Genomic DNA, 57671 nt, shown 5'->3' with positions numbered 1-57671 from the left:
GAAAATATTCGTCTTGATGGTAAACAGATTGTATTTCAGGCTGATGTCCCGGAATTTTCTCTGCCACCAGCGCATCTTTTTGCTGTAATGATCCGCCACGCCAAAAGACTTGATGGTATCAAAATTGTAAAAAGCTTCCACCTCAAAAGTCGTCAAATCACTGCTCATCTCCCGTACCTTCTTGCTGTAATCTCTCTGCTTCTTAATAGTAAACCGGGACATCAAAAGCATGAACGGCGCACTTCCAAGCGCGATCACAGCCATGATCCAGTCGTAATGGAGAATCACGAAAAACGTAGCGATGAAATTGTATATGGCGATGAGGATCGTCGGAAGCCAGCTTATGGCATTGCTGCTGACTGTCCCGATATCTCCGTTAAATCGGTTGAGAATATCCCCATTCGAATACTGATTCAAGGAAAGCCAGTCTGCATCGACGATCTTGTCAAAAATGTCCGCCTGAATGTCGTTGTTGATATCGATACTGAGCTTTGCGGAAATTCGGTTGATAATACTGCTAAACAGCAGACTGAAAGCGGAACTTCCCACCATGATCAGGACCATGACCCAAAGCTTGCTCATCTCGTGGCCGGTAATGATATCGATCATATATTTGCTGGCCACGCTGCTGACAAGTCCCATGGACGTGCTGAAAATCCCGAGAAACGTATAAAACGCAATAGCCCCCTTGTACCTTGCGCTGTAACTGAAAATCCACTTCCAGTCGTCTATAATCTCTGAAAAAGTCCCGTCTTTCCACCTGGAAATCAAAATGTCCAGCGATTCGAAAGACGGGGACTTCTGCTCTTTTTCTTCTTCCTGCATAAGTCCCTCACTTTGCTGTTCAAAATAAAATTACGAGACTAGTATACGTTCTATCATCACGAATGTCAACATGACAGATGCATTGCATCATCCAGACAGTCTACCGCATGCCGGGATATCGTACACCCAAGCTGATATACCGGAATGTGGGACAGCACGTCTTCGATCAAATCCATGGCGTACATATGGGCCTGCGTATTCCACCGATTGATAGTAATCTGTCTGTAGAGCAGGGAGAATGCCTCCCCTTTTGCGAGCAGTCTTGCGTGATCTTCCTTCGCCTGCTCCAGCATGACGATGGACCGGACCGGCATCGTCTTATTCTCACAGATTTCGGATGTACCGCACACCGGCCACCCCTGCACGATCCATTCATTTCCTTTTCTCGTGAGCAGTCCCCGATCCCCGTTGACCGTCCGGCTTCCCCGGTACTTTTCCCACAGGTTGGCCTGGGTAGTTTTTCCTGTCTCCGACGGGGCGGAAAAAAGGATGGCCTTTCCCTTATATTCCACATAGGCACAGTGGAGGATCAGGCTGTCTCTCAAAATCAGCCGCCTCTCCAGCGCCAGCAGGGAAGAGAACACCGGATCGATATTCAGCCCTCCCAGGCGAGCCGGATCCAGATAAATCCGGGCCGATCTGTCCGTCGTCTCCTCATAGCAGGCATAATATCCCTCCGTACCTTTCACTCCGATGAACCGCATCTCCCGGTTCCCATCTGTAAATACGGCCAGATCCGGCCTCATCGCCGTCTGCCGTCCTGCGGCCTTTGGAAAATCAGAACGGATTTGGATCTCGTATTCGTACTCCGGAGCTGCCCCCTCTTTCCGAAACAGCATGAAATTCGGCGGAGGAGTAATCTCCTTCGGATACCGAATCTGAAAGCAAAAATCGCCAATCTGAAATGTCTCAGTCCTCTCCATCTTCCATTTCCTCCTGTTCCATTTTCAAAAGCCGCAGCGACTCTTCCGCATAGCGGCATAAATACTCCGGCACACTGCCATAACTTCCTTCCTCAAGAAGAGCTGCAGCCGCGCACGTTCTGCACAAATGTCTGAGCCGGCATACACTGCATCTGGAATTTAAAAAAATCTTGTCAGTTTCTTCCACGATATACTGCCATGCTTTTTCAAATCCTACCTCAAACACGGAAACCGCCGGTTCCGTCATAATGACGCACGGGCGCATCTCTCCCTGCCAGTTGATGGTAAACGAACACCGGCCTGCCATGCACGTTACAGGTCTCGGAGCCCCCGGTTCCGTCTGCTCCCTCTCCGCCTGCTCGATGGACTGCCGCACATACTGAGGAAACAGCTCCGGCCCCATCTCTCGCTTCAAAGCATGAACCCTTGCTCTGGCCGCATCTTCCGGATTGAGACGCGCCTGCATATCGAACGGTGCGCTCCGCTCCCGCTCTGCAGGCATCATATATGTGTCGATCCGTACCGGGACCTGAAGTTCCTCTTCCATATCCAGAATCTTATCCAGGTCTTTCGCATTCTCTTTTGTCAGGCTTCCGCCCACTTTTACATCCACCCCATGTTCCCGCAGGAGGCGAATCGCCCGAATGGTCTTTTCAAATCCGCCTGGATAATGGCAGAGATCCCGGTATGTCTCCTCCTCCGTCCCGTACAGCGTGATATTGATCCGCCTTGGCCGATAGGCGCCAAAAAACGCCGCCCATTCCTCGTCTATCAAAGTTCCGTTGGTATTGACCGTAAGGATCATTCCCATCTTCCGCAGTCCAAGATACACTTTTTTGAACTCCGGGAACAGCAGCGGTTCTCCGCCTGTCAAAAGGAGAAACAGCACGCCGCTTTTTTGCATCTGGCGTCCGATCTCCAGCCACTCATCCGCAGTGCGCATCCTCCCTTTTTGCTCCATCTCCTCCCTGCTTAATCGGACATAGCACATGTCGCAATTCATGTTGCAAAGAGGCAGAAGCTCAATACTCCCGTTGGCGGGAGTCCTTGTCCGTCTGGCCTGATCCAGCAGCATCCGCTCCACAGTCGTTGTATCTTCCATCAGATCCATATCTGTAGTCCTCCTATTGTTGTTGCTTCCAGTTTCAGTGTAATCCTTAACTGAAAATAGACCGGAACACGTTCCGGTCTATCATTTATTATGTATTTATCAAGATTTGGCTGTTTCCCATTTATCCTCATCAAGATTTGTTGTACAATGTACATTTCTTCCATATTCTGTCCAAATTACTACATCAATACGCTCCCCTGTATTATCCCCCCACCAATCCTGAAGATACATATATCCGTCTCTAAAGCCACTGTCCGATTCTGCCTTATGTGTTTCATAACATGGATGATATCCTGTGAATCTAGAATAATACTCTTCGTCGTCATTTGACGATGCATAAGGCGTACCATCTGCAAAATACACATTATAACTGTTTCTCCGCTTCCCAGCATTACATTCAAAGTTATATACAACTCCGCTGTCACCACATGCAGCAACATACTCGTTCGCCGCAAATACTTCCCCTCTCATCATTGGCCTTACATACTCTCTTTTCATAATCTTCCACTCCTTGTCTTTGAAAACTTTCTATTGTAAAACCTCTTTTTTTACATCTATTACTTTTTAACTATACTCTTAGTACACGAAGAAGTCAAGCTTTTTCAATGCTGATTTCATCGTTTTCTTTTCCTCTCCACATACCTGAAGTTACCATGTTCTGTCTTCTTTTGTGCATTCGATGAAACCGATACGCAGCAATTCGGAGATAAGTGCCGCCGTATCCTGCTTTGCGGTCTTCTCATCAACCTCATACTGCTCTGTCAGCACATGCACCATCTCATCCAGGCTGTCTACTTTCTCCAAATTTTCCCAGATGACCTTGGCTGTCTCCGTCAAAGTCAGCATCCCGTTAAACTCTTCCGCCGTAGCTCCAGTCGGTACAAGAATCGTCTCCCCTGCGACGGTGCGCATAATGAACTCTTTTACAATCCTCATCTGTTATGTACTCCTGCTTTGTGTCATTTGTCCTAACTGTTTTTATTATAATTGGTTCTGAGCGAATCGTCAACAAGATATGGTTTCCAATTCCTCCCTCACAAAACTTTGGAGAAAAATGAAGAGCCGAGATGAAGATCACTGTATGATCTTATATTTCTTCAGCAGTCCTATTCTTTTGTTTCCTATCTGGACTGATTCGATAGCGCTGTTCTCACTTATTTTTCCCGTCTCCCTGATATAATGGAATATGCGCTGTACCCATGCCACAGGCAGAAGGAATGGATGTCTCTTTATATATGTATAAGTCCGTTCCATATATTCTCTTTCTGGAAAAAGGGAATGCATGAGAGAAGCTTTTGCAGTCTGTCCTTTTTTATCTTCGGTTACCGCCTGAAGCGTCATATTGCTGCTGTGCTTTCTGCTCATGGTAGCGTCTCCAAACACACCTGCGTCCAACAGATCCTCCAGAAGGTCTTTTCCATCTGCTTCCAGAGATATCCAACTTTCCGGATAGCAGGCCTTTTCTCTGTCAAAATCCAGCTCTTTTTCCCCTATATCGAACAAAGAGGCGGCAAAGAGATCACCATGAAATCTTCTGCATTTCTCCAGTACTTCCTCCCAGTCAATCTGAGAACCATATGTATTGGCAAACATCACGATATCGCATACCTGGCGGATACCAAAGCCGCTGTGCAAAAAGTGTTTAAATGCATGCAGAAGCAAATATAAAAGGTGGTCTGTCGGACTTAAAGTAAATACTTCCATACCGTTGATCTGGCATGACATTTTCTTTTCAAATACTTCATCAAACACGGAGTTGAAATCGCCATATGCATCCGATTCCGATGGGAAAAGTTCTTTATGTAATTCGATATAAAGGGCGGAATTCTTTTTTACATAAGGTACTTCTCCGGCTTCCCAAATATTTTCCTCTGAATTTGGGCAAAGCAGGCCATTTTCCGTAAAGATTTCATGACATTTCGAAAACTGCTCTCTTGGGATAAGCAGATCTTCATCGCTGGAAGTCCGATAATCCGGATCCCGATACAGATTCCGGCAGATGATCCCTTTGACCACAAGCGGGGTCACTCTCTGATCTGCAAGTTTTCTATACAGAACAAGGAATTCTTCTGTCTTCATTGTCTGGATCATCACTTTCCGGAGCATACGGCTTTTGATCATCTGAACTGTCCCTTGCTGCAGCGTCTGGAAAGCCGGACAAGTATACACTGTATCGTATATCATTGGGAGTACTTGCTGCTCCTCACACAGTTTAAAAAACTCTATCCATTCGCCTTCTGTCCATGTCTCATTCCAATTCGCCTTCTGTCCTGCAAGATACAAGCGAAGCGCTTCGAGAAATTTTCTGTTTTTCATCTCTTTTTCCATATTGCACCACTCTTTTCCGTCTTTCTTGTTCTGCCTTGTTTTTATCTGTTGTGGAAATATTTTCCAAAAACATCCAGAAATAAATCGAAGCCGGAGTTTCATTGCTTTGCCTCCGACTTCCTGAAATATAGAAAATTTTAGCGCAAAAAAAAGAGAGGCTCCTCATACTTAAGTATGAGAAATCTCTCATAATTTTTAATATATTTCCCGTTCCTTTCCAATGCTCAAAGCCTGTGCTCTGGTGGACACCCCTAGTTTTTTGTAGATATTATAAATATGGCTCTTTACTGTCGTAATCTTTACATTCATCTTTTCCGCGATTTCAGAATTGCTGTATCCGCGATCCAGGTATTGAAAAATGAGTTTCTCTGTTTCCGTCAGAACTTCCTGCCGCTTTCCGCCCATGCGCTCCTCGAGATATTTCCCTTGATTTTTCCCTGCTTTTCTTATAATAAAGTCCAGCCAGTCAAGGAGCGGCATCGTCTTGACGTTGCGGTAGTAATACTTCTTTTTTCTTTTCTGCACAGTGACTGTTCCAGCCTCCACCCATTCCCTGTAGTCACAAAGAAGCTTTTCTCCTTTCTTTCCATATCCGATATAAATATAGACATATCGGAATGGCTCCGCGATCCGAAAGGACTCGGCAAGGTACCGCATAGCTGCCGTGTCGCTTCCTAGTTCTTTTTCAACGAGCGCCCTTTGAAAGAGAGCTTCCGCCCAGTACTTCCATATCTTGTTTTTTTCCACATAAGGCAAAAATAAGTCCAACGCCTTTCTTGCCGCATCATAGTTTCCCAGAAAGAGATGCACTTTGACGGCAGCCATCAGATGCAGTTTTGTTTTTCCTGCTTTATTTACAATCTCTCCGCCGGTATCCCGAAACCAGCGAACAAGATGTTCCTTTTCTCCTGCCCGGGCTTCTGCCAGATAGTACAATGACATGGAGTTGTAGCGGCAGATTTCATCCTCCTCGTGTTTCAGAGATTCCAGCAATGGTCCCATTTTTTCTGAGATGATGCCTTTTTCCCTGGATCCCTCCACAAAGAGATACATCAAAAAGAGGATGCCTACACGAATCTTCCAGGAAGACTGTAAAGGCAGAAGGTTCAGCGCTCTTTCAGGTTCCCTTGCGATCTGATCTGTCTGATACAAGTATTCTGTGCGGGCGATTTCGTATCCGAGCCTATTTTCCTCTGAAAGGCAAGCAAACCACACTTTTCTGTAATGGGATTCCTGCTCTTTCGATTTGGAGAACAATTCAGAGAGATCTCTAAGACCACTAAGCCAAGAGACTGCTTCCCCTGGCATATCGTAGAGGCGGATCGGCTTTCCCGGATCTATCAGCTTTTCCAGTAAACCCATCCATTCATCCATAGAAATCTCCGGGTTGGTGTATGCGATGTTGAAAAATACTTCTTTCCACATCTCCCGCTGTCTGCCCGTTCTTTCCGCCCACTTCAGACATGCTTCTGCTCTTTTATACCATTTTCGCATCTCCGCGGTATCCTGGCGAAAGAATACTTCCATCCACCGAATATAAAATAATTCCGGAGTATCCGGTCTGCCCACATCGAGCTTCGGCAAATATGGCAAAAAGGGAACCTTTGTGAAATTTCGTATCAGGCATTCCCTCAGTCTGGCCTGATCTTTCATCCTCAGGCAGCATTCTATGGCCTCCGCAGCATATCCTTTCTTTTCATACCACCAGATTGCCTTTTGGCATCTCTTTTCATCAATGACGGCAGGAATTTCCAGGCGGATGATGGGCTGAATGTACCAGTACTTCTGTTCCGGAACAAAAACCATGATCCCCCGGACAAACAGATTCTCCTCCAGCTCTTCCTGTGCATCCTCCCATAGAAGACTTACAAGCTCACGATCCAGTCTCGGAAAAGCGGCCCTCTCCTGCAGCAGCTTTTTCTCGTCTTCCGGGAGACGATCCAGAATTTGCTTCCGGATATACTGCCGGATTTCATATCGGCTCCAAAGTTCCTTTGTTGACCATCTGTCCGGATACTGCCGCAATATCCTTACCATCAGGGCAAGGCATCCTGCCCACCCTCCGGTAAAGCGGTAGGCCTGCTCGCAGTCCAGCCTGCTTTTCTGTGCTTTGATATAGCGATATGTCTCTGTTCTCGTAAACCAGAATGTATTTGGATAGACAATATCCATCACTCCGTTCCAGAAAAATTCAAGCAGCTCCTCCGGCAGCTTCCCTCCTGTCGCCAGGATAACTTTGTCTTCCCGAGGCACTTTCCGCAAAAAATCCCAGAATTTTTCATTTAGCCCCGGATACGGACGTTCCTCCAGAGGCCTTACAAGGTACCATGTACATGCTTTTCCCTGCCTCTCCTCCCGCGGAACCGGAGACAAGTCTTCCATGGAACAAATGAGCGGATACACTTCGGAATGTTTTTCCAGCATCATCCGTACTAATGTTTTCTTTCCGATACCTGATATTCCATACAGGCAAATTACAGCCGAACGTTCGATCATCTCCTCAACCGGCCCAGTTTTGTCTACTCTCACTGTATCATTTAACCCCATACTGCGATTCCTCCCGTGCCAAACAACTTATGAGTCTATTTCATCCAGCATTTTGTTTGCCCTTAATTTTTCCAGGAATTCCTCCCAGTCTGCCTCCAAAACATCCGGTTCCACATCGTACTCCTCCTGGATCTGCCGCCTGATTGCGTCTGGCGTCATTCCTTTTCGGAACATTTTCCAAAACACTGATTCCATCTGATTCAGCACTATAGGATCACGAGGACTGTCGCCTTTTTTATCTGCAAAAACAATCACGAATTCTTCTCCCAGCCGGCACAGCATAAGATTTTCTCTTATCTTCATCTTGTATCCCCACTCTTCTCTTTTGATTCTTGTCTATTTTTCCGGCTTTATCTCCAACAAAGCCACTTCGGGACGATTGTTCATTCTTGGAAGAATCTGTTTTTCGCTTCCGAGACCGCTTGTCACAAAAAGCTGCAGCTGATCTTTTTCATAAATTCCATGGATATATTCAGGAAACCACCCTTGATCGCCGCCGTAGAGTCCTCCCAAAAACGGAATGACAATCTGTCCGCCATGATTATGGCCGCTCACAACCAGATCCACATCCCACACAGTGCTTGCATCCCCGAAAATAAAGCTGTCCGGGCGATGGGAAATCATGATCTTCACATCCTCTGTCTGCCCAAACTCTGTCAGAAAATCTTTGATATCCTGCGGCGCTGCCATGGCGTCATTGTCCCCATTGTTTCCAAATGCATAGTCATACAGGCCACCAATCCGTATGTTTTCTCCCTGTATTTTCACATCCACAAATTTTTTGTCAAGTACAATTGCACCGGCCTGTGTCAGCTCCTCAGACAAATCCACAGGGGCGTCTTCCATATACGCGATTTCGTGGTTGCCCAGTCCATAAAACACTGGAGCTATCTGTGCCAGTTCCCGCACAAGGGCAACCGGGACTTCTGAAGATTTGGAATCCTCGTTTAGCATATCTCCGGCCATCAGTATCAAGTCCGGATTCTGTTGTGATATCATTTCCACCAATTTCTTATTTTGAGCGCCAAATGAATGATTATGAAGGTCTGAAATGACGACAGCTCTGATTGCAGTTTTACAGTTTTCCAAAGAAACCGCGTATTTTCTTACAATAAGTGCATTTGAAGATTTCCATATATCGATGCCGATATATGCTGCGATGCATACAAGCAAAAGAATGATTATCATTAGAATATGTCTTGATTTTTTCCCATGATTTCTTTTCATAAAACCCTTTCTTCCTGTTTTATTAAAGAAACTTTTTCCCAAATCGAGATTATACTAGCAAATATCAAAACACGTGTCAAGGCAGCTTTATTGATTCAAAAGAAAAAGCGATAAAACTTTTGTTTTACCGCTCAAAATGAAACTTATTCCCGTTCTTTATTCTATCCATCAGATCTTTTCCTCTGCGGGTATCTAAAAGTGGCATGTCCAAAACTACAATGTCAATTCCTTTTTTCTTCGTCAGTAAACGCCATTGCTCAAGTATCTCTGTATAATTGCGTCCCAGACGATCAATGCTCTTGATATAGAGCAGATTGTCCTTTTTTAATTTTCGTACGAGCTGCTTATACTGCGAACGTTTAAAATTTTTTCCAGACTGCTTATCTATAAAAATATTTTTCTCCGGAATATCCAATTCCTGCAGTGCATCCAACTGCCTATTTTCATTCTGATCATAACTGCTAACACGTATATATCCATATATTTTTATCAAAAACATCAACTTCTCTCCTAGTACATATAAAAAATGAGACATTGTTTTCGGCAATTTCAAATATTATCAATTTCCATTATCCCATTAATCAATGGTCTTTTTAATAATATAGCTTACCCGACAGACAGATAGAGCTATTCATCAATAAAAAACCTTACCGGTTTTCGGAATCAACCCGAAAATCGATAAGGTTTTGCATTGTTGAAGTATTCATTTTTCTGAAAATCAGGAATCCAGTTTGACTGTGAATCTCGTCTTCTTTTTTTATAGCTTTCACTATAATACGTCATAATTTCTATCTTTTATTGAATGGCGAAATTACATGCCTTTCTCTAAATCCGCAATTTCTCCCATATCCGGCAGCCAGATGTCCGACGCATCTACGCGGCTTTCCGTATCTTTCTGCTGCCCTCGTATGGTGGATGGAATCTTTCCTTCCAGCTGTGCTCTGACACTTTCTGCACGAAGTAAGCAAAATTTTCCAATGGTCTCTGCCCCGGTTAGAAAATCCTCATAAGAGCAGAACGCTGTCGCATCTTTTTTCACATACGGGGCAATCATCTTTATTGTACTGGCAATCTTTTTTTCAAAACGTCCATTTTCAAAATATCCCTTGATAAAGTCACTAAAATAAGTATGATACTTTGAAAAATATTTGTCTTGTTTCATAAGATTATGATATAGGGGCCGGTTCATCATAATCTCTCCGGATCCGGGAGTATCGATCGGATAGTTGACATAAAGCTCTGCGTCATTGATTGGATTCGGCATCCCTAGAGAGTAGGTGGCAAACGCAAGATTGTAGTCCCAGGGAAGCATACTGATCAGTCCGTCTTTTTCGTACAGAAAATAATTGTGTCCTGTACGTCCCAGATAGCTGTCCAGGTTTACAACAAACACCTGCACGACAAAATAGCGAAACACTTCATCCACATTTACTGCCAGCTCCAGATCCTTACCTTCTGACAGAGTCCGCAATGACTGGATCAATCTTTTTTTATCCTCTTCTTTTACATTGAATTTTGCATTGCGAAAAATATTATCGTAATCTGCCGGATCATCTGATATATATTGCAGTGCCACATCTCGATTTTCTTCTTCCAAAGAACGGTAGTCCGGCTTGTAAAGCTGACCGTGATCCGTCCCATAATTACGTCTGGCGAAAGCCTCTTCCGGCTCTTCCACCACCAAAAACAACCCCCAAGCTTTTCCATTCACTGTTACTTCTGTATAGCTGCACAAAGGCGCAGGCACTCCCATATATGCCATCATGTCATAAGCCAGGTAATTTTTCATATAGCTATTATCCTGATATGACGAATCCAACGAGAACTTGTCCAGCCCATAATATGTATTGCCATCCTGAAAATGGTCAAATTCCAACTTCAGGCTATACCGATCCAGCCCATATTCTTCTACAAGTCTAAGAGAATTGTTTCCTTTGGCACGCAATCCGATGGAAGAAAATAATTCCCCGTCAATCTCTACATCACATTCTGTATACTCTTCCTCTGACGCCGTTTCGAGAAATCTTTCCCAATCATTGATTTTTATATCAATCAAATGTACATAGCTGTTATCAAAAAGACGCGATGCGTAATCTGGTACAGAACTTGCCGGACGTATCCCCAACCTTTCTCCGCACAAAAACAAAACTGTGAGAATGCAAGCTGCAACAGCAGTACTGATACAGATAATATCAATATATCTATGCTTCAGCATATTTGCTACCCCATATAATCTCCATTGTAAGAAACAAGTACTGTCTGCGTCACACCTTCAATTTCAGCAACTGCATTGACGAAGGACGACTCCCCTTCTTTAAAACGTACTTCATAATTTAATTCAATACACCCAGGCGATACAGATTTGCTTTTCAGCTTAAGTCCTTTTACATGACTTTTAACATACTGCTCCACCTCTTTTTCCTGGGAGTCTGTCTGACAATGTACTACCAAGATATAAGGACGCTCCAGATTTTTTCTTCCTGAAAATACCAGAAGTATAATTCCAATGAACATGCTGCCAAATACCGCAAGAGGCAGAAAACCTGCCGCCAAAACAATCCCCGCCGCAATGCTCCAAAAAAGGAACGCGATATCCATCGGCTCCTTAATCGCAGTCCGGAATCTGACAATTGAAAGTGCACCTACCATACCAAGTGAAAGTACGATATTGCTTGTCACAGCCAGAATCAAAAGGGTTGTGATCAATGTAAGCGCTATGAGCGTCACTCCAAAAGAAGCGGAATACATCAGTCCACAGTAACTTTTTTTATATATAAAGAAAATGAACAGCCCAAGAGCAAATGCGAGGATAAGGGCCAACGTCATATCCAGAATCGGTACTGCGTTTGCATGTTCCAAAAAACTGGATTTAAAGATATCCTGAAATGTCATACTCTTATTTACCTTTCGTCAATCATATTTTCGGCACACCGCATATTTGGAGTATGCCCCTGTCTTTCTATCCGGCATCTGCACCGACATCTTTACAATATCCGGTAAAAAAGCATCATATTTTACTTCAAGTACAGTGTGGCCCGGCGCAGCAGCTATATACCGTCTTTTGGTATTCAAAAAATCCAGGTTGTAAAGCCCTGTATGAAGCTTCCGATCTAATGTGATGCGCACGTTGCCCGGCATATATGTAAATGCTTCTCTTTCGTATCTTACGATCGTTTTTGGTCTCAGGAGTTCCCCTTTCATCTTGCTGTACAGCTCAATCAAAAGAGGATCTTCGCTCTCGAGAAGAAATGCAATTTCCCCCGCAAGCAAGCTTGCCGCCTGTTCATAAGTGAGATTGGCGCTCCGTTTTGAACATAACCCGCCTTTTTTTATCTTTTTTTCTAACCTTAAAAAAGTCAGATCTTCTCCGTAGTATCTCAACCGAAATTTCTCCCTGCTGCTTACCCCTGCAATTTTTTCAACAAGAGCTTTGTCGTTAGGCGTATCAAAATACAGGCTGTTCACATTATATACTCCCCTCTTCCCGGCATGGCTGTCGCGGGGGAACAGCCTGCCGAGACGTTCTGAAAGCAACCTGTCTTCTGCCGGGGTAATCACATGTTTTAATTCATGTCTGAATATGCTTTGTGTTTTTTTAATCATCATATCCGGAATCTCCGCCGTCATATCCGGAATTTCCATCATCATATCCGGAGTTTCCGCCGTCATATCCGGAATTTCCATCGTCATATCCAGAATCTCCGCCAGTTGATGGTGCAGGTGTTGACGGAGCCGGATTTTGTGCCGGAGCACTGTAATCTGTCACACCATCACTATTTGTACCATAGTCTGTATCATTATAATCCGTCACACCATCATTGTTTGGGCCGTAATCCGTATCATTATAGTCTGTCACTCCGTCATTATTCGGGCCGTAATCTGTATCATTATAGTCTGTCACTCCGTCATTATTCGGGCCGTAGTCTGTATCATTATAGTCTGTCACTCCGTCATTATTCGGGCCGTAATCTGTATCATTATAGTCTGTCACTCCGTCATTATCCGGGCCATAATCTGTATCACCGTAATTTGTCCATCCATAGTTGCTTTCCCCTTCTACGGCTACTGAATTCGGCAACTGTTTGGAAGCTGTATATTCCTGAACGCCAGCCACAATATTTTTCAGAAAATCATCTCCCGGAAGATAGGATCCGGCTTCTATTTCAAGTGTGATCTGTTTTTTCTCCTGATCTGTTTCTTCTACGAAATAGCCGGCATCGTTGATCTTCGCTACAAGTTCACTGATGACATCTCTGCATGCCTTTCCTTCATATCCTTCATATTGGGCAATCACTTTCTTCCCGTCATCGTTTCTTCCCTCTACTTTTGTTACCATTCCGTTTTCATCATAAGACACTGCAATTTCCGGATTTACTTTAAGACAGATAACTCCGCTCTTTTCATTTGTCTGGCTCTGTTGTTTCTGCGGTTCCTGCACCTGTCTCCTACTTCCGCATCCTGCAAGGATTCCTCCCATAAGCCCAACTGTCAATACTGCTGCAAGCACCGTAATACAATGTTTTTTCTTCATAATTCATTTCTCCTTTACTCTTTTGATTTTGTTTTTGATTATGATTTAGAATACGTAAGCAAAATCCGGAAAACGGGGTTGAAACAAAAATTTTTTTATATTTTTTTCCGCTGCATTTATTATAATAGATAATTTTTTTCGTGTCTTACATTTTACCTATGTTTAACATATATATTACCTGCTTTTAACAAAGAAAAAATATAATGGGTGTAATATTTTAGTTTTGACCCTAAAAATAAAAATTCCAGTTCGTATTCTATAATATAGGAGGATATTACTCATGAATGAACTGCATGATCTTGCTGATCAAGTATACACTGCCAAGACAGATCCAGAAGTGGCAGATGCTTTGATTCGTCAGTATATGGGGTTTATCCGTGCTGAAACAATAAAATTCATTAAACGGACCCCCATCGAAGGGCAGGACGAAGAACTAAGCATCGTGATGCTTGCCTTTTACGAAGCGATTTTAAATTATGAAAGGAAGCGAGGAGCTTTTCTCGCATTTGCATCCCGTGGTATACGCAACCGGCTGATCGATTATTACAGAAAAGAAAAGCGGCATGCAAAAGTAGTTTCCCTCCACGAGCCTTTGCAGGACGACGAAGAAGATACTCTGAAAATCGACCATCTGGAGGATCCTAAAAATGAAATCGAAATGACACACCAGCGTGCCGCAGCAAAAGAAGAAATCGAAGAATTCGAAAGACAGCTTCTTACGTTTGGAATTTCTTTTTCTGAGGTGGCAGACAACTGTCCAAGGCAGAAGCGAACTTTACAGGCCTGTGAAAAAGTCCTGTCCGCCGCAAAACAAAATCCGGATCTTCTTAATGAGATGCTACATACAAAAAAACTTCCGATAACAGCTCTTGTACAACACTCTGGAGTAGATAAAAAAACAATAGAAAGGCACCGGAAATATCTGATTGCAATTTTGCTTGCATTTACTAATGGATATGAAATCATCCGCGGACATCTCTATCATCTGTCCCCTTAACAAAAACCGATGAACCATAACAGAAATGGAGTCAAAAATGAAAAAAGATACATCTTATCTAGTAATGGAAGTTCACAGTGCATATGCGGTCCTTCTGTCCGATGACGGACGTTTCATAAAAGCTGCTAACCACGGTTACCAGACCGGAGATGTCGTTACCAACATTATTCCTCTAAAATATCCCGACGAGAAGAAACGGCAGCACCGTCACATTATCACATTTGCTGCCAGCATGGCAGCCTGCATTTCCCTGCTCGTATTCGGCGTATATGAATATCAATACATCTTCCGACCATACGGAACCGTTCAGATGCAGATCAATCCGGAAATAGAACTCACACTTAGCCGTTCCGGACGTGTATTAGATCTGAGCGGACGAAATTCGGACGGTAAGACGCTTATAGACGGCTATGAGTATAAAGGAAAAGACAAAGAAACTGTTACTTCCGAGCTTACAGCTCTGGCAATACAAAAAGATTTCCTTTCTGAAGGCGGACAAATCCTGCTTTTGGCTGATTCGGAAAATAAAGATTGGAATTCACAAACAGAAGAGGAACTGCAGACTTATTTAAATAACTATCTGAAAGATAAGTCCATTACTATAGAAATTGTGGCGGAACTTCCTGATGACGACGCTGAACAAACACTTACGGAGCCTCAGACAATTACTATCCCTGCTCCGGATACACCTGAACCGGCCGAAGACACACCATCCGACAAGCCCCAACCTGAGACTCCTTCTTCTCAGCCGGTACAGCAGCCTTCTTCCTCCAACAACGATTCTAATTATCAAAACGATAATAGCGGTAATTCAAATTACGGAAATGACAACAGCAATGATTCTGGTTATGAAGCAGATACTGATGGAAACAGCAGTTATGAAGACTAGCTGTTTCCACGGGTTGTCAGCTCATAGCGGTGTATGTTGCGCATGGAGCGTACGCCGCTCCACAGCTTTTCCCCCTGAAAGGTCAAGAGGCTGCAATGATCAGCCAAGCGGTCAATCATTGCAGCCCAAAGGTATGTAAATGGGTAAATTTAACGTTAAACTATAGGTCAAAAATACTATCAGGAATGATTCGTGACGTCTATGAAATGATAATGATATCCCCATGGGGACTTATCGATTTCACGCACACATTCCTTCGCCCCGTTGACCCATCTCCTAAAATTCCACATGCCGACACATATTCATTTGGAACAAATTTCTGTACCAAAATTTCAGGCTCTTTCCATTTCTTTTTCATTCTATCCCGCCTCCCAAATCAAGAAAAGGCCCTTTGACCTGTAATTTCTTATGTTTTTCTTACTCAATGTCACTCTCAAAGAGAACGATGGATCTGTCCACTCTTTTTCGCAGCCATATACACATCCTTAAGCGTCCGTTTCATTCCGCCTCCGATCATGATGTTGTATGGCATAACAAGTCCGTCTGATATGATCACATCACGGAATGGAATAAACGTTGCCTCGACTATCAGAGGCATCGGCGCCCCGTAAAACATTTCTTCCCAGCTCGATATAATACCGCTGACCTGGTATACTTGTTCATCCTCCATGGATATAAAGATTGTACCCTTTTTCAGATGCCGTTCCATGATAAACTTTCCCTGGATCCTCCGTTTCCACCCCTGAATAATGTCCTTATGTTCCTGCGGGAGTTCCGGGTTTTCTTTTATGTACCGGTCTATGATCGCTATCTCTGACCAAAGTTTATTTGCAACTTCTTTTACTTCTACAGGATCCAGATTTTTTGCTTCCGCCATACTTTTCAATTTTTTGTTTACCCCATATGTTCTGTTTACGAAATCAAGCAGCGGCATCCAAAGCTTATAATATAACTGTCCATCTTCCTGTGATAACGTCATCTCTTTCGTCCTCCGTTTTTTTTTAATACTATGATTTTATCATAAATTCCCGAGCTGTTTTATACTGCCTGAAGCATTATTTAAAAACTTCATATAATTTCCCGCCAAATCCACGCTTAAAATATCTTCCATCTGGGGACATATATACATCAACAAATGCCTTGGTAACAAATACAAACTCTCCGTCATACGTAAAGCCACAGTCAATCTCGTCTTTCGCTTTTTTATTGCTCTCATTATAATCCGGCATAGTTTCTATCCTTTTCTGAGCTTTTTCTTCTAGTTCTTTATCGAATTCTTCCATTTCTTCATGGAGTTCTTTCCTGTATTTTCGAAAACGCAATATTAAACTCTCTTCTGTCATAAAATATATTCTATATAATCCAAAAATGATTAAAGCAAGCGATGAAATAATTACACTAATTGACTGACGATTCATTATATAAAATATAATTCTGCATATCATGTAACCACACATAAATGTACCAAAAAAACGCATGACCCCGTATTTTGCATCTTTTTCTGCACCAATATATATACCTGCCGTTAGAATAATTGCTAAGATACAAAGCAGATTAAAAACCAGGATAAGATTTATCGTTTGTCGACGTCCTAATTCATATCCGATACTGTTGCACACTATAGTGAAAAAAGCGATTCCCATAAACAGAGATATAATTCTTACCTTTTTCCCCTTTTTGCGATGCTTCGCTTTCCCATATAGGTAATTACACACTATAGCCAATATATTAAAAGCAAGTATTGTCAAGGAATTGTATTCTATGACTTTAATAATAATATTTGTATACATTTCACTCCTCCTCGCTTTGTGCATTTGTAATTATCTGTAAAGTTGTCCTTTTATATCTGCATGTCATTCGTCATTCCATGGATTACATATGATAAAGATTTTCTAACATCTTGCCGAATTTTCCCCGTAATCTACTGGCAAACCGCGTTCGTGCATACTGTGTACTGAATATTGTATGCAGGAACTCTCTTCTACTTTTGTAACTTACCTATTCTCTTTTGTGATATATATTCTCTGTCCTTTTCCACATCCTGTCTGTATTTCTGATATTGTCGTTGGAAAGGATTATGATAGTGAAATACCGCTGTTCCCAGAGCAATAACAGAAACCATATTTCCCGCTGCCCGCCAGAAGAAATCCTGATGATCCAACATCCTGATATTATCATCCCAGCCAACCCCTCTTACCTTATCTGTTCTGGCAACATAAAGGTTTGGCACTTTCCCCATCACAAAATGATTTCCATCGATCTGTGTCATATGAGGAATACGAAGCTGCTTTGGCGCTCCCTTCATACTAAAGCAAGTAAATTTGGTTACCTCTTTGTCCGGATTCATACATCGAATAGCTGTCAAAGTACAAAAGCCAACCAAATCTATTTCCGGATGAGCTTCGAGGAACTGTATCTGTTTTCCCAGGCATGTCCGAACGGTCAGAAGTTCATCGTCATCCATCCGCATGACATAAGGCGTTTGAACTTTTTCCAGAGCACGATTTAATCCATAGCTGAGGCCGCTATTAAATGGAAGCTGGAGAACTTCAAGAGAATCCCCTTTCAAATCCAAAGGTGCAGAACTGTCATCTGCTATAATTACTCGTATCCCTGGATAATAACTTTGTAAATTTTCATACAAGCGCTTTGCCATCTTCTGACGCTCAAATGATTTGTAAATCACTGTTACATTCTCGCATACAAAGTTAATCTCGTCCTGATCTGGTTTCTTCCAACCTTGCTTTTTCCATTTACTATTAAAATATCGATATTCTAGATCCGATATTAGGCTAAAGGCAGATAAAGCTATAGGGGACAAAGGCCCATATAGCAACTTTTTAGCTGCTTTCTTAACTGCATTTTTCATTACATAACCTCACTCAAAACAGTCTGTCCAGTTTTCTTTTAATCCTCCACAATAATCCCAGGCTCTTTTCCGAATCCTTGGGGAAATATTTTCTTACCAGTTCTTCAAAATTGTCTGGCGTTACCTGTGCAAGGAAGTCTTCTCTTCTTTCATGAACTTGAGAGGAATTTACCAAGTTGCCATTTTCTCTATAGGCATCCTCTACATCAACTTTCAAGCACTCCATTTTGTCCTGAATCTGCTCTAATAAAGCCATTCCTTTACGAGAACGAACAAACACCACACTTGTTCCTTTATTGTCATCAAACTCCGGGTGTTGATTCCATATGCCCCAGTAATCTCCAAGGGTAAAATCTGTACAGCGCTCTACACCTTTTGCTTTACATTTACTACAAGAAGTACGTAAACATATATTTCCTACAAAAGCTTTCATAAACAGATCTTGACTATTATGTATTTGAGTAATCTTTCCATGGCCATAATCAAATTCCGTAGAATATCCGTATCTGCTCCAACCGCTTACCTTGGATCGCATATTTATTCTTAGCGGGCGTTTTCCATTATTTTCTCTTGCAGAGCGGTAATCAATATAATCCTGCCATAGCTTAGGAGACGGCACACCATGACAGATCAGATCTACAGTAATCAGATTAGCATAGTCTTTTTTTAGAAAAGATTTTAAACCGGCACACTGGCACGGAGTTCCTGAAAAAAGAACCTGCCGTCCGGATTTTAACTCCCTCTCTGCTTCTATAAAACAGTTTCCAATAGTACTCTGTACGTACTTTGCACCTTGAAGAAGAGGAAGTTTAGTATGATCGGTAACAGCAATATGCTTAACTGCAAAATTTTCGTCGTATGCTGCTCCAAACACAACTCCTTCTTTATCCAAAACCTGTTCCGCCAGAAGCGGAAATACTCCTCCGGATGTACTATTTCTCCTTTCATCTTCCTCTTTACTCTTTATTGCAAATGTCTGTGTATTTGAACTTTGGGACTCGTCCTGCAATATCGGACAGACTCTCTCACATTGATTACAATGAATACATTCTTCAGTATCAATTATGGGGAAAAGAAAACCTTCTCCGGCATCTTGCATTAATATACATTTTTTCGGACATATACTCACGCAGGCATGGCAGCCTGTACAATTTCGCGGAATTTGAAAAGTATTACATTTATTTCCTTTTTTTCTAGACCTAGAATCCATTTTAAAAACGCAATAATTACTTCTCAAATTAAATTCCTCCCTTATAACGCCCTCTTTTTATTATGAATCTATTTTCGCCTTAATACCAAACTATATAATAAAAACTCAAGCACAGGTATTCTTCCGTGTACAAATTCGGCCAAATATAGAATCATACCACTGAGCCTTTTACTTGTTTGAAATGGAACCCTTTTAAAATTTTTCATCAGCTTTATGCTCTCTTTATATCCCAAATTTGCATTTAAACATTCAGCCCACAAATTATTTATACAATGTCTTCTCATTGCCAAAACATTTTGATATTGTCTGGCATTTAAATGATTATCCAACAAATATTCTCCAAATGAAGTCAAGAGCTTATTCCACGAATTTATCTGCCATTTAGCATCCACGCACTTACTGGTAATTGAACCCGCAGTAATCCGATAATAATAACTCTGTTTCTTGATATAGCCTACATTTTCAATAAACATGGAATATATTGATAAAAAATAAACATCCTCAAGATTTTTCAATTCTGGATCAAATCTTAAATGGTTTGTATCTAAAATTTCTTTATCAAATAATATGCCCCAGCCAAAATATCCTTGTCGTATATTTTTAATTTGGTCTGTCGAAATCAATAACTTATTGCTTTTTTCTATTTTGAGATCAAAATGCAACTGTTCTTCGTCAATAAATCGTCTATAGCCACATAACGATGTTTTAACACCCATTTCAATTACTGTTTTTACAAGATCATCCATTAATTCATGATCAATAATGTCATCTGCATCTACAAACATAATCCATTTTCCAGAAGCATACTCTATACCGCTATTTCTTGCGGCAGATACTCCAGAATTCTTTTGATGTAATACAGTAATTCTCTTATCTTTTATCGACCAATCATCACATAATTTAGCACTGGCATCTGTACTACCATCATCCACCAATATAATCTCTATATTGCTATAAGTCTGATTAACAATCGATTTGACGCATATATCTATATAGTTTTCAGTGTTGTATACTGGAACTATAATACTGACTAACTCATCTTTCATTTTTTCTTGTCTATTTCCTCCCCTTAAATATTATTTTCGATAGTGGTTTCCATATTATATCTTTTTCATAAGAATTCATGGAAAATTTAAACATAAGCAAAATGTAAAGCAAGGAATAAATAATAATTGCACTAAATAAAATTAACCATGAATTCAATTTAAAATAGTAAAAAACACAAAGTCCAGCTATTGTCATTATGAATGGAATAATGGTCAATAAAATAATATTTTTCCAAAAGAGAGGAATATTAATCATAGTCACTTTATAATAGTAAATATTCATAATCACTCCTTGTCCTATAATATAAGAAATAGCAGAACAAAGTGCAGCCCCTACCCCTCCTAAATATGGAACAACACAATATGTACTCATAACATTAACAATAGCAATAATTAAGTAAACAATACTTCTAAACTGATGCTTATTCTGAGCAATTACAATACTCAACCCCGTATTTTGTATCAACGGAATTGATAGCGGAATTAACGTAATTATCGCAATATAATACGCCTGCTCATATCTAGGCCCAGCCCATAACAATATAAACTCACGCCCAAAAACAATAAATCCTGATAAAGCCAAGGCAATTATAAGATATTGTAATCTTCCAATACGAATAAATAATTCTGTAAGTTGTTCTGGCTGAGCATGTTTTGTAACCATAACCGTTATTTTAGGTGTTAAAACACCTGAGAAAGCTGTTGAAATACTTGTCATCATAGTGTTAAATGTAACTCCTATGTTATACACTGCAACAACTGCTGTACTTGTAAACATACCTAAAATAACTTTATCAGTTGCCCAAAATAGCATATCGACAATCGAGCCAACAAATACAAAAAAAGAAAATCTTACCAGTTCTTTAATTAATGTAATCGGAAGATGTTTAAATTGCGGTTTTATTTTAAGAACTTTAAAACAATATCCTGCATTTAATGGCAACATTAAAAACTGCAACGCAGTGCTAACAATCGACAAGCCAATAGATCCTAAGCCCATATATAACACAACAATATTCACACAAGGAACAGCTACTGTTGACAAGATATTAACTGCTTGCCGATATATATATTGTTCATGGGCCATGATTATACTTCCAAATACGCTAATCGGAAAAGATATAGCTGTATTAAATGCCATTATTTGAACCAAAACAGCAATTTTTTCAATTTCCGCTTTTGACAGCCCTCTATGAAAAATAGGTTCTACATTGCATGAAATAACAGCTCCTCCAATTAATACTAAAATTGCCAGAAAGCAATACATTACAATAAAAAGCCCTATCGCTTTCTCTTCTCCATCTTTATCCCCCTCTGCTCTATATTTAGCTACATAACGAACAATAGTACTCCCTAGCCCAAAGGTCAATAATGACAGATAGCCAACTACAGAATTGGCAAGGCTATATAATCCATATTCTGCCTGCCCTAGTATTCTCAGCATAATTGGAGTATAAATAATCGGAATAAGGCTTCCCAAACCAATATTCAAGTAGGTCATTACAACACCAGCACGTAATTGATTTACTTTCATCTTTCTAGGCATCTCCTAAATAAGTTTTTCTAAAGCATCAGCTGCCAAATATGCCTTATTACAATAAGCAGGCATTATTCTTTTCAAATGATTTTTAATTTCCTTCTCCCGATCCAAGCACCATACAAAAGCATTCTTAAGATCATTCTCCGTTCCAAAGTTTTGCGCTGAGATTACATAATTCTCGTCTGTTCCAAAAATATCTTTAGCTATTCCTCTTGCCTTTATAGAATATCCAACTACAAGTGTAGGAACCTCTGTAGAATATGCCGCTATTGTGGCATGTGTCCTTGCCCCTACAAAAAACCTGCATTTTGAAATATAACCTTTTAACTGCATACAATTACAGTCGGGAATCATATAAACTCTACCTGAATCTTTAAATTTCTCCATAAGTTTGTTAAGGCTCTTTCTGTCATCACTATAATCCCAAACGACATGTGGGATTAATATCACAGAAAAATCTGTCTCAGTTAAGATATATTTAACTAATTTTATATAATTATCAATAACCAACGTATCTTCCCCACATTGTTCAACCAATGGACTGACATTAATGCCCACCATTTTTTCTGGAACGCACCCCTCTGGCAATGTTGTCTCCTCTATCCGCAAAGTAAAAGCTGGGTCAGAACATAAAATCAAATTTTTTATTCCTTTTTGTTGCAAAGCTTCATAGGTTAGACTTTCTCTTACCGTGATTAAATTATATCTATTCAGATCTTCAACTACATTTTTCTTTAAAACATCCGGATCAATTGAACACCCCCAGAGAACGGTTTTGGCGCCCTTTTTATGCAATAAATAATTAATATCTCCTAAGACCTCTGTACCAGCATAACAGTAATTATCTCCCCCTATAGAAAGGAACAGATCATCCTTTTGCACATCTGAAAACAATGCTGGCCTTCGAAATCTAGTACTGAGTATAGTCGTATGTCTCGATTTTATTTCCACAGCCGAAAGGTAATATTTCAATGTAGGCTTCTGCAATTCGACTACTTTATCTCGGATAATATTTATTTTTTCATTAATAAGATATTTTTTATCTTCTTCCGGTGACAAAGAATACAAATCCAGATTATAAGGCAACAATTGTGCCGTTGCCCTTACAATTGCTTCACACCCATGATTTTCACTTCCACTATGTGTATACAACTTAACGTTTTTCATTTTAATCACCTACTTGTTTTGTCGCATAGTTCTTTATTTTATGTCGCAATGGACTTGTTGTTTTTATCAGCCAATATCTTAGTGTATAATATCCATGAATAGCTTTTTTTATATTGAATATTTTCCGCAAAGTACAACTAATAAAATACTGATATTTTACATTCTTATTCCCATCTAGAAATTTATCTGGAAAAACATAAAAAGATTTGGCGTAAACAAGGTTATTTTCCATACTCATCTTTCTCTTTTGCAAATGAACATACATAACTTCTTTTTCATCTTGTTTAAGAAAGGTTTTCCATTTTGCAAATAGTATGCCATTATTCCAATAAAAAAAGCAATTCTCATTTCCTTTTATACTTAACCTCAAATCGGTATCGTATTCCACCATTCTCATATAACTATCAAAAGGATATATATCTGCCCAAATTGTTTTTAAATATATTTTTTTCCCTTTTCTTAAAAAAATATCGTTTATGCTTACTTCGTCCCACTCATCAAATACGCATACTCTGTCTGTTGAAAAAACTTCCTTATACCTTTTTCTTCCTCCAACATGTTCCATGAATATGGTATTATTATCAAATGAATTTTTATATAAAGAAAAATGTCCTAGATGCCCTATTTTATCATATTGCTCCAATATTGATTCAGGTATAAACTTGCGAATATTTCCAAATATAAGATCAATATCACAATATCCCCAGAAATCATACGGCTTTAAATATTCTTCAAATATAAATCCATATGCAACTTTATAGTCACACAGTTTATAAGGTGCTTTCAGTCTTATCTCAAAATCAAATTTCTCACGGATTTTCTCTTGAATCTCTGAAAATGACATAGTAACCTTATGTACATTTGATGGATAGCTATATTCGTTGACATCGTCACTAAAAATCAGCCAGTCTATGCCTGGATTGTAGTTACATGATTTTAAAAAAAGTGGAAAATAATTAGGTAATGTACCAAAGTATGGAATTATAAAACATATCTTCATCATCACTGTCTGTTGCTTTCATAACTTATTTCATTTTCTTCAAAACATTATGGATAAAACGGCATAATAAAATTAAGAAATACGATGTATTAATAAATGTCGCAATGTCTTTACATGTTTTTCCTTCTAAATCGCAAGCAAATGAATAATACATCCTCAATCTCTGTCTATAGGATTCTTTTAAGATTTTACTTCTTTCAGACAACCACAAGCCATACCCTTTTGGATTATTAAGGAAATTGCTCCTGCTAGAATTAGTCAATCCATCTTCTTGATGCTCACAATAATAAATAACATCATTAAAACACCGAATCTTTAACCCATCTTTTGCCATCCGATTCCAAACAACCGCTTCAGTCATAAACTTTTCGTCTGGAAATACAGGGTATAAATATTTTCTATGGACTTCTGTATAAAAGATCCACGCACGGTCGTGTCCTATAAAAAAAAAGTCATTTTCTTTTCTTGGATAACGATCCAAAAATGTGCAGTCTTTATATTTGACATCAAATAAAGGATTCTCAGATTCTCTACCTCCGTAACTCCAATTCCCAGCAAATCCACAAAACTGTTCTTTTTCTTTAATTGTGTTTGACCACTCTGCAATCTTTTCTATTGCATCCTCTGACAAATAATCATCTGAATCCACAACTAAAAACAACTCTCCTCTGGCATATTGGAGCCCCCAATTTATTGCCCTGCATTTACCTCCATTGTCTTTTTTATAGTAAACTATGTTAAAAGGTAATTTTTCCTTTTTCCATTTTTCAAACAACCGACTTGTAGAATCTGTCGATCCATCATCAAGTACAAGCCATTCAAAATCGTAAAGAGTCTGTCGTTTTAATGAATTATACAACCTTTCTAAAATATAGGCCCTATTATATGTAGGTGTAAAAACTGTAACTTTCATCTTATTCCCTCAAGTCACTAAAATCCATAATGTAATATATTTCTAATCCTGCATGTTCCACTAAAAGATATCTTTAGCAAAATCCCCCATATTTTTTGTTTCCATGGTACTATGCTTAAATCTTTCATTTTTATTTGAGATTCTTTCACATACTTCATAATAATGCAAATTGCGTCTTTTTTATCTTTTCCAGATAGATATTTTAAGACCATCTGATATTGATAAACACAACTGAAAAATAAACTGTTCCTTGCTTCTATATCTAAAGATGGAAAATTAATATTAATATATTCGCACCGCCTTTTTTTTGCTTCCAATGCATCAAGTCTTTTCAATGAATATCCTGCATGCATCACACTTTGCTCCTGTTGCCTATATGCATACATTTTAGCATTAACAGAAATTAATCGTTTACTTTTTCCGATTACCTGATACACCCAAAATTCATCATCAATATATTTACCTTCTGTAAACGGAACAATTACAGATTTATTATACACTTTATTCCATATAGTCTGTTTAAATAATTTATCCTGTATATGATATTTTAATGCAGTCTCAGAATCAACAATCTTAGGCATATCAATTATATTTTTGTCGAATTTCAAATGGCTAGTATCCGTTTTACAGAAACCACATTCTGCTATATCGCAATGATAAGAGCTCATTAAATGAATTAGCGTTTCAAACATATATGGAGAAGCATAATCATCGCTATCTACAAATCCTATATATTTACCACTAGCAATCCTAAGACCTTCATTTCTTGCCTTTGCAGCCCCTTCATTGCTTTTATGAATAACATATATACGGTTGTCATTACGCGCCCAATCATCACAAATTTCTCCACTCCGATCAGGAGAACCATCATCAATCAAAATAATTTCTATATTTTTATAACTTTGATTAACTAGAGATTTTATACATTCATCTAAATATTGTTCCACTTTATAGACAGGAACTATAATACTGAGTTTCTCTTTATCCATCATCAAACATCCCAATTCGGTTTTCTTAATTTGTCATTTACCTGATATAGAATCTTATATAAAAAAGGGACATAATGTAGAAGATATACATTAATTTTTATTCTTTGACTCCAGTTTGTCCCTGCTCGATACATCTTCCAAATATCTCCGCTTATATTCTTTATTTTCTTCTTTGATTCTCTTGAATACTTAGAGGTTGTTCTATATTGAAAAATCAGCATATTTACCAATCTTTCTCGTGCCCATGATTCCATTGGCGTATTTAAACAATCATTATAAATAATCCCGGCGACCTTAACAGTGTCCTTACCCTTTTTTATTACACTCTCTGTATTGCAAGCCGAACTCTTATGAATAATGTAATTATACTTTGGCACATCTATATATACTGACTTTTCCGCCTTATTAAATAGATAATATGCTACTAAAATATCTTCATTGATCTTCAGCGATTCATCAAAATATATTCCATTAAACAGTTCTCGGTTAAACAGCTTATTACACAGACTCCCCACAAAAATTTCGCCTAATATCACACATTTTAATGCTTCTTCTCGATTTTGAACGTATATTTTCCCAGTTCCGTTAACGGGAATTGTTCTGTCCTGTTCAACTCTATTGTAAGCACAATGTACTATACTCACTTTATACCGCATAATATATTGCATAAGGAATTCATACATGTCAGGCTCTATTGTATCGTCGCCATCAATAAAAGAAATATATTTTCCTCTTGCACATTTCAACCCACAATTTCTAGCCGAAGAAACTCCTCCATTTTTTTTCGATATTGCAGTTATACGAGTATCTTTTGACGCATACTGTTGAATAATACTCCAGCTTTTATCTTGTGACCCATCGTCAACAATAATAATCTGCAAATTCTTATACGTCTGTCTGCAAATACTTTCCAAACAATCTTTAATATACTTCTCACCATTATAGCAAGTAACAATAACACTAATCAAATCCATACTGTTTTACCCCACCTTAACATTAAACCCTCAATCAAGTCTTTACATTAATGTTTTAATATAGCTGGTAAATTTTTATATTCCAAGGTTTCTAAATACTTCCATCCCTCTCTGTAACCACTCCTTTTAACCTTAAATTCTTCTAACGATAATCTTTTTCTTAACACATCAAATACATCAAAAAGAAGCAGCCAAAGTAAGTAATATTTAAAGCAAACGAAGGCCCAGCCCTTTTTTATTCTATTTTTCTCCTGATTGTATATAAATCTATGCCAAAAAACGACCCTGTTAAATCCACAAGAATAGAAAACCGGATTCCTGTTATTCTTCCGCGAGGTCTTCGCGTCTAAATGGATATAATAAGCGTCCGATACAGTCACTGTTTTTTCTCCTTGCAACCACGCTTTATAAAACATAGTCTGATCATCCATAGCCGAATATCCATGCATATCCAACCATTTTTCATCTTCGAGTTTTATATCACGTATTGTCTGTACTTCTCCAAAAAAACAAGTCCAGGGGGCTGATTGAGTCACATAATATTTTGTATTTTTACGATCTAAATGACGGTTGTATGAATATCCTGTTGACCGTAACACCGTAATATATCGTCTTTGATGAAACAGTGTAGGAACTGCATTTGCCATAAGTGTACATAGGATCGTATTAAATCCCCTTCGCGGTAGAAAAGAATACAACGGTGCAATAGAGATTTTACAAAGCCCTTTTTCGATGGGGCGATACAATTTCTGTACAAAATTTTCATCAAACATCACATCATCATCACAAATTAAGGCATATTTACTTTTGCATTTTCTTATACCAGTTAGTCTTTGAATAACCATCCCTTTAGGCGAAAAATAAAAAGTTTCATACCCTAAATTTTCATTTGGAACATCAAATCCTTCCGGTAAGACAACAATCACTTCTTTAGGTAATGGCTTCAATCTCTTAATCGAATCCAAAAGCCCCTGATATTTTTCATGAGCCTTCCCTGTTGTTCTAATTATTACAGAATAATCTATATCTATCATAAGCATCCTCTTAACCTATTAACGCACAAATGTTGAAATATCATAATCGCTTCCATTAGCATCATTAAACCATTTTACAAAATCAAAATAACGCTCATATTCCCTTGAATCATTGATTATCGATCTTTTTAAAATATTACCAACCTCTCCTTGTTTTTGATATTTCTTTAAAAAAACCGCATACGGAATATCTTCGTATTCATTTGCAGTAAATACTACAATACCTTTAACTTTCAATGTACATAATTTCAAAATCTCTTCTTTTGTCAAACCATCCCGTTCTTCAAGGAAAATAAATATATTTTCTTTTTGTATACGCTTAATCCTGTCTTTCCACTTATTTTCCGCCTCCTGTTCCGTATGATAATGTGTAAAATGTACATCTATATCACCTAAATGTGCACAAGGACAACTATATTCTGGATCCGTATAAAATACAAATTTTTCATTAAGATAACATTCCATATTAAGAACAAACTTTACAAAGTCTGTTTGTGTCATCATTAAATTTACAGTTGGGGACATAAAGCGCAGTCCTAAATCATGAAATAGGATACCTCCAATACAATTCGGACATAAAAACGTAATATTTTTATTATGTAATTGTTTTCTCATACTCCTTTTTCTAATTTTTGCCAACGGATTACATTGTACCCATATCTTCTTCACTTTACTCAGTATTTGCATTTAATATCATTACTCCATCAGACTAACAAAAAATTGTTCTATTTCCCTCACAGTTTTTTGTGTTTCAAATTTTTTTCCACGTATCCGTGCCTGTCCACGATAATAATTCAATAAGTCTTTATCCTTGAGTATACACTTCAGGGCATTATATAGTGATATATCATCATTTTCTACAATTATCCCATATTCATTTTTACTTCCAAGTAATTCTTCCATTCCTGATACCTTGGTTGTAATTACGGGAATTCCTAAGATTAATGCCTCAGTTACAGCCGTTGAAAGCCCCTCTGAATATGATGAACATACAAATAAATCACAATGTTTCATATACTTATATGGATTTTTTTGATATCCTAATAACGTAATACTGTCGGACATTCCATTTTTTTGTATAAGATTAATAAGATTATTCTTTTCACTTCCCTCTCCTAAAATGTAAGTATGAACTGGATATCCTTCTATTCGTAATTTTATATGAATTTTTATTAATCTTTCAAACCCTTTCACTGGAATCAAACTTCCAACAGCACAAATTTTTATTTCATTCTCTTTAAAAAGGCTAGGTTTATCTATACACTCAGTTGCTTCCTGCAAAATAAAATTGCTTTCGTTGGTATTATATAATACTTTGCCCCTCTCTTCTAAAGGGAATAATCTCATAAACGACTTCTGAACATCTTGAGAAACCGATACAATTGCATCGAAACTACTGTAACATTTCACCGCCTCTTTTTTACTCCGAAATAATCTTGCAGCATCTTCCATAGTTGTCATTGTGCGATGAATCCAACACACCTTTTTACTAGCCTGGCTTTTGCATCCCGCTATAATTCTGGCCGTCTGACCTTCTAAATATGAAATAACAATGTCATATTTTTCATTAATAAATTTAGTAAATAATCTTTCCGGAGAAAATAGTTTTAGCACATGAGCCACCCCGATAAAGGATGATTCAAAACAATATCTATATCGAATATGCTCAGCCAGTTCCGTTTTATTAACCCCCTCGTTATAAAGAGCCATAACTGTTATGTCGAATGCATTAGAATCCATATAATTCACTAAATTTACAAGTACTTTTTCTGCTCCTCCACTTCCCAGATTGGGAATCAAAAATAAAACTTTTGTCATTGTCCTAACCTTTTTTTATGAAAGAAATCATACATTGAATCCGGAATAATTATCTTAATAATTTCAATTACTGCATTTTTTATAGCATAGACATACATCCATTTTGGAATATGAACCATTTTGAATCCAACGAATGCTGCATATATACCATTGAATCTTGCCTGAGCAGTTCGTCTGTGAAGCGCATTCCGATCATCTCGCATTTTATATAAAGCTTCTTGGATATTATATCCTTTATATCCCTTGGCATAGAATTTGTACCATAAGTGATAATCTTCTACTCTTAATAGTCTTTTATCTTCTGTATATCCCTGTACGTCTAGAAAAGCTTCTCGCCTAATCATACAAGCCGCATGACAAAACATCGGTACATGTATTGGGAAATCCTTCACTTGAGGATATTCAAGCGTTTTAATACAGCCCCATTCTCCACCTTCATCGAACGTAGTCATGTACGTACTAACAATAGCATATTCTGGATGGGAATTAAGAAAATCAACCTCTTTTTGAAACCGTACAGGATCACATAAATCATCGCCATCCATTCTTGCCACATAATCTCCATCTGCAATCTTCAAGCATCGGTTTAATGTTGCATTTAGTCCTCTATTTTTACTATTTCTAATTACTTTAAACCTTTTAGGATCTGATTCTTCAAAACTCTTTGCAATCTGAAACGAATCGTCAGTTGATCCATCGTCACAAATAATAAATTCCCAATTTGAGTATGTCTGATTTATAATTGATTTTATAGAGTCATTTAACGTAGATTCACAATTATAAATACCCATTATAATTGATACTTTTTTTGAACAATCCATTCTATTTTCCTCTAATCCTTTGCACTATACTAAGCAGAACAAATACAGCAAATGCATTCTTTGCTTTTGCCGCCATAAAGAATATCTTCCAGTGAAATGGCATAAATTTTATATCTAGTGTTTTGATAGCTGATTTATATCCCTTACTGCAGATTATTCTTTTTATGCCGACTATCTTATTCTTCACTAAACCTTTCTGAGAGATTTCATTTATTCCCAGCGGTATTAAACTTAAAGAGATCCGATTTTTTAATGCTTGTACATATTTTTCATTCAAATTATAATCCGCAATATAATCTGCCATTATTTTAAAAAGACTTTCCCACTGCCTATTTAAATCTGAATTGTATACTTCAGTAATAGAAAAAGCGTTTGTTCTACGGTAATGATAAAAATATTGATTTACATATATTGCCTTATTTGCATACTGGAAATACTGCAAATTAAACAATCCATCTTCATAGCTTCCGATTTTCCGAATATCATAAAATCTAAGATGATTTTCTTCAACTATGCTCCTTCGGTATAGTTTCCCCCAAACAGTACATAATGCATCTGCATTTTCAGGCTGTTCCAATTCTTGATCTATAATGCCAATCATTCTTCTATGAAGTTTTTCTTGAATACTGGTTTGATCGAAAATAGTATCGTGATTAAAAATCACTTTCTTTTTACTCTCGTTTCCTCGCTCTCTAACATATGGCCATATTATAACATCGGCCTCTTCCTGAAGTATCTTTTGAATTGCGATTTCACAAGTGCACTTTTCAATCCAATCATCGCTGTCTACAAAAAGCAAGAACTCGCCTTGCGCAACATCCAATCCAACATTTCTTGCTAAAGACACGCCCTCATTTTTCTTATGGATTACCTTTATACGAGCATCCTTTTCTGAATACTTTTGCAAAATCTCCAGCGAATTGTCTGTAGAATTATCATCAATACAGATAGCTTCAAAATCTGCATATGTCTGTGATAATATACTATCTAGGCATTTTCCCAAATAACTGGCTGAATTATATATCGGTATTATTATTGAAATTAAACTCGCCATAAATATTTCCCCTTATAATCCCCATGTTATATGCACTTGATAATAGTAGAAAATCATATATGCTCCAATCATACAAATATAAATAATTCTAACTGAATTCTTCGTAAAGTACTGCTGTATGATCCATGGGATTAAAATATAGTTATATAACGAAAAAAATATAGGGATCCGCCCTAAAAATTGTCCGCTTGTAAACGCAGACAACACATAGCAAAGTGCCGCTATCAATGACATATTGGAAGCCAAATTGATTAAAGGATTTTTAACCTGCTCAATACGTTTCTTGAAAATCAAAGACAAAATAGCCGGCAATGAATAAACCATAACTCGTTGAATACTTGTGCCCTCTGTACTCAGGTACTGATCAACCTCGCCACTATACTGCGAATTTTCCATAAACGTTGTTATCAAATCAGTAAACTGATCAACAAATGCAATTGCAACTACAACAGCGACTGCAAACAGCATCGTTTTCTTATTCCACGGCTTTCCCTGAACAATAAATATCATAGGTAGCATCAGCAAAGTAGAAGCATGAATGGTGGATAAAAGCAATATTAAAATGATTAGTGGAACATACTTCTTTTTAATAAATAAACCCGCACATGCAAATAGTATTGACACTGGAATAAACTGACGTATTCCATTGTATGTCCATTGAAGGTAATCAGATGACACAATGAAAAGGAACACAGAAATAGCAAAATTACAAGAATACTTTTTATAAGTATACATAACACATGTAAGAGATATCGTTGCAATTAATGTTAAGTACACTATCTCCCTATCGCCGATTATGCTTTTAACAACAGTAGTAAATACTAAAAATCCTATATCTTTTGAATCCTCTGTAACACGCGTAAATAAAGTTGACAAAGAAGTTGGAGCTTCACTAAACCCTGATAAATATGCAGCAGTATCACCAAAATGTACAAGTGTAGTTGATCTTGTTCCTGATAAATAAATCAGCGGTACCGTTATTATGAGAACTGGCAGCCAATCATATCTTTTTTCATAAATGCCGTAAGAATTCACAATTTTATATTGTCCTGTTGTCTCAACAAATGCTACTACTATGATTAGTAAAACAAATAACTGCCATTGAAAAATCATCTATCCATACCTCATATTACATTATGCCCCGGTATAATTCTGCCATCTGTTCCACCACAGCATCAATGCTATACTTCTGGACTTTCTTCAGATTATACCGTTTCATTCTCTCTAGTCTTTTTTTATTTTCTGTCATTTTATGAATAGCTTTTACAAAACCATCCACATTCATTGGGTTTACCAGATATCCACCTCTTCCTTGATCAATTAAATCATAATTCCCCCGCACTTTTGACGCTACAATCGGCAAACCACATGCCATAGCTTCCATTATCGCCACTGGCAGGCCCTCCTGCAGGGATGCAAATAAAAAGAGATCCGCTGCACTGCTGATTTTATATACATCTTTCCGAAAACCAAGGAAATGTATCTGATGTTCTACGCCAAGCTCTTTGGCTTTTACCTTTAGCTCTGCCTCCTGTATCCCATCTCCGCAGATAAACAAATGGAAATGTGGATTCTTCAACTTCTCTACTGCCTGAATCAATACTATATGATTTTTTCTCTTAATAAGCTGTGCAACAGATACCGCAAATATATCTTCATCGTTCAATCTGAATGCACGACGAACTTCCTGTTTTTCTTCCGGAGAAGCCACTACAAACTTATTTAGATCCAACCCCACACCATTTACAAGTGCGGTTCGCTTCGCTTTAAAAGTCTGAGACCTTTTGTAATCTTCCTGATTCATGGTAATAAGCAAATCTGTTCGACGGGCAAGAATTTTCTCAATAGGATAATAAATAAGCCAGTTTACAATAGGAGCGCCCTTAAAAAAATGGAAACCGTGTGCCGTATAAATTACCTTGGTTCCCCTTTTTCTGGTCTTTCCAGCCGCGAGTCGTGTAATAACACTTCCCATTGGAGTATGGCAATGGATAATATCATAGTTTTCCTTTTCTAAAAGCTTTTTCAGCTGAAAATAAGCGTCGAGATTTCCTTTCTTAAATGGGCTTCTTTCAAATGGAAGGCAGTAAAAATGATCGCAATATGGAATAACACATTCTGCTTTGTTTTCATAATCATTATTTGCCGCCACATCAACCTGCCACCCCTGGTCATGAAACCACTTGATAAACGGCTTATGAAACATATTAATATGTAGACGTACCACTGTCGCTACAAACAATACCTTTTTCATACTTGTTTTTTCTCCCTTACGTATATTTTTCCTATCCCCTAAAATAATTTATCTAACTATATAATTATATCATATACTCTAATTTCTGCAATGCCTTCCTTTTGAGAGGTCAATACAATATCACGCAAAAGCTGTTTCCTTTTTATTAATAGATTTGTCTTTCTTTTTGATGGAGAGGGTATGTTTACTCTGCCCCTTGCTTTCCTTCTACGATTCCTTCTTCTTTCAACACGACCTTGACTGTCCGGATCAGACAGAAAAGATCGGCTATTGGTCCAACATGTTGGGTATAGATGCCGTCATATCGTGCTTTTACCGGAATCGGAAGTTCATCCCTTCCCATGACCTGGGCAAGTCCCGTGATTCCCGGGCGAATAAAGTTTGCCCCGTATTTATCCCGCTCGTCCATCAGATCATACTGATTGTAGAGGCTCGGCCTTGGTCCCACCAGGTTGACGTCTCCTTTCAGCGCATTAAATAGCTGAGGCAATTCGTCCAGAGAGGTCTTCCGGAGAAATTTCCCTGCTTTTGTGATGCAGGCATCCGGATTTTCCAGCATATGTGTCGGCATGTCTTTCGGCGTATCTTTGTACATTGTACGGAATTTATAGATGGAAAAATAGTTTCTCGTTCCATCAGGCATAGATCTTCCCGTCCGCTTCTGTACAAAGAATATCGGCCATCCACTGTCCAAGAGAATCCAGATGCAGATAAACAAAAACAACGGCATCAGGATAATACTTCCGGCTAACGCCGCTGTAAAACTTACTCCTCTTTGCAGTTTTAGATAGAGTTTCTGAAAACTGGTAAATTCAGGATAATAAATTGTTTTGCTTTTTCGCACTTTATTCTTCTTCATCATGCTGCTCTTCTTTTCCCTCCGCCTAGGTCGTAGTGTTCTTCTTCTGTTCCTTATATTCAGGGACAATTTCTTTTATGTCTGCCTGAATATCCTTTGTCTCCTCGTAAGCGTGTTCGATCATCTTCTTGATTCGCACGGACATACTTTCCAGATCAGTCTTATCCATCTGCGCGATGAAGATTCTGTCGTTTTTCGTGCCGACGAGATTTTTCTCGTCGATCAGAAGTTCTTCGTACAGTTTTTCTCCAGGGCGAAGTCCTGTAAAGACGATCTTGATGTCCTGATCCGGAACATATCCGGAAAGCCGGATCATCTTTCTTGCCATATCCAGGATTTTTACCGGTTCTCCCATGTCAAGTATGAAGATTTCTCCGCCGCTTGCATAGGCTCCGCACTGCAGCACCAGGTTGACCGCTTCCTGGATCGTCATGAAATAGCGGATGATTTCCGGATGGGTTACGGTAACCGGCCCCCCTGCTTCGATTTGTTTTTGGAAAACAGGGATCACACTTCCGTTGCTTCCAAGGACATTTCCGAACCTTACCGCTGCATATTCTGTCTGGGATTTCTGTGAAAACATCTCGACGATCAGTTCGCAGATCCGTTTGGATGCCCCCATGACATTTGTCGGCCGTACCGCCTTGTCTGTGGAGATGAGAACCATTTTTCCGGCATGGTATTTGTCCGCCGCCGCGGCCACATTGTATGTACCAAGGACATTGTTTTTGACAGCCTCGTTCGGGCTGTCTTCCATCAGCGGCACATGCTTGTGCGCTGCCGCATGGTAGACGATGTCCGGATGGTACTGCTTAAATATTTCTTCCACACGTCCTCGTTCACGCACCGTGGCGATCAGCGTTACCAGATTCAGGTCCGGATATTTCTTTTTCAGTTCAAGCTGGATCGCATATGCATTGTTCTCATAATTATCTACAATGATCAGCTGTTTTGGATTGTGCAGAGCTACCTGACGGCAAATCTCGCTTCCGATGGAACCTCCCCCTCCGGTTACAAGGATGACTTTGCCTTCGATGTATTCCTGAATCTCGTCCATGCGAAGGTCGATGGAGTCTCTGCCAAGCAGGTCTTCGATCTTTACTTCCTGAAGCATGGACATGTCGATCTCGTCGTTTACCATCTGGTAAATGCCCGGGAGCATTTTAATCTTGCACGCCGTCCTCTGGCAGATATCCAGAAGCTTTTTCCGTTCCTCCTGTGAGATTGTCGGGATCGCTATGATGATCTCCTCGATATTGTATTTTTTTGCCATTTTTTCGATATCTTCTTTTTTCCCTACAATCGGGATCCCCTGAAGATAAGTTCCCTGTTTTTGCGGGTCATCATCGATGATGCAAGGGATCTTCCTGCTCAGATGTTTGCTGTTTTTCATCTCCCTTACGAGCACATACCCTGCCGCGCCTGCACCCACAACCATCGTGATGATGGGCTTTCTCTCTTTTTCGGCAGTTTTTTTGCGGTAGGAGATCCGCAGAAACCGGTAGGAAAACCTCGGGGCGATCATAAACACCGCAAGCAGCAATGTGTAGATAAAAATGTAGCTTCTTGGCGTCTTGTAGTTGAAAATAGACATCCCGCAAAGCTGAAGGAAAGAAGAAACCAGAACGGCGCAGACTACGTTCTTCAATTCCTCCACACTTGCAAATCTCCACAGACTCGCGTACAGTTTGAAAATGTAATTTATAATAACCGTACATACGATGTTGATCCACATGTACTTTTCTATAGAGTGGAGAAACAGTGGTTCGATCTTCTTGTAGTCGAAGTCAAATCTGATCCACAAAGCCCCGATCATGCAGAGAGCGATCAGACATACATCAACCAAAAGAAGGCCTGTTCCTCTTATAATGACCTCTTTATTTTTATTAATCTTCTGAATGAAACTGCTCATATTTATAACCTCGAATCAGGGAAAATTCTTCCCCCTTTACTCTTTTGCATAGTGCATCTCTTCTGTGCTGCCATATGCATGCAATGAAAAAGAAAGCCGATCTCACAGTATACCCTACTACAGCCCGGCTTTCTTCTTGCTTTAAATTATATGTAAATAGCCTAAAATCATCAGTATCAATACGATCGGCGAGGAAATACTGCTCAGCACAAACAGAACCAGTTTCAATTTTTCCAGCTTCTGAAATCTGATATATTGTCCTTTCACTTTCTCACTGTAGTCGTACAGAACGCTTGTCGCTTCGTTAATCTTTTCCAACTCCTCAGTGTACAGCTCTTTGACATTTCCTTCAATGGAACGCGAAAGCTCATCTGTAAGTCTCTGTATTTCTCCGTCTATCCGCATCGATAACGTTTCGCTGTCATTTTTGATATCTTCCGACAATTCGATCAGATTTTTCATATCTCCGGAAAATATCGACTGATTTTTTCGGATCAGCCTATGGGTAAGTTTCTCAAATTCTTCATAATGCTTTTTAAAATTATTCATCTGCAGAATCAGTTCTGCAGACTCCGCCTTTGCCAGCGCAAGATCGCTGTCTGCTTTGCGCATTTCTGCAATATAGCGCAAATAATTACTGTCATCAATCAGCTTCTTTCTGTTTTCATTGTATTGACGTTTTTCACTGAAATCGTCAATATATTCTTCCCCTGCAAGTCCATCCTGCAAGGAATCCTCAAACGAATCTGTACGTTCCTCTCTTTCTTCCATCTCGCGGTTCAGAACTGTACTTCTGCCATCCAGATTAAAATTGATTGTTTTCCCAAAGTCCCTCATAAATCTCATCATCCTTTTCTTTCGTTTCTCGTTTGCTCAAAAAATATTTTACTGTGTCAGGATCTCTCCCCCGAGGATCCTGTTTATTTTATCTGAAATACTTCTTACGGAAACCTCATTTGGCTGCATCACATAAAGAAGCTGGCTTCCGGTAGAATAGCATGCCTGCTCATCGCCCGTTCCTACAGCGCTCATCGTAAGGATACTCCAGTTTCCTCCGGAATTCAGCTGCATTTCCACAAGGCTTGCAAGGTGGCGGTCCGGCACATTCGTCTGCACACTCTCGCCCAATGTGTCCAAAATATCCATCGCCTTTGTGAGCATGGACGGTTCGAGCATCTTGTTGATGATTGCAGTCAGCACCGCTTCCTGATTTTTCCCCCTCTGGTTGTCGCCGCCTGCAAAACTGTGACGCTCTCTTGAAAAAGCCAGAGCCATCTCTCCATCCATGTGATTTACACCTTGTACGAAAGAATATCCGCCTGCTTCAAAAGCATATTCCGAATTCACATCAATTCCGCCTATTGTGTCGACGATATTGATCAGTGATGTGAAGTTGACCCGCGCGTAGTAGTTGATCTCCGTGTTGTATACCTTGGCAAGCGTTGCCATGGACGCATCCACACCGTAGATACCCGCATGTGTCAGCTTGTCTTTCTGTCCATTTGACACTCCTGGAATCTCCACGTAATAATCTCGTGGGGTCGTCGTCAAAAGAACCTGTTTTGTATTTGGATTGACCGTTGCGATAATATTGACGTCGCTCCTGCTTGTTTTGGAGACAGGTCCGTACACATCAATACCGCTGATGTATACATTAAATGGCTCTTTGACACTCTGATTGACTGTTTTAAGCTTTGTATCCACACCGTACTGATAAAGAATGCGAACCTGATCTCCGTATCCGGAAATCTGCTCTTCAATGACTTCATCAAAGGCTTCATTGTAAATCGCCGCATCAATCTTTCCATCCAAAAGCGCCTGAGCTTCTTCAAATATGGTGCCAAACTCCCTTGTCGTCAGTTCTTTGCCCGTTACGGTGCGAAGTTTCTTCAGCATTTTCTCATTGTTCTCTTGATCTGCGATACTCTGCGTAGCAAAAATGTAATCTGCCGCATCCAGAATCGTCTCTGCCGGATCATCTTTTCGCACAACAACGATCATATTGTCGGTTTTATACTCGGCTCCTCCTATATCAGTCAGAACACTGTACACTTTGGAAAAGGAATATCCTCCAATGCAAATGGCAATGCAGACCAAAATACTGAAAATGATTCCCGTCACGTGTGCTACTTTGCTTTTTATCAACTGAAGCAAAAGCGCAACCAAGAACAGTACAGCAAGAAGAAAGCATCCTGCCAAAAAGTATTTTGCAGGAATCACCTTGCTGTTTCCGATCAGGACAGCTGCCACGACAGATGCGATAAGCTGAATCAGTACGAAAATAATCCCCACCAGACTTCTTCTTTTGTGTTTTTTCTTCCTTCCAGGCACGTCTATCTCCTCCATAACGCCATGTATTTCTTATATCAATCCGACTACTGCCTCTACAACTTCTTCGATGGTCATGTCCGAACTGTCAATCAATAAGGCGTCTTCGGCTTTGCACAGCGGAGACACTTCCCTTGTCATATCTCTTCGGTCTCTTTCTTCAATATCGGCAGCAATCTGCTCATAATTACATTTTTTACCATTTTCTACCAATTCATTGTAGCGGCGTTTCGCTCTCGTGTCAACACTGGCGGTTAGAAATATCTTGACATTTGCGTGAGGCAATACATTCGTTCCGATGTCACGTCCATCCATGACGACATTCTCTTTTTCTGCCAAATCTCGCTGAAGATCGAGGAGTTTTTCCCTTACTGCCGGGATTCCTGACGTGAGGGACGCCATATTTCCCACCTCTTCTTCTCTCAGCTTTTTCGTCACATCTTCTCCGTTCAGATAAATATGCTGCCTGCCGTCCTGATACTTGATGGTAATTTCAGCGTCTTCGCATGCCTTACATATTTTTTCTGTCTCATCAGGCTGGATCCCTTTTTTCAGAAAGTGGATGGCCAACCCTCTGTACATTGCCCCTGTATCGACATACACAAACCCTTTTTTCTTTGCAACCAGCTTAGCGATCGTACTTTTTCCGGCTCCGGCCGGTCCATCTATTGCGATTTGATATCCCATGATTCATGTTTCCTCCTTTTTTTCACTTTCTATTCATCAAACACGCTGCTGCCGGCCGCATTTCCGGTAGACCAGGCAATCTGCAGATTGAAACCGCCTGTCACAGCATCCAGATCCAGGACTTCCCCGGCGAAGTAAACCCCTCCCACTTTTTTGGATTCCATGGTGGCAGGATTGATCTCTTTTACACTTACACCGCCTTGTGTGATGATGGCTTCGTTGAAGTCGCGCAGCTTTGTCATTGTCATTTCCATGCCTTTGATCAGGGAAACAAGACGATGCCTTTCTTCCTTGGTAATCTCGTTTACCTTTTTCTCTGGAGAAATGCCGCTCAAGGTCACGATGACAGGTATCAGTTTGGACGGGAACAGTTTGTCCAGCGCATTTTTGAACTGTCGGTTTTTGTTTTCCTCAAAGTCTCTGAGGACTCTTGCGTCCAACTGTTCAAAGGACAGAGCCGGTTTTAAGTCGATGATGAGTCTCAGTGTTTTTTTCTTCAGCCTGCTTCCCACAAAAGAGCTCGCACTTAAAATCAGGGGACCGCTGACCCCATAGTGGGTAAACAGCATCTCTCCAAATTCTCTGTATACTTCTTTTCTGTCATCCAGCACAGAGATTTCCACATTTCTCAAGGAAAGTCCCTGAAGCTCTTTTACAAATCCTTCTTTGATTTCGACAGGTACAAGCGCCGGACTGATCTCTGTCACTGTGTGGCCAAGTTCTTCCGCAAAACGGTATCCGTCTCCGTCTGAGCCTGTTGTCTGATAGGAATTGCCTCCGGTTGCGATAATGCAGGCATCTCCTTTCACAGTCTCTCCATTTTCCAGTTTCAGGTAAGAAAATCTGTTTTCTGACGTCCCTACCCATGTCACTTTTTCCCGCAAATAAAGTTTTACGTTCAATCTGCGCAGTTCCCTTTCCAACACCCGGATTACATCCGAGGAATGATCCGATACCGGGAACACCCTGTTTCCTCTTTCTATCTTTATTTCCAGGCCTATAGACTGGAAAAACTCCATGGTCTCTTCGTTTGTAAAGCCGTAAAAACTGCTGTACAAAAATTTTTTATTCGTCACGACAGAGTCGAGCAGTTCTTCCATATCGCAGGCATTGGTCAGATTGCATCTCCCTTTTCCGGTTATATAAATCTTTTTTCCAAGCTTTTCATTCTTTTCAAACAGATGGGCATCGTGTCCGTTTCTAGCCGCAAAGATGGCAGCCATCATTCCCGCGGCTCCTCCGCCGATTACCAATACTTTCGCCATGCTTTCTCCTCTACTTTCCTTCTGTGCTTTCTTCCTGAAATCTCAGTGTGACTCTTTCGCTTACCTGGTTGAGTTCGTCACGGCTGTAAACCTGGTACTCGTCCCAGATAGTCTCAAGTGTTTCGAGTGTGGCAATGACATCTCCCTGCTTTTTCATGCACAGAGCAACTACAAGTGCATTGATCACACTGAGAGGCGCCACAAGAGAATCTACAATGGATGCCATGTCGCTTCTGGCAATCAGATTGCAGGAAGAATAAAGAGTCATCGGCGAGTGCACGCTGTCGGTTAGTGTGATGATCTTTGCTCTTCTGTTGTTGGCAAACTCCAGTGCTTTCAATGTCCGCATGGAATATCGAGGGAAGCTGATGCCGATGATCACATCCTCCCCCCCTATCCTTATAAGTTGCTCGAAAATTTCGCTGGAACTGTTTGTATCCACACTTACGACATCGTCGCACACAAGATTTAGATAAAATCCCAGAAATTTGGCGAGGGGTGCACAGCTCCTGATTCCTATAATATATATCTTCTTTGCGCCAAGTATCATATCCACCGCATGTTCAAATGCATTTTGGTCAATATGTTCCATTGTCATTTTGATTTTGTCAATGTCCGACTGAAGGACGCTCATCAGAATCTCTGACTGGCTGATCCTTCCATATGTAACTTCCATCCTCTGTATCGAATTCAGGCGATTGCTGACGAGCTCTTCCAGTGCTTTCTGCAATTCCGGATAGCCGCTGTATCCAAGCTGTGTGGCAAAACGCACGGTTGTCGACTCACTGACGCCCACTACCTGTCCTAATTTTGACGCGGTCATAAACACTGCCTTCTCATACGATGAACGAATAAAATCAGCTAATTTCTTCTGGCTTTTACTCATTTTGTCATATTTCTTTTCAATTCTGTCCAATAACTCATTTTTTCCGCTTATCATGTCTGTCTTCCTTCTAACTTTCAATCCCTTTTAAGCGTACTTATTATACTCTTATTTGAATACAATTACAAGTTATTCTCAGCAGCTTCGCCGTGTTGACAGGTTTGTGGACAGCCAATTTGATCGTATTTTTTGGGAAAACCTATCTTTCTGGATGATTTTATGGGGCATAATTATATTTTTTGTACTCATTCTTATAGTATCCGTGCTGTTTCTTCAGTGAGACTTTATTCAAAACTGTACCCAGCACAGCACATCCGGAATTTTCCAGTCTCTTTTTCACATCTTGCACCATCTTTCTCCGTATCTTTCCTTCTTCGACAACAATGATGGCTCCGTCGCAGTATTTGGCTAAAATTGCTGCATCTATTACCAATCCAAGCGGCGCGCTGTCTATAATAATGTAGTCATAGACTGTCTTCAGCTGTTCCATCAAAGCTTCCATATGCCGGTGCGACAACAATTCCGTCGCGTTTGGAACCCCTGCTCCGGCAAACAAAAGATGAAATCCTGCGATATTTGTTGTCACAACAGCTTCCGACAGTCCACATTGGCCGGAAAGAAAGTGCGACAGTCCAAATGGGATATCTCCAATCCGCATTTTTTTCTGTAAAGAAGATTTCCGCAGATCCGCATCCAACAGCAGCACTTTTTTCTGTATTTCCGCGAGAGATTTTGCCAGCCGAAGCGCGATACTCGTCTTTCCTTCTTCTGGGATACTGCTCGTAATCAGAATACTCTTCTTGTCATTTCCACAAAACTGCAAATTCGTCCGCAGTGTCTTTACCGCTTCTTCCTGAGCATATTCCATCGTTTCTTCCTGAAGTTCAATCTTGATCATCTCGTCTGTCCTTTACTGTTTTTTCTTCCATTTTCTCATTTGCTGTATACCCATAAATACAACGACTGCCCCGGAGAAAAGCAATGCAGCAATGATTCCGATATGCGATGTCTCTCCTGTCTTTGGATTTTCTCCATCTGTTTTGGATACCGTACTTTCTTCATCATTACTTGAAGGTTCTACTGTCGTGCGGTCAATCACAAATGCTACCGGGGAGAGACTCTCAAACACTCCTGTCATCGTCCCTTCTCCCATTGTCGTAGGAACGGTTTCCCATTGTGTCTTATTGTAGTGAAGGATCACACCCCTGGTTTTTTCTGTCACTCCCTGTACTTCGAATGAAATTGTGACTGGAAATTTGGTATGCTCCGGTACGGAAACGTCTTTCAAATCAATCAGCACAATGTCATCTGTGGATTTTGCTCCTATCAATTCCTTCAACTGAAGCGCTTCCACGATCTCGGCAAAGCCAGTCTGAGATTTGATCTGGTTTTCGGCTTCTATGTACTGCTCTGGTATCTCTGATGTGATCATGAGTCCTTCTATCTCATTTCCGTCTGCATCTTTTGCATAGACCGGGACGTTGCCAACAACGGTCGACGCCTCGGGACTTGGCGCTGCATGTGCAGTCAATCCTACAAACATACTTCCCACTAATGCTGCGATTACTTTCATTGTTCCCTTACACATTTTGTCTTCTCCTTATCTGTCTGTTCATTTTGTGTTTACCTTAGGTTCCTCTATATAAAATAACTGAAAAATCATTTCCTGGAGCTGCTCTGCATCTGGTATAAACTGAGCATATCCATCTTTTTCAATTATATTTCCCGGCAGTGCGAGATACTCTTCCGTGATCTCATATTCCTTTATACGCTGAATTTCACTCCATCCGAGATTTGTCGTAACGCAGGATGTCAGCTGTTCATAGACAATGGTATCTTCCGACGAACCGATCTTTTCTGAGCCCTGCTTTATAAATGCTTCCAGAAACTGAGCCTGCCGTTCCATACGTTCTATATTGCTGTCCAGCTGCCCGGTATCCCTTCCCCGTACATATTGCTCCGCCAGTCCGCCGTCCAGCAAAACCTGGTTCCCTTTCCGAAACTTTGGATTGATCTGCGTGTAGTCTCCTGGTACGGTAATAAGAACGCCGCCAATCGCTTCTGTCATCTTGGAAATAGCCTCCAAATGCAGTGACGCATAGTAATCAATTTCTATACCGCCCAGCAATTCGGACACTTTATTTTTCACAAGCATGCAGCTTTTTTGTTTTCCATCTCCGTATGCGTACTGCATGGCTATCTGCCCCGGTACAGATGTAAGTTTTTCTCCCCGGATATCATAAATCTCGAGCTCTACCAACGTATCTCTTGATATCAAAAGGATCGTTCCCTTTTTTGTCTCTTTATCTAAAACAAACAAGCTTATGCTGTCACTTTGACCATTTTCTCCTGGATTTTTTGGCTTTTCACTGTCCGTCTCTGCATCAATCCCAAGAAGCAGTATGGTTTCTATATCCGGGTTTTTTCTATATTTTTTCCCTTTGTAGTAAAAAATCTGCCCCTGTGTGTCTCTTCCACTTGTCTCTTTTTTCTCATCCTTCCCACTTATTGCCAATCCTGCGGCAATAAGGGAAAACAAAATAAAGACTATCAGCCACCGCTTTTTTCTCCCGGCTTTATCGCCGCGGCTTACCCTGATTTTCATATCTTAGAATCCTCTTTTTCTTTTCCACAGGGATGATGGACAACACAGGAAGCCCCAGACATTTTTCTATTTGTTCTTCTGTATGGATGCGATCGTTCAGGCAAAAACGAATGACAATGAAAGCAAGTACAAGAGCTCCTCCCAGCACAACACCGTTGCTTACATTCTTTTCCGTGTTCGGTGTGACCGGATATGTCGGAGTGACTGCCCACTCCAATATAGACGGTTTGTCTGTATTCATAATATCGGCGATTCTGGAAGATGTGATAGTGGCCCACTCATTTGCAATGTTCTTTGCAAGTTCCGGATCTGGATTTGTCACTGTCAGTCTCAATATACGTGTATCCGGCAAATTCTGGATAGACAGCATATCCGCTGCCGTCTGGTAATCCAGCTCCAGGTCCATCGTATCCATCACTTGCTCTACAACAGGCCGGCTTCTCGCAATCGTTTCAAAATCGACTGTAAGAATAGAGCCGATTTGAATATCAGCCATGGATGTGATACTTGTGGACGCTCCAAGAAGATAGATCATCGCATTAGCCTGATACTCTGGTGTCAGCATCGTTTTTGTATAGCCAAACATCAGGCTTCCCCCTACCACCATACCAAGAATGATTGCCCATGCTTTTTCCAGAACCGCGTGATAGATGTGAACGATATCTATTTTCATGTCTTCTGCATCTGAATGATTGATATTCTGCTGATTTATCATTTGTCTTCTCCTTCCCTGACGCGTGTTTCTCCATAATATCACTGAACTATTTTATTTGCAACCCAAAATAGTTAGAAAAATCTGGAAATAAATTTTTTTGTCATAATTTTCATACAAACATTATTCCTGGAACTTTTTTACAACTCATTATTTTTTCTTATGGTAAAATTTTCCATCTTTTTTATTGCATAAAAAAAATACCCTGACAGAACACACATCTTGTCAATGTGTACCGCTGTCAAGGTATTGCATTTTCGCTTCTTAACGATCCGCTTTCTATTTCAGTTTAACATTACACCGGGTAGCTTCCGTTCTCTGTGTCTGCCACTGCAGCATCCACTTTTGTCTGCTGTGCCTGGCGGTATTTGAAGAAATCCACTGCCACCTGCGGGAAGAGCGCGTATGTCAGGACATCTTCGTCCTGCTGCTTCCACTGCTTCATCTCGTTTTCCAGTGTTTCCAGTTCGTCCGGAATCAGGTCAGCCGGACGGCATGTGATACAGTCGTCAATCTCATCTCCGAGACATTTCTTCTTTACCTCTTCGTTGAATGGTTTGACGGTAGCGCCGTACTTTCCTTTCAGCATATCTTTTGTCTCTTTCGTCGCTACTTTGTAACGTTCTCCCATCAGCACGTTAAACACTGCCTGTGTTCCGACGATTTGGGAAGACGGGGTAACAAGCGGCGGTTCTCCGAGGTCTTTTCGCACTCTTGGCACTTCTTCCAGCACTTCGTAGAACTTGTCTTCTGCGCCCTGTTCTTTTAACTGGCTTGTCAGGTTGGAGAGCATTCCGCCTGGAACCTGGTAAAGGAGCGTCTTGATATTGACGCCGAGGTTCTTCGGATTTAAGAGTCCGCTTTCCAGTGCTTTGTCCCGGATAGGGCGGAAGTAATCTGCAATCTCAGCCAGCAGATTCTGGTCAAATCCTGTATCGTACGGTGTCCCTTTCAGTGTCTCTACCATCACTTCCGTCGCCGGCTGTGATGTGCCAAGGGCAAACGGAGACATTGCTGTGTCGATCACATCCACACCTGCCTCCACCGCTTTCAGATAGGTCATGGAAGCCACACCGGAGGTATAGTGTGTATGCAGCTGGATCGGAAGGCTTGTCGCTTCTTTCAGCGCTGTGACAAGTTCTGTGGCGCTGTACGGGACAAGAAGTCCTGCCATGTCTTTGATACAGATGGAATCCGCTCCCATCTCTTCAATCTCTTTTGCTTTCTGGACCCAGTATTCCAGCGTATAGGCATCTCCCAGGGTATAGGAAAGCGCAACCTGTGCGTGAGCCTTCTCTTTGTTGGCTGCTTTTACGGCTGTTTTCAGATTTCTAAGATCATTCAGACAGTCAAAAATACGAATGATATCAATGCCGTTTGCCACGGATTTCTGTACGAAATATTCTACCACGTCATCTCCATACGGACGATATCCAAGGATATTCTGTCCACGGAACAACATCTGAAGTTTTGTGTTTTTGAATCCATCGCGGAATTTGCGGAGTCTGTCCCACGGATCTTCTTTTAAGAAACGCAGTGACGCGTCGAACGTGGCTCCTCCCCAGCATTCCACGGAGTGGTATCCCACTTTGTCGAGTTTCTCCACGATCGGCATCATCTGTTCTGTCGTCATCCTTGTGGCGATCAGTGACTGATGCGCATCCCGCAGAATGGTTTCGGTTATTTTAATTGGTTTTTGTTCTGCCATTTCAATGTCCTCCTAGATTTATTGTACTCCGAAAATCGCCATAAATGTCCCTGCCACAACAGCCGTACCGATAACTCCGGCCACATTCGGACCCATGGCATGCATCAAAAGGAAGTTTGTCGGATCTGCCTCCGCACCGACTTTCTGAGACACACGTGCCGCCATCGGAACCGCGGATACGCCTGCTGATCCGATCAGAGGGTTTACTTTTCCGCCTGTCACATAGCACATGACTTTTCCCAACAGGACACCCGCCGCCGTACCGAAGGCAAAGGCAATCAGTCCGAGGATGACGATCTTGATCGTATCCCAGTTCAGGAATGCTTCCGCGCTTGTCGTTGCTCCGACGGATGTTCCGAGAAGGATGACGACAATGTACATCATGGCATTGGATGCGGTCTCCGTCAGCTGTCTTACGACGCCGGATTCGCGGAACAGGTTGCCAAGCATCAGCATCCCTACAAGCGGTGCTGTCGTCGGAAGGATCAGACATACGACGATCGTAACGATGATTGGGAAGAGGATCGCTTCCAGCTTGGATACCGGGCGAAGCTGATCCATCTTCACTTTCCGTTCTTTTTCCGTCGTCAGAAGCTTCATGATCGGCGGCTGGATGATCGGCACGAGGGCCATGTAGGAATATGCCGCCACCGCGATCGGCCCAAGAAGAGCTGTCTGCTGAAGCTTCCCGCAAAGGAAGATGGAAGTCGGCCCGTCTGCACCGCCGATGATAGCGATGGCCGCTGCTGCCTTATCGGAGAATCCCATGGCCATGGCTCCAAGGTAGGCCGCGAAAATCCCGAACTGTGCTGCCGCACCGAGAAGGAAACTCTTCGGATTGGCGATCAGAGGACGGAAGTCCGTCATCGCCCCGACACCCATGAAAATCAAGGATGGAAGGATGGACCATTCATCCAGTTTATAGAAATAATACAAAAGTCCTCCGGTTCCGTTTGCCGCATCTTCCATGGCAAGCATGATGTCCGGATAGATATTTACGAGGAGCATCCCGAAAGCAATCGGAACAAGAAGAAGCGGTTCGAATCCTCTGTTGATCGCAAGATACAGGAAGATACATGCAACTGCGATCATGATCAGGTTCCCGACCGTCAGGTTCAGAAATGCCGTCTGCTCTACAAGACGCCCTAACGTCTCTGTTATATAACTCATGTTCTAACCTCCATTGTCAGTGATTCGCATTAGTTTAATGTTGCAAGCAGTGTTCCTGCCTCACATGCATCTCCTACCGCAAGCTCGATGCTTGCCACTGTTCCGTCTTCCGGGGCAACGACCGGAATCTCCATCTTCATCGCTTCGATGATAACGACCGGATCGCCTTTCTTCACGCTTGTTCCTACGTTGGCCTCAATTTTGAACACTTTTCCTGCTGCTCCTGCTTCCACACGGATGCTTCCTGCTGCCGCTGTTTTCTTCGGCGCCGGTGCCGCTTTCGGGGCTGCTTTTGGCGCTGCTGCCTTCGGAGCCGCCGGCGCTGCCTGGGATCCTGTTTCTTCTACTGTGACATCATATACGTTTCCGTTTACTGTAATTGTATAATTTTTCATGTGAACATCCTCCTATTTCCACTGACTGTTTTTTCTTCTCTTTTTGATGGAACGCACAACGAACCCGTCTGTCGATGTCCCTTCGCTTGCCGCGATGGCTGCGCTGATGACTGCCACCAGCTCAAGGTCATCTGTTAAATCATCCGCCGGCATTTCCTCTGCCGTCATTGTCTCCGTTTTCTTTGCTTCCGCCTCAGCCGCTTCCTCAGCCGCTTTCAGCGCTTTTGCTTTCCTTTCCTCATTCTTTCCGATCAGTCCGAACAGGGAAATGATGAAAGAGATAAAGATCAGCACTGCGAACACGGTACCCATCCCGAGCAGTGTGTTAAGCCCGGCTTTTTTCATGATCTCTCCCATGGAATACTTAGCCGCTGCCGTAAAGCTCTTCATTTCTTCATCTTTTGTGAACTCAAATGTAATCTCCGCGTTCCTGTCTTCATATTTTGCTTCCGCGACAAGCATGATGCTCTTTGCGCTTTCCTCAACCTCAAAATCTTCGTGACTTACATACGCTCCGCACTCCTCGACACCTGAGTTCCATGCATCGATCATTGTCACAAAATTATCAGCTTCCATCTTGAATCCGGACTGCATAAGTGTCAGATTCAGCTGAAGATCGCTCATGTCTTTGAATGTTTCCATATCTTCTTCGCTCATCTGAGAGAAGTTGGAAATCATCGCATCCGCCTGCTGCACTAACAATTCTTTGTTATAGTCAGCGGAATCTGAACTGCTGCTGCATCCGGCAAGACTGAATGCAAGAACGAGGATAGCTGCCAATAAACTAATTTTCTTCTTCAACTTACCTCACCTCTCTACACTGTCCCATGTTTCTTTGCCGGGCGATCCTCTCTTTTTGTAAACAGCATCTCAAAAGCTCCGATGACATATTTTCTTGTATCTTCCGGCTTGATGATCGTGTCCACATATCCTCTCTGTGCTGCAGAAAGGGCGCTTTCCTGAAGTGTTCTGTATGCCTCTGCTTTCTCCTTGATGGTTTCAGCGTCCGCATCTGCGTACATGATCTGTGCCGCCAGTTTTGCATCCATCGTTCCGATCTCCGCCTGCGGCCACGCGTAGACCATGTCTGCTCCCAGCGCTTTGCTGTTCATGATGATATATCCGCTTCCGTAAGCTTTTCCTGTTACCACATTGACTTTTGGCACGGTTGCATCTGCAAAAGCATAGACAAGTTTCGCCGCTTCTCTTGCAAGAGTCTTCTCTCCGCATTTGGATGCGTGGAATCCATTTACATCGGTAAGAGTAAGTACCGGGATTTCAAAGGCATCACAGAATCTGACAAATTTTTCCGCTTTTTTACATCCTTTTGCGGAAAGTGCCGGGTCAAATGTCTCTGCTTCATTTCCTTCTTCATCATAGCATTTGGAACGGTTTGCGACTGCCCCTACCGTCATGCCATTGAGTTTCAAAAATCCGATAACCATTTCTTTTGCGTAATCTGCTTTCACTTCCAGGAACTGCTGCCCGTCCGCGATGACAGAAAGTACAAGGGATGCGTCATCCGCCCCGTTTTCGATACCTTCACAGATCCTGTTCAGATCATCTGTGCACTCTTCATACGTATCGTTATCTTCATTGTTTGCCGGGATCATGCATACCAGTTCTCTGATCCCTTCCAGTATCTCCTCTTCGCTTCCGAGGAAATCAATATTTCCCGCCTCTTTTGCCTGGAAATCTGCGCAGGATGTATCGCATGCCTCAATCCGGTTGCCCGGGATCGCATTCGGGGAATTGACAAAAAGCTTTGCACTTTTTTCTTCCATAAAAGTAAAGTCCGTAAGACCTGGTATCAGGGCAAGGCCGCCGCCGCATGTTCCAAAGATGGCAGTAATCTGCGGAACTACTCCGGACGCTGCCGCCTGCTTCGCATAAATCTCTCCAAAAGCATGCATCGCATCTGTCGATTCCTGAAGTCTCATTCCTGCACAGTCGATCAGTCCGATGACCGGCGCTCCCATCTTCATCGCCATGTCGTAAAGAGATGTGATCTTTCTCGCGTGCATCTCTCCGACCGCTCCTTTCAATACAGAAGCGTCCTGACTGTACACATACACAAGATTGCCGTCGATCACTCCATATCCAGTGATGACTCCATCGCCTGGAACCTTGTTTTCCTGCATGTTGAAATCCGTTGTCCTTGCGGTCATGGCGCCGCCGATTTCAACAAAGCTTCCAGCATCCAGTAAGTTTTCCACTCTCAAAGCTGCTGGCGTTTTCACTGCTTCGTTACTCATAAACCTAGCCCTCCATTTGTGATATATTACTAAAAGTTAAACCAAATTTTAGCCAATTATATTATAGTTTCTATAAGTCAAATTTTCAAGCTTTATGTGAAATTTTTATCAACTTTTTTCACTGCTTTATCGCGTTAAGTTTTTGTCGTACGAATTTGTTTTCTGTAATTTTACACACTTTTTACCTATTTTTTCTTTTTCTTTTATATTTTCCGCATTCTTTTCTGCCTCTATTTTATAGAAATTTTATAATTTTATACTTTGTTACGAAAAATACATTGTGCACGAGTGGAAACTATGCTAAAATACATTTTACAGGGATTGGTATAAAGGAAATTCCCGAAAACAAATATGACATGGTTGTCCTGAATCTGTATATTATACACTTTGGATGTATGGAAAAGAACAGATTTTTTTGTTCCTTTCAGAAGCCGAAGGAGCAGATCTTTCTGGCAGAGCCGGATCGCTTTTTCCATCTTTCCACTGTGTCTGCATGAGGCAGGTTTATCTTGGCAGAACGGAGACTGAATGCAGCGTCTCCTTTTTCCGGGTAGCGGATATCAATCGTCCGGGCAACCAAAACGGATCATTCGTAAAAGTCAGTCATCACGTTTCCACATCTGTTTACGGATTTTCTTTTTTGGTTTCCAGATGTTTTGAGAAAAGAGCTTTGGTTCCTTCCGTTGATATGCAGATTATTCTTTCGAATAGGCGGACACCTTTATGGTCAGTTCCCTGACAGATCATCGTATCTGTTTAGGCCATATCGGATGGAATGTTTCTTTTCGGTCTTATGTTTCCTTTACATAACGTTCTTTTCTGTTCCGGCATATATGAGAGGTTTTTACATATTATTATATCAGGAAAGAACACTCCGGAATTATCCGGGCAGTTCCTTACACTTTTGTTTCTGTTTTACTGCATGAAGATGGAAAGAAGGTCCGGGGACGTCCCCGCATTTTCTGCGGCGGATCAGGCTTTAACGATTTACGTATGAGAAATCAAAAAAGAAATTGGAGGGTTTAAACTATGGAAACTGCAAAAAAGCGTAGACCATTTGGCTTTTATGTATGTGCGCTTGGTTTCACATTCGAGCGTCTTGCATTCTACACAGTGAAATACCTGTTGGCCATCTGGATTGCTACAGAAGCTGCTTCCGGCGGTCTTGGACTTTCAGACTCTGAAGGTTCTTTTATGTCCGCTCAGTTCGTAGCATTTACTTACATCACACCGATCTTCGGCGGATACATCGCTGACCACTGGCTCAGCCCGCGTATCTGTGTACCTCTCGGTATGATCCTGATGGGTATCGGTTACTTATTCACATGGCAGGCTAATTCCCTTGGAATGGTTTGGGCAATGATCATCCTTGTATCTGTTGGTACAGGATTCTTCAAAGGAAACCTGTCCGGTATCAACGGACTTCTGTTCCACGATCAGGATGAACTGGATGCAGCATTCTCTATCCAGTATTCCTTCGTAAACATCGGTTCTTTCTGTGGTACAACATTCATCGCTATCACAGCAACAACAGGACTTGGCCCGATCCACTTAACATTCAACCAGGTATTCCTTGTATGTGCGATCTTCCTGTTCATCGACGCTATCTGGTTCCTTGCTAACTCCAAGGCACTCGGCGATGCTGGTAAGAAACCATTCAAGGCTGACCAGAGACAGTTCGAAAGCGCTGGTAAGAAAGAAGATGGTAAGTCTCAGAAACTTACATCCGGAGACTGGAAACGTATGTTTGCTATCATTCTCGTAACTCTGTTCTCCGCTGTATTCTGGATGGCTTGGTACATGGCTTACATGCCGGCATACTACTACTTCGGATGGGGCGATGGTTCATCTTTCCTGAACAAGGCAAACTGGTACATCGGAAGCTTCCAGATCCCGACAGCTTGGTTCGACTCTGTAAACGCTCTTACATGTATCATCCTTGGACCAGTTCTCGCTGGTGTATGGGCTAAGATGGCTAAGAGACCGCAGGGCGACATGAGCATGTTCAAGAAGACAGCTATCGGTATTATGCTTGTAGGTCTTGCTTACATCGTTATGGTTATCGCTAACTTCATCGCAGGCGATGGACAGTGCTCCGTATTCTGGATCGTTCTCGTATGTCTGTTGATGTCCGTAGGTGAGATGATCTTCTCCCCACTTGGAAACTCTTTCATTTCCAAGCTGGCACCTGCTAAGGTACTTGGACTTCTGCTTGGATTCTGGCCAATCGCCGTATTCCTTGCACAGCAGGCTTATCCGCCGATCTACGACTGGATTTCTACACTCGACTTCACAGTTGGTTACGGCGGTGTCGGTGTCGTTGTTATTGTCATTGGTATCATCCTTTGGGCATGCAGCGGTAAACTTGACGCAATGGAAAAAGCTGAATAATCCTATAGTGTTTAATCTATTTTGGAGGCGGTTCTCACTTGAGAGCCGTCTCTTTCTCTTTGCAAAAATTTTACTTTATTTTATATACTTAAGTTTGAACTTTGGTAGAAATAGTGATAAAATAAAGATGGTTCTTATATTTTATTGTTTATAATTACCTGCCATACATATTTTCATTTAAAAGAGGCGGGTATTATATAAAAACTTATCATCATAAAGGAGGTTTGCAACAATGACTGTTGTAGCTGAAAGGATTGCTAAACTTCGTTCTCTTATGGCAGAAAAAGGAATCGATGCATACGTTGTTCCTACTGCTGATTTCCATCAGAGCGAATACGTTGGCGAACATTTTAAGGCAAGAAAATTTATTACAGGATTCAGCGGTTCTTATGGAACAGCCGTGATCGGAAAGGATGACGCCGGACTTTGGACAGACGGAAGATATTTCTTCCAGGCTGAGCATGAGCTGGAAGGAAGCGGTGTGCGTCTGATGAAAATGTTTGTAGGAGATACTCCATCCGTCACAGAATTTCTGGCATCCTATGTTCCGGAAGGCGGTACTGTCGGATTTGACGGCCGTGTACTGTCCATGGGCGAAGGCCAGGAGTACGAAGAAGCTCTTTCCAAAAAAGGCATCAAAATTGATTATACGGAAGATCTGATCGATGCAGTATGGGAAGACCGTCCGCCTCTCTCTGATAAACCGGCATTTTTCCTGGAAGAAAAATATAGCGGAGAAAGCTCTGCATCCAAACTGGCACGTGTACGTAAGGCAATGGAAGAACAGGGCGCTACTGCACACATTATCGCTTCTCTGGATGATGTCTGCTGGCTCCTCAATGTGCGTGGAGATGATATCGATTTCTTCCCGCTTCTTCTCTCCTACGCTGTAGTAAAAATGGACAGCGTGGATCTCTATGTGGACGAAACAAAGCTGAATGATCAGATCCTTGCAGAATTTGCAAAAGTAAACGTTACACTTCATCCGTACAATGACATTTATGAAGATATCAAAAAACTGTCTGCCGATGATGTTGCGATGATCGACCCGATGAAGATGAATTATGCACTTTACAAAAACATTCCTTGCAAGACAGTGGAATGTGCAAATCCGACCATCCTCATGAAGGCCATGAAGAATCCGGTGGAACTGGAAAATATTAAAAAAGCACATATCAAAGACGGCGTTGCCATCACAAAGTTCATGTACTGGATCAAGACACGCTATGACAAAGAAGTCATTACAGAGCTCAGCTCAGCTGAAAAACTTACAAGTCTGCGTGCAGAACAGGAAGGATACATCCGCGACAGCTTCGAACCTCTGTGTGCTTTTGCAGACCACGCTGCCATGATGCACTACTCTCCTTCTGAAGAAACAGATGTGCAGCTCAAAGAAGGCGCACTCTTCCTGAACGATACAGGCGGCGGATACTATGAAGGATCCACAGATATTACCCGTACTTTTGTACTTGGTTCTATAAGCGACGAACTGAAAAAATATTACACAGCAGTTGTACGCGCTATGATGAATCTTTCACGCGCCAAATTCCTCTACGGCTGCTACGGATACAATCTCGACGTACTCGCAAGAGAACCAATCTGGGAACTCGAATTGGATTACCAGTGCGGAACAGGACACGGTGTAGGATATCTCGCAAATGTCCATGAACCGCCGACAGGCTTCCGCTGGTATGTGGTACCAAGCAAAAACGAACACCACAAACTGGAAGAAGGCATGGTTATCACAGACGAACCAGGCATCTACGAAGACGGCAAATTCGGAATCCGTACAGAAAACGAATTTATCGTACGCAAAGGTCCAAAAAACAAATACGGACAGTACATGTACTTCGAAACTATCACATTCGCGCCAATCGACCTGGATGGAATTGATCCAGAATATCTGTCAAAACCAGAAAGAGAATGGCTGAACAACTATCATAAAGAAGTATACGAAAAAATCTCTCCATATCTTACAGAAGACGAAAAAGAATGGCTGAAAACATATACACGTGAGATTTAATTATATGGGGACGTGTTCCGGCTTGTCGGAACACGTCCCCTTATATCTACGCCTTCTTTTTTATATGCTATTATCAGAATTGTTCCAGTCTTCGAACAAATTCTTTCCTCGACATGATATTCATATCCCATACTTCTTCTATTAATTTTTCCTTTTCTACCGGCAAATTTTTTAGTTCCCATATATTGGATTCTGGATGATTTTTTAAATAACTCTTTACCCATCGTTTCATAATCTGTTGTTTCTGTTTTTCTTTCTCATCATCCAGATCATCTATATAGACCATTGATTGTTCCAGATTATGAGTTAATTTTGAAACTGGATAGTATATTTTATCTTTCTGGTATTCTTCAAATGCCGTAAGATTTACAAGGCCTTTCCTGCCTAGCCTGTATTCTCGTGCACTGCTGTAATAGTACTGTTCTGGAGTCTGGACGATCTTTGCTTTTACAGGATTTAAATGAATATAATGCCAACAATGCCAAAGATACTCTTTATCTTCAATCGGAAAACTTTTAAAGCGATTCTGGAAGACATAACCTGAACGTTTTCTTTTTCTGTTATAGTAAAGTGCGTAAGAAGTCTCTATCATTTTCATAAATAATGATATCTGTTTCAAATCCCCGCGCAGCAGTAGATGCAGATGATTTTTCATGATGCAAAACGCGAAAATTTCTACATAATCCTCCTTCTTATCTTTCATATATTTTATTATTTTTTCTTTATCCCGGTTTGTCTCAAAGATATCCTCCTGATTAATCCCTCGAATAATGACATGATAAAAACCGGACAAAGAACGTTTTCTACTTCTTCTTGGCAAAAGACTTTCCTCCTTTAGTACTTATATCTCTTGTGAAATGTTGCATGAATTATAGATTTAATTTAGAATTTTAAGAAATATTGATTTGATAATAGACTTTTTTATATAGGGGACAGGTTCCGACTTATTGGAACACGTCCCCACATTCTTTTTCTGTATTTATCTTTCTTCATTATACTCTTCTTTTTGAGTAACTTCTACCTTGTTTCCTATATTTTTTCATTCCTTTGATCCGTATAAAAATTCTTTCCAAATATTTTGATAAACCCATCGAAATGTTTTTCTTGGTACTGCTTCCCCAACATAAATCCCCTGTTCATCAAGCTTCTGATCTCCCAGATAAATCTCCACATTTCCGGCTTTATCCCCTCTTTTTACAGGCGCATGCATCTTTTCTTTCTCGTGGATCTGGAGACTGATCTTTTCATCTGGTCGCATCAGAATTCTTTTTTCTTTTTGTTCTGAAGTAATATCCAGAAATATCTTTGTAACTCCATCCTGATACAAATTTTCTTTCTTGGCAGCGGCTTCAGATACCGTTTTCTGTTTTCCGGCTTGCAACAAGCGGATCGTCTCGTTTTCTTCCGCTTCTTGCCAGAAATACCGATATGTATAATTATTAAGTCCATACTGTATTAATGTTTTCATATCTTTCCATTTATACCCTTTATTATTTGGCCATCCGCAGGCTAGTAATGCTACGATCAATGTTTTTTCCTCTTTTCTTACCGCTCCTACATAACAATAGCCAGCGTCTGCGGTAAATCCGGTTTTTCCTGTCAAAGCTCCATCCATCATATCCAAAAAAGCATTGTGGTTTCGACAGATCACTTTCTTTTTCCCCGAAGTATCTGTAATTTCTTTTGATCTTGTCTGGGTAATACTAAGAAACTCCTTTTTTTTGGGAGAAACCATGATGCAATATCTCATAATTTTTGCAAGATCTTCTGCTGTCGTACGATGGATGCCACCCTCGTCTTCGCCATCCAGTCCATTTGGTGTTACAAAGTGTGTATTGTCACATCCGATTTCTTCTGCTTTTTTATTCATCAGACCAGTAAATTTCTCCACACTACCGTCCCCAATATGTTCTGCCACTGCCCAGGCACTATCATTGTGGGACTCGAGCATCAACGAAAAAAGAAGATCATTCAAATAGAACGAGTCGCCGTTTTTCATTCCCAAATGTACTTCCGGTTGGGATGCCGCTTTTTGCGAAACAGTCACAATATCATTCGAATTTCCTAATTCCAATGCCAAAATACATGTCATGATCTTCGTTGTACTGGCCATAGGACGTTCTTTCATTTCATCCTTCCCATATAAAACACGTCCACTTTCCCCGTCTAACAATACTGCAGACTGGGAAAAAAGCTGCAGTGATGAATCCATCTCTGTAGCTTTTCCAGACTGCTCCTCAGCCTTTATCGTCAAACTATATACTGAACAAAACTGTGTGCAAATCAAACAAACCGCTAACGTAAAAAACATACAGACTATCCGCCTATATTTGTACATACCATCACTACCAACTTTACCTATATTTGCTTAAAACAACTGTATGAAAATTCAAAAGATAATATGCAAATTC

Annotated in this window: 54 protein-coding genes and 1 pseudogene (1 of these 55 running past the window's edge); 4 read left to right on the top strand and 51 right to left on the bottom strand. The window is 40.8% G+C overall.

What is annotated here, in order from left to right; translation table 11 throughout:
• The 14 genes and pseudogenes from FLB61_RS09710 to FLB61_RS09645 form a co-directional block, all read right to left on the bottom strand.
• A protein-coding gene (locus FLB61_RS09710; RefSeq protein ID WP_221920019.1) for an ABC transporter ATP-binding protein crosses the window boundary here: on the bottom strand, window positions 1–825 show its start. The gene continues 963 nt to the left of window position 1, outside the view; the window shows 825 of its 1788 coding nt (coding positions 1–825); the start codon lies at window positions 823–825; its stop codon lies beyond the left edge, outside the window.
• Window positions 826–890: 65 nt separating this feature from the next.
• Window positions 891–1748, bottom strand: a complete 858-nt coding sequence (locus FLB61_RS09705; RefSeq protein WP_221920018.1) for a hypothetical protein — start codon at window positions 1746–1748, stop codon at window positions 891–893.
• On the bottom strand, window positions 1735–2859 hold the full coding sequence (locus FLB61_RS09700; protein ID WP_221920017.1) for a radical SAM/SPASM domain-containing protein: 1125 nt from the start codon (window positions 2857–2859) through the stop codon (window positions 1735–1737). Before FLB61_RS09700 ends, FLB61_RS09705 begins: the two co-directional genes overlap by 14 nt.
• Window positions 2860–2958: 99 nt before the next feature.
• Complete coding sequence (locus tag FLB61_RS09695; RefSeq protein ID WP_221920016.1) at window positions 2959–3357, bottom strand: hypothetical protein; 399 nt, start codon at window positions 3355–3357, stop codon at window positions 2959–2961.
• Window positions 3358–3507: 150 nt separating this feature from the next.
• Complete coding sequence (locus FLB61_RS09690; protein ID WP_221920015.1) at window positions 3508–3795, bottom strand: PqqD family protein; 288 nt, start codon at window positions 3793–3795, stop codon at window positions 3508–3510.
• Between the two features lie 138 nt (window positions 3796–3933).
• Window positions 3934–5187 carry a nucleotidyltransferase domain-containing protein gene (locus tag FLB61_RS09685; protein ID WP_221920014.1) on the bottom strand — a complete coding sequence of 418 codons (1254 nt, stop codon included), beginning with the start codon at window positions 5185–5187 and terminating at the stop codon, window positions 3934–3936.
• A 195-nt stretch (window positions 5188–5382) separates the two neighbouring features.
• Complete coding sequence (locus tag FLB61_RS09680; RefSeq protein WP_221920013.1) at window positions 5383–7734, bottom strand: helix-turn-helix domain-containing protein; 2352 nt, start codon at window positions 7732–7734, stop codon at window positions 5383–5385.
• 27 nt (window positions 7735–7761) lie between these two features.
• On the bottom strand, window positions 7762–8037 hold the full coding sequence (locus FLB61_RS09675) for a PqqD family protein (RefSeq protein ID WP_221920012.1): 276 nt from the start codon (window positions 8035–8037) through the stop codon (window positions 7762–7764).
• Window positions 8038–8070: 33 nt separating this feature from the next.
• Window positions 8071–8961, bottom strand: a complete 891-nt coding sequence (locus FLB61_RS09670) for a metallophosphoesterase (protein WP_221920011.1) — start codon at window positions 8959–8961, stop codon at window positions 8071–8073.
• A gap of 166 nt (window positions 8962–9127) precedes the next feature.
• Window positions 9128–9460, bottom strand: a pseudogene (locus FLB61_RS09665) (recombinase family protein); the annotation flags it as partial.
• Between the two features lie 312 nt (window positions 9461–9772).
• Window positions 9773–11176: a CotH kinase family protein gene (locus tag FLB61_RS09660; protein WP_221920010.1), complete on the bottom strand. Its 1404-nt coding sequence runs from the start codon at window positions 11174–11176 to the stop codon at window positions 9773–9775.
• Window positions 11177–11181: 5 nt separating this feature from the next.
• Window positions 11182–11853, bottom strand: a complete 672-nt coding sequence (locus FLB61_RS09655; RefSeq protein WP_221920009.1) for a DUF4956 domain-containing protein — start codon at window positions 11851–11853, stop codon at window positions 11182–11184.
• Window positions 11854–11871: 18 nt separating this feature from the next.
• Entirely contained in the window at window positions 11872–12651 is a 780-nt protein-coding gene (locus FLB61_RS09650; RefSeq protein ID WP_246599189.1) for a polyphosphate polymerase domain-containing protein, read from the bottom strand.
• A complete protein-coding gene (locus FLB61_RS09645) occupies window positions 12557–13492 on the bottom strand; it encodes an MSCRAMM family adhesin SdrC (RefSeq protein WP_221920008.1) in 936 nt (311 codons plus the stop codon). Before FLB61_RS09645 ends, FLB61_RS09650 begins: the two co-directional genes overlap by 95 nt.
• 280 nt (window positions 13493–13772) lie before the next feature.
• Here FLB61_RS09645 and FLB61_RS09640 point away from each other — a divergent pair, with 280 nt between their 5' ends.
• Window positions 13773–14489 carry a sigma factor gene (locus FLB61_RS09640; RefSeq protein WP_221920007.1) on the top strand — a complete coding sequence of 239 codons (717 nt, stop codon included), beginning with the start codon at window positions 13773–13775 and terminating at the stop codon, window positions 14487–14489.
• Between the two features lie 37 nt (window positions 14490–14526).
• Window positions 14527–15378: an anti-sigma factor domain-containing protein gene (locus FLB61_RS09635; protein ID WP_221920006.1), complete on the top strand. Its 852-nt coding sequence runs from the start codon at window positions 14527–14529 to the stop codon at window positions 15376–15378.
• Between the two features lie 199 nt (window positions 15379–15577).
• Here FLB61_RS09635 and FLB61_RS09630 read toward each other — a convergent pair whose 3' ends face one another.
• From FLB61_RS09630 to FLB61_RS09460, 35 genes are all read right to left on the bottom strand, one after another.
• Window positions 15578–15736 (bottom strand): hypothetical protein, encoded by a 159-nt coding sequence (locus FLB61_RS09630; RefSeq protein WP_221920005.1) that lies wholly within the window; start codon window positions 15734–15736, stop codon window positions 15578–15580.
• A gap of 75 nt (window positions 15737–15811) precedes the next feature.
• Window positions 15812–16357 carry a hypothetical protein gene (locus tag FLB61_RS09625; RefSeq protein ID WP_221920004.1) on the bottom strand — a complete coding sequence of 182 codons (546 nt, stop codon included), beginning with the start codon at window positions 16355–16357 and terminating at the stop codon, window positions 15812–15814.
• A 76-nt stretch (window positions 16358–16433) separates the two neighbouring features.
• Window positions 16434–17168 carry a hypothetical protein gene (locus FLB61_RS09620; protein ID WP_221920003.1) on the bottom strand — a complete coding sequence of 245 codons (735 nt, stop codon included), beginning with the start codon at window positions 17166–17168 and terminating at the stop codon, window positions 16434–16436.
• Between the two features lie 191 nt (window positions 17169–17359).
• On the bottom strand, window positions 17360–18247 hold the full coding sequence (locus tag FLB61_RS09615) for a glycosyltransferase (protein ID WP_221920002.1): 888 nt from the start codon (window positions 18245–18247) through the stop codon (window positions 17360–17362).
• A gap of 13 nt (window positions 18248–18260) precedes the next feature.
• Window positions 18261–19484, bottom strand: a complete 1224-nt coding sequence (locus FLB61_RS09610; RefSeq protein WP_221920001.1) for a Coenzyme F420 hydrogenase/dehydrogenase, beta subunit C-terminal domain — start codon at window positions 19482–19484, stop codon at window positions 18261–18263.
• Window positions 19485–19525: 41 nt separating this feature from the next.
• On the bottom strand, window positions 19526–20503 hold the full coding sequence (locus FLB61_RS09605; protein WP_221920000.1) for a glycosyltransferase family 2 protein: 978 nt from the start codon (window positions 20501–20503) through the stop codon (window positions 19526–19528).
• A 10-nt stretch (window positions 20504–20513) separates the two neighbouring features.
• The gene (locus tag FLB61_RS09600; RefSeq protein WP_221919999.1) at window positions 20514–22037 is read right to left on the bottom strand and encodes an oligosaccharide flippase family protein; all 1524 of its coding nucleotides are present in this window, start codon (window positions 22035–22037) and stop codon (window positions 20514–20516) included.
• 15 nt (window positions 22038–22052) lie between these two features.
• Entirely contained in the window at window positions 22053–23210 is a 1158-nt protein-coding gene (locus FLB61_RS09595) for a polysaccharide pyruvyl transferase family protein (protein WP_221919998.1), read from the bottom strand.
• Between the two features lies 1 nt (window position 23211).
• Window positions 23212–24213: a DUF6625 family protein gene (locus FLB61_RS09590; protein WP_221919997.1), complete on the bottom strand. Its 1002-nt coding sequence runs from the start codon at window positions 24211–24213 to the stop codon at window positions 23212–23214.
• Window positions 24214–24235: 22 nt separating this feature from the next.
• Complete coding sequence (locus tag FLB61_RS09585; RefSeq protein ID WP_221919996.1) at window positions 24236–25123, bottom strand: glycosyltransferase family A protein; 888 nt, start codon at window positions 25121–25123, stop codon at window positions 24236–24238.
• Window positions 25124–25140: 17 nt separating this feature from the next.
• Complete coding sequence (locus FLB61_RS09580; protein ID WP_246599188.1) at window positions 25141–26115, bottom strand: glycosyltransferase; 975 nt, start codon at window positions 26113–26115, stop codon at window positions 25141–25143.
• Window positions 26115–27086, bottom strand: a complete 972-nt coding sequence (locus tag FLB61_RS09575) for a glycosyltransferase family 2 protein (RefSeq protein ID WP_221919995.1) — start codon at window positions 27084–27086, stop codon at window positions 26115–26117. The genes FLB61_RS09580 and FLB61_RS09575 overlap by 1 nt, the downstream gene beginning before the upstream one ends.
• A gap of 47 nt (window positions 27087–27133) precedes the next feature.
• Window positions 27134–28120 carry a glycosyltransferase gene (locus FLB61_RS09570; RefSeq protein WP_221919994.1) on the bottom strand — a complete coding sequence of 329 codons (987 nt, stop codon included), beginning with the start codon at window positions 28118–28120 and terminating at the stop codon, window positions 27134–27136.
• A gap of 18 nt (window positions 28121–28138) precedes the next feature.
• On the bottom strand, window positions 28139–28807 hold the full coding sequence (locus tag FLB61_RS09565; protein WP_275952210.1) for a DUF1919 domain-containing protein: 669 nt from the start codon (window positions 28805–28807) through the stop codon (window positions 28139–28141).
• A 9-nt stretch (window positions 28808–28816) separates the two neighbouring features.
• Window positions 28817–29938, bottom strand: a complete 1122-nt coding sequence (locus tag FLB61_RS09560; protein ID WP_221919992.1) for a glycosyltransferase — start codon at window positions 29936–29938, stop codon at window positions 28817–28819.
• Complete coding sequence (locus tag FLB61_RS09555; RefSeq protein WP_221919991.1) at window positions 29935–30759, bottom strand: glycosyltransferase family 2 protein; 825 nt, start codon at window positions 30757–30759, stop codon at window positions 29935–29937. Before FLB61_RS09555 ends, FLB61_RS09560 begins: the two co-directional genes overlap by 4 nt.
• A gap of 1 nt (window position 30760) precedes the next feature.
• A complete protein-coding gene (locus FLB61_RS09550) occupies window positions 30761–31813 on the bottom strand; it encodes a glycosyltransferase family 2 protein (RefSeq protein WP_221919990.1) in 1053 nt (350 codons plus the stop codon).
• 12 nt (window positions 31814–31825) lie between these two features.
• Window positions 31826–32926, bottom strand: a complete 1101-nt coding sequence (locus FLB61_RS09545) for an EpsG family protein (protein WP_221919989.1) — start codon at window positions 32924–32926, stop codon at window positions 31826–31828.
• 16 nt (window positions 32927–32942) lie between these two features.
• Window positions 32943–34067, bottom strand: a complete 1125-nt coding sequence (locus FLB61_RS09540) for a glycosyltransferase family 4 protein (RefSeq protein ID WP_221919988.1) — start codon at window positions 34065–34067, stop codon at window positions 32943–32945.
• A gap of 184 nt (window positions 34068–34251) precedes the next feature.
• Entirely contained in the window at window positions 34252–34929 is a 678-nt protein-coding gene (locus FLB61_RS09535) for a sugar transferase (RefSeq protein ID WP_330625575.1), read from the bottom strand.
• A gap of 22 nt (window positions 34930–34951) precedes the next feature.
• Complete coding sequence (locus FLB61_RS09530) at window positions 34952–36838, bottom strand: polysaccharide biosynthesis protein (RefSeq protein WP_221919987.1); 1887 nt, start codon at window positions 36836–36838, stop codon at window positions 34952–34954.
• 141 nt (window positions 36839–36979) lie between these two features.
• Entirely contained in the window at window positions 36980–37675 is a 696-nt protein-coding gene (locus FLB61_RS09525) for a hypothetical protein (RefSeq protein WP_221919986.1), read from the bottom strand.
• Between the two features lie 48 nt (window positions 37676–37723).
• Window positions 37724–39169, bottom strand: a complete 1446-nt coding sequence (locus tag FLB61_RS09520) for an LCP family protein (protein ID WP_330625572.1) — start codon at window positions 39167–39169, stop codon at window positions 37724–37726.
• Window positions 39170–39199: 30 nt separating this feature from the next.
• Window positions 39200–39853, bottom strand: coding sequence for a (d)CMP kinase (gene cmk, locus FLB61_RS09515; protein ID WP_221919984.1), 654 nt, complete (start codon window positions 39851–39853; stop codon window positions 39200–39202).
• A 29-nt stretch (window positions 39854–39882) separates the two neighbouring features.
• Window positions 39883–41118: a BaiN/RdsA family NAD(P)/FAD-dependent oxidoreductase gene (locus FLB61_RS09510; protein ID WP_221919983.1), complete on the bottom strand. Its 1236-nt coding sequence runs from the start codon at window positions 41116–41118 to the stop codon at window positions 39883–39885.
• Between the two features lie 10 nt (window positions 41119–41128).
• On the bottom strand, window positions 41129–42058 hold the full coding sequence (locus FLB61_RS09505; protein ID WP_221919982.1) for a MurR/RpiR family transcriptional regulator: 930 nt from the start codon (window positions 42056–42058) through the stop codon (window positions 41129–41131).
• 160 nt (window positions 42059–42218) lie between these two features.
• Window positions 42219–42899 carry a CpsD/CapB family tyrosine-protein kinase gene (locus tag FLB61_RS09500; RefSeq protein WP_221919981.1) on the bottom strand — a complete coding sequence of 227 codons (681 nt, stop codon included), beginning with the start codon at window positions 42897–42899 and terminating at the stop codon, window positions 42219–42221.
• 12 nt (window positions 42900–42911) lie between these two features.
• Window positions 42912–43589: a hypothetical protein gene (locus tag FLB61_RS09495; protein WP_221919980.1), complete on the bottom strand. Its 678-nt coding sequence runs from the start codon at window positions 43587–43589 to the stop codon at window positions 42912–42914.
• A gap of 24 nt (window positions 43590–43613) precedes the next feature.
• Window positions 43614–44606 carry an LCP family protein gene (locus tag FLB61_RS09490; protein WP_221919979.1) on the bottom strand — a complete coding sequence of 331 codons (993 nt, stop codon included), beginning with the start codon at window positions 44604–44606 and terminating at the stop codon, window positions 43614–43616.
• On the bottom strand, window positions 44578–45321 hold the full coding sequence (locus tag FLB61_RS09485) for a YveK family protein (RefSeq protein ID WP_221919978.1): 744 nt from the start codon (window positions 45319–45321) through the stop codon (window positions 44578–44580). The genes FLB61_RS09490 and FLB61_RS09485 overlap by 29 nt, the downstream gene beginning before the upstream one ends.
• Before the next feature lie 292 nt (window positions 45322–45613).
• Window positions 45614–47026 carry an oxaloacetate decarboxylase subunit alpha gene (locus tag FLB61_RS09480; RefSeq protein ID WP_087199157.1) on the bottom strand — a complete coding sequence of 471 codons (1413 nt, stop codon included), beginning with the start codon at window positions 47024–47026 and terminating at the stop codon, window positions 45614–45616.
• 18 nt (window positions 47027–47044) lie between these two features.
• Window positions 47045–48196 (bottom strand): sodium ion-translocating decarboxylase subunit beta, encoded by a 1152-nt coding sequence (locus FLB61_RS09475; protein ID WP_221919977.1) that lies wholly within the window; start codon window positions 48194–48196, stop codon window positions 47045–47047.
• A 29-nt stretch (window positions 48197–48225) separates the two neighbouring features.
• Window positions 48226–48591, bottom strand: coding sequence for a biotin/lipoyl-containing protein (locus FLB61_RS09470; protein ID WP_087211307.1), 366 nt, complete (start codon window positions 48589–48591; stop codon window positions 48226–48228).
• A gap of 12 nt (window positions 48592–48603) precedes the next feature.
• Window positions 48604–49392, bottom strand: a complete 789-nt coding sequence (locus FLB61_RS09465; RefSeq protein ID WP_087199151.1) for an OadG family transporter subunit — start codon at window positions 49390–49392, stop codon at window positions 48604–48606.
• A 14-nt stretch (window positions 49393–49406) separates the two neighbouring features.
• On the bottom strand, window positions 49407–50846 hold the full coding sequence (locus FLB61_RS09460) for an acyl-CoA carboxylase subunit beta (protein WP_221919976.1): 1440 nt from the start codon (window positions 50844–50846) through the stop codon (window positions 49407–49409).
• A gap of 1029 nt (window positions 50847–51875) precedes the next feature.
• Between FLB61_RS09460 and FLB61_RS09455 the strand changes: the two genes are divergently transcribed.
• Both FLB61_RS09455 and FLB61_RS09450 read left to right on the top strand, forming a co-directional pair.
• Window positions 51876–53237, top strand: coding sequence for a peptide MFS transporter (locus FLB61_RS09455; RefSeq protein ID WP_087211321.1), 1362 nt, complete (start codon window positions 51876–51878; stop codon window positions 53235–53237).
• Window positions 53238–53469: 232 nt separating this feature from the next.
• Window positions 53470–55260, top strand: coding sequence for an aminopeptidase P family N-terminal domain-containing protein (locus FLB61_RS09450; protein WP_087199141.1), 1791 nt, complete (start codon window positions 53470–53472; stop codon window positions 55258–55260).
• A gap of 73 nt (window positions 55261–55333) precedes the next feature.
• Here FLB61_RS09450 and FLB61_RS09445 read toward each other — a convergent pair whose 3' ends face one another.
• Window positions 55334–56080 (bottom strand): transposase, encoded by a 747-nt coding sequence (locus tag FLB61_RS09445; RefSeq protein ID WP_087199139.1) that lies wholly within the window; start codon window positions 56078–56080, stop codon window positions 55334–55336.
• A 219-nt stretch (window positions 56081–56299) separates the two neighbouring features.
• Entirely contained in the window at window positions 56300–57571 is a 1272-nt protein-coding gene (locus FLB61_RS09440; RefSeq protein WP_087211324.1) for a D-alanyl-D-alanine carboxypeptidase family protein, read from the bottom strand.
• Between the last annotated feature and the right edge of the window lie 100 nt (window positions 57572–57671).

The organism is Sellimonas caecigallum (genome assembly GCF_019754295.1).
Classification (GTDB): domain Bacteria; phylum Bacillota; class Clostridia; order Lachnospirales; family Lachnospiraceae; genus Sellimonas; species Sellimonas caecigallum.
The sequence above is the reverse complement of the archived record's forward strand: the minus strand, read 5'-3'. Positions and strand labels throughout refer to the sequence as shown.

Excerpts from the sequence above, each read along its gene's own strand:
- FLB61_RS09705 (WP_221920018.1), bottom strand. The coding sequence starts at position 1,748 with ATGGAGAGGACTGAGACATTTCAGATTGGCGATTTTTGCTTTCAGATT.
- FLB61_RS09700 (WP_221920017.1), bottom strand. The coding sequence starts at position 2,859 with ATGGATCTGATGGAAGATACAACGACTGTGGAGCGGATGCTGCTGGAT.
- FLB61_RS09695 (WP_221920016.1), bottom strand. The coding sequence starts at position 3,357 with ATGAAAAGAGAGTATGTAAGGCCAATGATGAGAGGGGAAGTATTTGCG.
- FLB61_RS09690 (WP_221920015.1), bottom strand. The coding sequence starts at position 3,795 with ATGAGGATTGTAAAAGAGTTCATTATGCGCACCGTCGCAGGGGAGACG.
- FLB61_RS09685 (WP_221920014.1), bottom strand. The coding sequence starts at position 5,187 with ATGGAAAAAGAGATGAAAAACAGAAAATTTCTCGAAGCGCTTCGCTTG.
- FLB61_RS09680 (WP_221920013.1), bottom strand. The coding sequence starts at position 7,734 with ATGGGGTTAAATGATACAGTGAGAGTAGACAAAACTGGGCCGGTTGAG.
- FLB61_RS09675 (WP_221920012.1), bottom strand. The coding sequence starts at position 8,037 with ATGAAGATAAGAGAAAATCTTATGCTGTGCCGGCTGGGAGAAGAATTC.
- FLB61_RS09670 (WP_221920011.1), bottom strand. The coding sequence starts at position 8,961 with ATGAAAAGAAATCATGGGAAAAAATCAAGACATATTCTAATGATAATC.
- FLB61_RS09660 (WP_221920010.1), bottom strand. The coding sequence starts at position 11,176 with ATGCTGAAGCATAGATATATTGATATTATCTGTATCAGTACTGCTGTT.
- FLB61_RS09655 (WP_221920009.1), bottom strand. The coding sequence starts at position 11,853 with ATGACATTTCAGGATATCTTTAAATCCAGTTTTTTGGAACATGCAAAC.
- FLB61_RS09650 (WP_246599189.1), bottom strand. The coding sequence starts at position 12,651 with ATGACGATGGAAATTCCGGATATGACGGCGGAAACTCCGGATATGATG.
- FLB61_RS09645 (WP_221920008.1), bottom strand. The coding sequence starts at position 13,492 with ATGAAGAAAAAACATTGTATTACGGTGCTTGCAGCAGTATTGACAGTT.
- FLB61_RS09640 (WP_221920007.1), top strand. The coding sequence starts at position 13,773 with ATGAATGAACTGCATGATCTTGCTGATCAAGTATACACTGCCAAGACA.
- FLB61_RS09635 (WP_221920006.1), top strand. The coding sequence starts at position 14,527 with ATGAAAAAAGATACATCTTATCTAGTAATGGAAGTTCACAGTGCATAT.
- FLB61_RS09630 (WP_221920005.1), bottom strand. The coding sequence starts at position 15,736 with ATGAAAAAGAAATGGAAAGAGCCTGAAATTTTGGTACAGAAATTTGTT.
- FLB61_RS09625 (WP_221920004.1), bottom strand. The coding sequence starts at position 16,357 with ATGACGTTATCACAGGAAGATGGACAGTTATATTATAAGCTTTGGATG.
- FLB61_RS09620 (WP_221920003.1), bottom strand. The coding sequence starts at position 17,168 with ATGTATACAAATATTATTATTAAAGTCATAGAATACAATTCCTTGACA.
- FLB61_RS09615 (WP_221920002.1), bottom strand. The coding sequence starts at position 18,247 with ATGAAAAATGCAGTTAAGAAAGCAGCTAAAAAGTTGCTATATGGGCCT.
- FLB61_RS09605 (WP_221920000.1), bottom strand. The coding sequence starts at position 20,503 with ATGAAAGATGAGTTAGTCAGTATTATAGTTCCAGTATACAACACTGAA.
- FLB61_RS09600 (WP_221919999.1), bottom strand. The coding sequence starts at position 22,037 with ATGAAAGTAAATCAATTACGTGCTGGTGTTGTAATGACCTACTTGAAT.
- FLB61_RS09595 (WP_221919998.1), bottom strand. The coding sequence starts at position 23,210 with ATGAAAAACGTTAAGTTGTATACACATAGTGGAAGTGAAAATCATGGG.
- FLB61_RS09590 (WP_221919997.1), bottom strand. The coding sequence starts at position 24,213 with ATGATGAAGATATGTTTTATAATTCCATACTTTGGTACATTACCTAAT.
- FLB61_RS09585 (WP_221919996.1), bottom strand. The coding sequence starts at position 25,123 with ATGAAAGTTACAGTTTTTACACCTACATATAATAGGGCCTATATTTTA.
- FLB61_RS09580 (WP_246599188.1), bottom strand. The coding sequence starts at position 26,115 with ATGATGGATAAAGAGAAACTCAGTATTATAGTTCCTGTCTATAAAGTG.
- FLB61_RS09575 (WP_221919995.1), bottom strand. The coding sequence starts at position 27,086 with ATGGATTTGATTAGTGTTATTGTTACTTGCTATAATGGTGAGAAGTAT.
- FLB61_RS09570 (WP_221919994.1), bottom strand. The coding sequence starts at position 28,120 with ATGATAGATATAGATTATTCTGTAATAATTAGAACAACAGGGAAGGCT.
- FLB61_RS09565 (WP_275952210.1), bottom strand. The coding sequence starts at position 28,807 with ATGCAAATACTGAGTAAAGTGAAGAAGATATGGGTACAATGTAATCCG.
- FLB61_RS09560 (WP_221919992.1), bottom strand. The coding sequence starts at position 29,938 with ATGACAAAAGTTTTATTTTTGATTCCCAATCTGGGAAGTGGAGGAGCA.
- FLB61_RS09555 (WP_221919991.1), bottom strand. The coding sequence starts at position 30,759 with ATGGATTGTTCAAAAAAAGTATCAATTATAATGGGTATTTATAATTGT.
- FLB61_RS09550 (WP_221919990.1), bottom strand. The coding sequence starts at position 31,813 with ATGGCGAGTTTAATTTCAATAATAATACCGATATATAATTCAGCCAGT.
- FLB61_RS09545 (WP_221919989.1), bottom strand. The coding sequence starts at position 32,926 with ATGATTTTTCAATGGCAGTTATTTGTTTTACTAATCATAGTAGTAGCA.
- FLB61_RS09540 (WP_221919988.1), bottom strand. The coding sequence starts at position 34,067 with ATGAAAAAGGTATTGTTTGTAGCGACAGTGGTACGTCTACATATTAAT.
- FLB61_RS09535 (WP_330625575.1), bottom strand. The coding sequence starts at position 34,929 with ATGATGAAGAAGAATAAAGTGCGAAAAAGCAAAACAATTTATTATCCT.
- FLB61_RS09530 (WP_221919987.1), bottom strand. The coding sequence starts at position 36,838 with ATGAGCAGTTTCATTCAGAAGATTAATAAAAATAAAGAGGTCATTATA.
- FLB61_RS09525 (WP_221919986.1), bottom strand. The coding sequence starts at position 37,675 with ATGAGGGACTTTGGGAAAACAATCAATTTTAATCTGGATGGCAGAAGT.
- cmk (WP_221919984.1), bottom strand. The coding sequence starts at position 39,853 with ATGGGATATCAAATCGCAATAGATGGACCGGCCGGAGCCGGAAAAAGT.
- FLB61_RS09510 (WP_221919983.1), bottom strand. The coding sequence starts at position 41,118 with ATGGCGAAAGTATTGGTAATCGGCGGAGGAGCCGCGGGAATGATGGCT.
- FLB61_RS09505 (WP_221919982.1), bottom strand. The coding sequence starts at position 42,058 with ATGATAAGCGGAAAAAATGAGTTATTGGACAGAATTGAAAAGAAATAT.
- FLB61_RS09500 (WP_221919981.1), bottom strand. The coding sequence starts at position 42,899 with ATGATCAAGATTGAACTTCAGGAAGAAACGATGGAATATGCTCAGGAA.
- FLB61_RS09495 (WP_221919980.1), bottom strand. The coding sequence starts at position 43,589 with ATGTGTAAGGGAACAATGAAAGTAATCGCAGCATTAGTGGGAAGTATG.
- FLB61_RS09490 (WP_221919979.1), bottom strand. The coding sequence starts at position 44,606 with ATGAAAATCAGGGTAAGCCGCGGCGATAAAGCCGGGAGAAAAAAGCGG.
- FLB61_RS09485 (WP_221919978.1), bottom strand. The coding sequence starts at position 45,321 with ATGATAAATCAGCAGAATATCAATCATTCAGATGCAGAAGACATGAAA.
- FLB61_RS09480 (WP_087199157.1), bottom strand. The coding sequence starts at position 47,026 with ATGGCAGAACAAAAACCAATTAAAATAACCGAAACCATTCTGCGGGAT.
- FLB61_RS09475 (WP_221919977.1), bottom strand. The coding sequence starts at position 48,196 with ATGAGTTATATAACAGAGACGTTAGGGCGTCTTGTAGAGCAGACGGCA.
- FLB61_RS09470 (WP_087211307.1), bottom strand. The coding sequence starts at position 48,591 with ATGAAAAATTATACAATTACAGTAAACGGAAACGTATATGATGTCACA.
- FLB61_RS09460 (WP_221919976.1), bottom strand. The coding sequence starts at position 50,846 with ATGAGTAACGAAGCAGTGAAAACGCCAGCAGCTTTGAGAGTGGAAAAC.
- FLB61_RS09455 (WP_087211321.1), top strand. The coding sequence starts at position 51,876 with ATGGAAACTGCAAAAAAGCGTAGACCATTTGGCTTTTATGTATGTGCG.
- FLB61_RS09450 (WP_087199141.1), top strand. The coding sequence starts at position 53,470 with ATGACTGTTGTAGCTGAAAGGATTGCTAAACTTCGTTCTCTTATGGCA.
- FLB61_RS09440 (WP_087211324.1), bottom strand. The coding sequence starts at position 57,571 with ATGTTTTTTACGTTAGCGGTTTGTTTGATTTGCACACAGTTTTGTTCA.